Source organism: Aquimarina sp. RZ0, assembly GCF_008370685.1.
Lineage (GTDB): Bacteria > Bacteroidota > Bacteroidia > Flavobacteriales > Flavobacteriaceae > Aquimarina.
This window is the reverse complement of the sequence record NZ_VTZU01000044.1, coordinates 1-57,671: the sequence shown is the minus strand read 5'-3', so window position 1 is coordinate 57,671 and position 57,671 is coordinate 1. Positions and strand designations below refer to the sequence as shown.

At 31.7% G+C, this 57,671-nt stretch carries 52 protein-coding genes (1 of these 52 running past the window's edge); 7 read left to right on the top strand and 45 right to left on the bottom strand.

The window, feature by feature from the left end:
- The 12 genes from atpA to F0000_RS17065 all read right to left on the bottom strand — a co-directional run.
- Window positions 1-779 carry the beginning of a F0F1 ATP synthase subunit alpha gene (gene atpA, locus F0000_RS17120; protein ID WP_149625950.1) on the bottom strand. Its footprint begins 799 nt before the window's first position, so only the first 779 of its 1,578 coding nucleotides appear in the window; the start codon lies at window positions 777-779; its stop codon lies beyond the left edge, outside the window.
- A gap of 74 nt (window positions 780-853) precedes the next feature.
- A complete protein-coding gene (gene atpH / locus F0000_RS17115; RefSeq protein WP_149625949.1) occupies window positions 854-1,381 on the bottom strand; it encodes an ATP synthase F1 subunit delta in 528 nt (175 codons plus the stop codon).
- Window positions 1,382-1,388: 7 nt separating this feature from the next.
- Window positions 1,389-1,892, bottom strand: a complete 504-nt coding sequence (locus F0000_RS17110) for a F0F1 ATP synthase subunit B (RefSeq protein ID WP_149625948.1) — start codon at window positions 1,890-1,892, stop codon at window positions 1,389-1,391.
- Window positions 1,893-1,973: 81 nt separating this feature from the next.
- Window positions 1,974-2,165, bottom strand: coding sequence for an ATP synthase F0 subunit C (atpE, locus tag F0000_RS17105; RefSeq protein ID WP_149625947.1), 192 nt, complete (start codon window positions 2,163-2,165; stop codon window positions 1,974-1,976).
- A 33-nt stretch (window positions 2,166-2,198) separates the two neighbouring features.
- Complete coding sequence (atpB, locus tag F0000_RS17100; protein ID WP_149625946.1) at window positions 2,199-3,275, bottom strand: F0F1 ATP synthase subunit A; 1,077 nt, start codon at window positions 3,273-3,275, stop codon at window positions 2,199-2,201.
- Window positions 3,276-3,397: 122 nt separating this feature from the next.
- Window positions 3,398-3,775 carry a DUF6168 family protein gene (locus tag F0000_RS17095; protein WP_149625945.1) on the bottom strand — a complete coding sequence of 126 codons (378 nt, stop codon included), beginning with the start codon at window positions 3,773-3,775 and terminating at the stop codon, window positions 3,398-3,400.
- 33 nt (window positions 3,776-3,808) lie between these two features.
- On the bottom strand, window positions 3,809-4,051 hold the full coding sequence (locus F0000_RS28620; RefSeq protein WP_149625944.1) for an AtpZ/AtpI family protein: 243 nt from the start codon (window positions 4,049-4,051) through the stop codon (window positions 3,809-3,811).
- Window positions 4,008-4,442 carry a polymer-forming cytoskeletal protein gene (locus F0000_RS17085; protein WP_149625943.1) on the bottom strand — a complete coding sequence of 145 codons (435 nt, stop codon included), beginning with the start codon at window positions 4,440-4,442 and terminating at the stop codon, window positions 4,008-4,010. The genes F0000_RS28620 and F0000_RS17085 overlap by 44 nt, the downstream gene beginning before the upstream one ends.
- A 25-nt stretch (window positions 4,443-4,467) precedes the next feature.
- On the bottom strand, window positions 4,468-7,110 hold the full coding sequence (locus tag F0000_RS17080) for a hypothetical protein (RefSeq protein ID WP_255452783.1): 2,643 nt from the start codon (window positions 7,108-7,110) through the stop codon (window positions 4,468-4,470).
- 310 nt (window positions 7,111-7,420) lie between these two features.
- The gene (locus tag F0000_RS17075; protein WP_149625942.1) at window positions 7,421-8,116 is read right to left on the bottom strand and encodes an ABC transporter ATP-binding protein; all 696 of its coding nucleotides are present in this window, start codon (window positions 8,114-8,116) and stop codon (window positions 7,421-7,423) included.
- Window positions 8,117-8,121: 5 nt separating this feature from the next.
- Entirely contained in the window at window positions 8,122-9,597 is a 1,476-nt protein-coding gene (locus tag F0000_RS17070) for a DUF5687 family protein (RefSeq protein ID WP_149625941.1), read from the bottom strand.
- A gap of 665 nt (window positions 9,598-10,262) precedes the next feature.
- Window positions 10,263-12,341, bottom strand: a complete 2,079-nt coding sequence (locus F0000_RS17065) for a carbohydrate-binding protein (protein WP_149625940.1) — start codon at window positions 12,339-12,341, stop codon at window positions 10,263-10,265.
- Between the two features lie 435 nt (window positions 12,342-12,776).
- Here F0000_RS17065 and F0000_RS17060 point away from each other — a divergent pair, with 435 nt between their 5' ends.
- Entirely contained in the window at window positions 12,777-13,829 is a 1,053-nt protein-coding gene (locus F0000_RS17060) for a ferredoxin--NADP reductase (RefSeq protein WP_149625939.1), read from the top strand.
- 38 nt (window positions 13,830-13,867) lie between these two features.
- On the opposite strand, the gene F0000_RS17055 is transcribed toward F0000_RS17060, so the two are convergent.
- From F0000_RS17055 to F0000_RS17035, 5 genes are read right to left on the bottom strand one after another with little or no spacing between them, the layout of a single operon-like run.
- Complete coding sequence (locus tag F0000_RS17055) at window positions 13,868-14,944, bottom strand: glycosyltransferase family 9 protein (protein WP_368668112.1); 1,077 nt, start codon at window positions 14,942-14,944, stop codon at window positions 13,868-13,870.
- Window positions 14,945-14,957: 13 nt separating this feature from the next.
- The gene (locus tag F0000_RS17050) at window positions 14,958-15,566 is read right to left on the bottom strand and encodes a DUF4254 domain-containing protein (protein ID WP_149625938.1); all 609 of its coding nucleotides are present in this window, start codon (window positions 15,564-15,566) and stop codon (window positions 14,958-14,960) included.
- Between the two features lie 2 nt (window positions 15,567-15,568).
- Complete coding sequence (locus F0000_RS17045; protein ID WP_149625937.1) at window positions 15,569-16,567, bottom strand: DNA adenine methylase; 999 nt, start codon at window positions 16,565-16,567, stop codon at window positions 15,569-15,571.
- 26 nt (window positions 16,568-16,593) lie between these two features.
- Window positions 16,594-17,238 (bottom strand): hypothetical protein, encoded by a 645-nt coding sequence (locus tag F0000_RS17040; protein WP_255452782.1) that lies wholly within the window; start codon window positions 17,236-17,238, stop codon window positions 16,594-16,596.
- Window positions 17,235-18,155 carry a DUF6427 family protein gene (locus F0000_RS17035; protein ID WP_255452781.1) on the bottom strand — a complete coding sequence of 307 codons (921 nt, stop codon included), beginning with the start codon at window positions 18,153-18,155 and terminating at the stop codon, window positions 17,235-17,237. The genes F0000_RS17040 and F0000_RS17035 overlap by 4 nt, the downstream gene beginning before the upstream one ends.
- Before the next feature lie 123 nt (window positions 18,156-18,278).
- Between F0000_RS17035 and F0000_RS17030 the strand changes: the two genes are divergently transcribed.
- Entirely contained in the window at window positions 18,279-18,515 is a 237-nt protein-coding gene (locus F0000_RS17030; RefSeq protein WP_149625935.1) for a uracil phosphoribosyltransferase, read from the top strand.
- 271 nt (window positions 18,516-18,786) lie between these two features.
- On the opposite strand, the gene purD is transcribed toward F0000_RS17030, so the two are convergent.
- The 10 genes from purD to F0000_RS16980 form a co-directional block, all read right to left on the bottom strand.
- Window positions 18,787-20,058: a phosphoribosylamine--glycine ligase gene (purD, locus tag F0000_RS17025; RefSeq protein WP_149625934.1), complete on the bottom strand. Its 1,272-nt coding sequence runs from the start codon at window positions 20,056-20,058 to the stop codon at window positions 18,787-18,789.
- Window positions 20,059-20,128: 70 nt separating this feature from the next.
- Complete coding sequence (locus F0000_RS17020) at window positions 20,129-21,466, bottom strand: O-antigen ligase (RefSeq protein ID WP_149625933.1); 1,338 nt, start codon at window positions 21,464-21,466, stop codon at window positions 20,129-20,131.
- A gap of 159 nt (window positions 21,467-21,625) precedes the next feature.
- A complete protein-coding gene (locus tag F0000_RS17015; protein WP_149625932.1) occupies window positions 21,626-22,981 on the bottom strand; it encodes an exopolysaccharide biosynthesis polyprenyl glycosylphosphotransferase in 1,356 nt (451 codons plus the stop codon).
- Between the two features lie 21 nt (window positions 22,982-23,002).
- Window positions 23,003-24,349, bottom strand: coding sequence for an exopolysaccharide biosynthesis polyprenyl glycosylphosphotransferase (locus F0000_RS17010; protein ID WP_149625931.1), 1,347 nt, complete (start codon window positions 24,347-24,349; stop codon window positions 23,003-23,005).
- A 6-nt stretch (window positions 24,350-24,355) separates the two neighbouring features.
- Entirely contained in the window at window positions 24,356-25,339 is a 984-nt protein-coding gene (locus tag F0000_RS17005; RefSeq protein WP_149625930.1) for a UDP-glucuronic acid decarboxylase family protein, read from the bottom strand.
- Window position 25,340: 1 nt separating this feature from the next.
- A complete protein-coding gene (locus F0000_RS17000) occupies window positions 25,341-26,654 on the bottom strand; it encodes a UDP-glucose/GDP-mannose dehydrogenase family protein (protein ID WP_149625929.1) in 1,314 nt (437 codons plus the stop codon).
- Window positions 26,651-27,781 carry a glycosyltransferase gene (locus tag F0000_RS16995; protein ID WP_149625928.1) on the bottom strand — a complete coding sequence of 377 codons (1,131 nt, stop codon included), beginning with the start codon at window positions 27,779-27,781 and terminating at the stop codon, window positions 26,651-26,653. The genes F0000_RS17000 and F0000_RS16995 overlap by 4 nt, the downstream gene beginning before the upstream one ends.
- Window positions 27,782-28,219: 438 nt before the next feature.
- Window positions 28,220-29,431: an O-antigen ligase gene (locus F0000_RS16990; protein WP_188112160.1), complete on the bottom strand. Its 1,212-nt coding sequence runs from the start codon at window positions 29,429-29,431 to the stop codon at window positions 28,220-28,222.
- Window positions 29,432-29,496: 65 nt separating this feature from the next.
- Complete coding sequence (locus F0000_RS16985; RefSeq protein ID WP_149625926.1) at window positions 29,497-30,285, bottom strand: glycosyltransferase; 789 nt, start codon at window positions 30,283-30,285, stop codon at window positions 29,497-29,499.
- Window positions 30,248-31,408: an O-antigen ligase gene (locus F0000_RS16980; RefSeq protein WP_149625925.1), complete on the bottom strand. Its 1,161-nt coding sequence runs from the start codon at window positions 31,406-31,408 to the stop codon at window positions 30,248-30,250. Before F0000_RS16980 ends, F0000_RS16985 begins: the two co-directional genes overlap by 38 nt.
- Window positions 31,409-31,469: 61 nt before the next feature.
- Between F0000_RS16980 and F0000_RS16975 the strand changes: the two genes are divergently transcribed.
- Window positions 31,470-31,700 (top strand): hypothetical protein, encoded by a 231-nt coding sequence (locus tag F0000_RS16975; protein WP_149625924.1) that lies wholly within the window; start codon window positions 31,470-31,472, stop codon window positions 31,698-31,700.
- 505 nt (window positions 31,701-32,205) lie between these two features.
- Here the strand turns inward: F0000_RS16975 and F0000_RS16970 are convergent.
- From F0000_RS16970 to F0000_RS16910, 13 genes are all read right to left on the bottom strand, one after another.
- Window positions 32,206-33,291: a glycosyltransferase family 4 protein gene (locus F0000_RS16970; protein ID WP_149625923.1), complete on the bottom strand. Its 1,086-nt coding sequence runs from the start codon at window positions 33,289-33,291 to the stop codon at window positions 32,206-32,208.
- Window positions 33,292-33,294: 3 nt separating this feature from the next.
- On the bottom strand, window positions 33,295-34,455 hold the full coding sequence (locus F0000_RS16965) for a polysaccharide pyruvyl transferase family protein (protein ID WP_149625922.1): 1,161 nt from the start codon (window positions 34,453-34,455) through the stop codon (window positions 33,295-33,297).
- Window positions 34,456-34,458: 3 nt separating this feature from the next.
- Window positions 34,459-35,268: a nitroreductase family protein gene (locus F0000_RS16960; protein WP_223148914.1), complete on the bottom strand. Its 810-nt coding sequence runs from the start codon at window positions 35,266-35,268 to the stop codon at window positions 34,459-34,461.
- A 208-nt stretch (window positions 35,269-35,476) separates the two neighbouring features.
- On the bottom strand, window positions 35,477-36,826 hold the full coding sequence (locus F0000_RS16955; RefSeq protein ID WP_149625920.1) for a flippase: 1,350 nt from the start codon (window positions 36,824-36,826) through the stop codon (window positions 35,477-35,479).
- Window positions 36,827-36,846: 20 nt separating this feature from the next.
- Complete coding sequence (gene rfbD, locus F0000_RS16950; protein WP_149625919.1) at window positions 36,847-37,701, bottom strand: dTDP-4-dehydrorhamnose reductase; 855 nt, start codon at window positions 37,699-37,701, stop codon at window positions 36,847-36,849.
- A gap of 65 nt (window positions 37,702-37,766) precedes the next feature.
- The gene (locus F0000_RS16945) at window positions 37,767-38,813 is read right to left on the bottom strand and encodes a hypothetical protein (protein ID WP_149625918.1); all 1,047 of its coding nucleotides are present in this window, start codon (window positions 38,811-38,813) and stop codon (window positions 37,767-37,769) included.
- Between the two features lie 77 nt (window positions 38,814-38,890).
- The gene (rfbC, locus tag F0000_RS16940; RefSeq protein ID WP_149625917.1) at window positions 38,891-39,433 is read right to left on the bottom strand and encodes a dTDP-4-dehydrorhamnose 3,5-epimerase; all 543 of its coding nucleotides are present in this window, start codon (window positions 39,431-39,433) and stop codon (window positions 38,891-38,893) included.
- A 1-nt stretch (window position 39,434) separates the two neighbouring features.
- Complete coding sequence (gene rfbA / locus F0000_RS16935) at window positions 39,435-40,292, bottom strand: glucose-1-phosphate thymidylyltransferase RfbA (RefSeq protein WP_149625916.1); 858 nt, start codon at window positions 40,290-40,292, stop codon at window positions 39,435-39,437.
- A 9-nt stretch (window positions 40,293-40,301) separates the two neighbouring features.
- Window positions 40,302-41,318 (bottom strand): dTDP-glucose 4,6-dehydratase, encoded by a 1,017-nt coding sequence (gene rfbB / locus F0000_RS16930; protein WP_149625915.1) that lies wholly within the window; start codon window positions 41,316-41,318, stop codon window positions 40,302-40,304.
- Window positions 41,319-41,324: 6 nt separating this feature from the next.
- Entirely contained in the window at window positions 41,325-42,314 is a 990-nt protein-coding gene (locus F0000_RS16925) for a hypothetical protein (protein ID WP_149625914.1), read from the bottom strand.
- 3 nt (window positions 42,315-42,317) lie between these two features.
- A complete protein-coding gene (locus tag F0000_RS16920; RefSeq protein WP_149625913.1) occupies window positions 42,318-44,012 on the bottom strand; it encodes a hypothetical protein in 1,695 nt (564 codons plus the stop codon).
- A gap of 26 nt (window positions 44,013-44,038) precedes the next feature.
- A complete protein-coding gene (locus F0000_RS16915; RefSeq protein WP_149625912.1) occupies window positions 44,039-45,538 on the bottom strand; it encodes a GH3 auxin-responsive promoter family protein in 1,500 nt (499 codons plus the stop codon).
- Between the two features lie 12 nt (window positions 45,539-45,550).
- The gene (locus F0000_RS16910; protein ID WP_149625911.1) at window positions 45,551-46,420 is read right to left on the bottom strand and encodes a M23 family metallopeptidase; all 870 of its coding nucleotides are present in this window, start codon (window positions 46,418-46,420) and stop codon (window positions 45,551-45,553) included.
- Between the two features lie 256 nt (window positions 46,421-46,676).
- On the opposite strand from F0000_RS16910, the gene F0000_RS16905 reads away from it, so the two are divergent.
- Window positions 46,677-46,868: a twin-arginine translocase TatA/TatE family subunit gene (locus tag F0000_RS16905; protein WP_149625910.1), complete on the top strand. Its 192-nt coding sequence runs from the start codon at window positions 46,677-46,679 to the stop codon at window positions 46,866-46,868.
- A 118-nt stretch (window positions 46,869-46,986) separates the two neighbouring features.
- Here the strand turns inward: F0000_RS16905 and F0000_RS16900 are convergent, their stop codons facing one another.
- On the bottom strand, window positions 46,987-49,113 hold the full coding sequence (locus F0000_RS16900) for a Tex family protein (protein WP_149625909.1): 2,127 nt from the start codon (window positions 49,111-49,113) through the stop codon (window positions 46,987-46,989).
- A 559-nt stretch (window positions 49,114-49,672) separates the two neighbouring features.
- On the opposite strand from F0000_RS16900, the gene F0000_RS16895 reads away from it, so the two are divergent.
- On the top strand, window positions 49,673-50,458 hold the full coding sequence (locus tag F0000_RS16895; RefSeq protein ID WP_149625908.1) for a hypothetical protein: 786 nt from the start codon (window positions 49,673-49,675) through the stop codon (window positions 50,456-50,458).
- A 499-nt stretch (window positions 50,459-50,957) separates the two neighbouring features.
- Here F0000_RS16895 and F0000_RS16890 read toward each other — a convergent pair whose 3' ends face one another.
- The 3 genes from F0000_RS16890 to pgk form a co-directional block, all read right to left on the bottom strand.
- Window positions 50,958-51,941, bottom strand: coding sequence for a DUF4837 family protein (locus tag F0000_RS16890; protein ID WP_149625907.1), 984 nt, complete (start codon window positions 51,939-51,941; stop codon window positions 50,958-50,960).
- Window positions 51,942-52,072: 131 nt separating this feature from the next.
- Window positions 52,073-53,716 carry a LysM peptidoglycan-binding domain-containing protein gene (locus F0000_RS16885; RefSeq protein ID WP_149625906.1) on the bottom strand — a complete coding sequence of 548 codons (1,644 nt, stop codon included), beginning with the start codon at window positions 53,714-53,716 and terminating at the stop codon, window positions 52,073-52,075.
- A 374-nt stretch (window positions 53,717-54,090) separates the two neighbouring features.
- Window positions 54,091-55,278, bottom strand: a complete 1,188-nt coding sequence (pgk, locus tag F0000_RS16880; protein ID WP_149625952.1) for a phosphoglycerate kinase — start codon at window positions 55,276-55,278, stop codon at window positions 54,091-54,093.
- A 205-nt stretch (window positions 55,279-55,483) separates the two neighbouring features.
- On the opposite strand from pgk, the gene F0000_RS16875 reads away from it, so the two are divergent.
- A complete protein-coding gene (locus tag F0000_RS16875) occupies window positions 55,484-56,638 on the top strand; it encodes a DNA polymerase III subunit (RefSeq protein WP_149625905.1) in 1,155 nt (384 codons plus the stop codon).
- 66 nt (window positions 56,639-56,704) lie between these two features.
- Window positions 56,705-57,106 carry a DoxX family protein gene (locus F0000_RS16870; protein WP_149625904.1) on the top strand — a complete coding sequence of 134 codons (402 nt, stop codon included), beginning with the start codon at window positions 56,705-56,707 and terminating at the stop codon, window positions 57,104-57,106.
- A gap of 145 nt (window positions 57,107-57,251) precedes the next feature.
- Here the strand turns inward: F0000_RS16870 and F0000_RS16865 are convergent, their stop codons facing one another.
- Window positions 57,252-57,428 carry a T9SS type A sorting domain-containing protein gene (locus F0000_RS16865; RefSeq protein WP_149625903.1) on the bottom strand — a complete coding sequence of 59 codons (177 nt, stop codon included), beginning with the start codon at window positions 57,426-57,428 and terminating at the stop codon, window positions 57,252-57,254.
- Window positions 57,429-57,671 lie beyond the last annotated feature (243 nt).

The following is a 57,671-nucleotide window of genomic DNA, read 5'->3' as shown; positions in this document are numbered from 1 at the left end:
CCTGTATCACGAAAATACTCTCCGATGGCTGCACCTGCAAATGGAGCATATACCTGCATAGGAGCAGGATCTGAAGCATTGGCAGCTACAATCGTAGTATACGCCATCGCTCCTTTATCTTCTAATACTTTGGCAATACCTGCTACTGTAGATGCTTTCTGACCGATCGCAACATAAATACAGTATACTGGTTTACCTGCATCATAAAATTCTTTTTGGTTAAGTATCGTATCAATACATACTGTAGTTTTACCTGTTTGACGGTCACCGATCACTAATTCACGTTGTCCTCTACCTACTGGTACCATAGCATCGATAGACTTAATACCTGTCTGTAATGGTTCTGTTACCGGCTGACGGAAAACTACACCAGGCGCTTTACGCTCTAATGGCATTTCGAAAGTTTCACCTTCGATTGCACCTTTACCATCGATTGGCGTACCTAAGGTATCCACTACTCGACCTACGATTCCTTCTCCTACATTAATCGATGCAATTCTTTGTGTACGTTTTACCGTTACACCTTCTTTTACCTCTGTTGAAGAACCTAAAAGTACTACCCCAACATTATCTTCTTCAAGGTTAAGTACAATACCTTCTAGTCCAGACTCGAATTCTACTAATTCTCCGTACTGAGCATTAGATAAACCGTATACACGAGCGATACCATCACCTATTTGTAATACTGTTCCTACCTCTTCTAATGAAGCTGATGCCTCAAATCCTGATAATTGTTGTTTTAATATTGCTGAAACTTCAGCAGGATTCACTTCTGCCATTTTATAATAGTTTGCAAGAACGAGTTAGATACTAATTCTCTTATTATTAAATTATATACTATAAAAGTAATTTATTAATTACTCAATTCCCTTTTTAATCTTGTAAGTTTATTTAATATACTTGCATTATACTGCAAATCTCCTACTCTAAGAATAAATCCTCCAATGATACTCTCATCTATGATATTTTCTATGGTAGCTTCATTTCCCGTTAGTTCTTTTACCTTTGCCAGTACTTTCTCACTTAAGGTTTTACTTAAAGGAACAGCTGTTGTAACTTTTGCAAGTTGAGTATTATTTAACTGATCAAATAAAACAATATATTGCCTGGCAACATCACCTAATAAATTCACTCTTTTATTTTGGATCAATATATCAAAAAGCTTTTGTGTTAAATCACCAGTGTCTTTAAAGATTTCTTTTAAAGAAGCTAGTTTTACCTCGCTTTTAATCAACGGACTATTCAACACCATTCTGAGCTCAGCACTACTGTCTACAGTAGCGATAATACTTTGCATATCCTTTTGGACATCATCAGTGGCTTTTTTATCCTGAGCTAAACTCAAAACTGCCTTGGCATAGCGTATTGCTGCTCTACTCATTACGTGACTAATTTATTAAAGTAACATCTCCCAACATAGACGCTACTAATTCTAGTTGCTTGTCTTTATCAGCTAATTCTCTTCTCACAACTTTTTCTGCAATCTCTACAGAAAGTCCAGCTACTTGACTCTTGAGTTCTGCAATAGCTGCTTTCTTTTCGCTTTCAATAGTCGCTTGTGCTTGTGCTACGATTTTATCAGCTTCTGTCTGTGCTTCTACCTTAGCATCAGAGATCATCGTTTCTTTCAGCTGTCTTGCTTCTTTTAGCATTCCGTCACGCTCTGCACGTGCTTCATTTAAGATTCGCTCATTATCTGCCTGAAGGTTTTGCATTTCTTTTCTAGCCTCTTCTGCAGATTTTAATGCATCCTTAATCCCCGCTTCTCTATCATTTACTGATTTTAAAATAGGTCCCCAGGCAAACTTTTTAAGTAAGAAAATTAATCCAACAAATATTAAAATCTGCCAAAAAAACAATCCAAACGAAAACTGATCTAATAACTTATCCATATGTTATTTTTTAATATTCTATCTAACTTTTAATTTTTAAACAAAGGTTATAACCAACCGTTATAACCTTTGCCTTAAGCATTACGCTGCAAAAAGAGCAGCAAATCCTATACCTTCAATAAGAGCGGCAGCAATAAGCATCGCTGTCTGGATTTTACCAGAAGCTTCTGGCTGACGAGCGATAGCATCCATCGCTGATCCACCAATTTTACCGATACCTAATCCTGCACCGATTACTATTAAACCTGCTCCTACAATGTCTGGAATTGTCATAACTATATAATTAAAAATTAAACGTTCAAAATTTTAATGATGCGCCTCTTCATTTGCCATACCAAAATATAGTGCTGCCAGCATCGTAAATATATATGCTTGTAATGCCGCCACTAATAACTCTAATATCGATAATGCGAATGCTAATCCAAATGATAGTGGACTACCAATCCAACTCTTAAACAAGAACATCATACCTACAATACTCATAATGACTACGTGACCTGCAGTCATATTAGCATATAGTCGTATCATTAATGAAAAAGGTTTTATAAAAACCCCAAGCAATTCTATTGGCGCAAGCACTACTTTCATAAAAGTAGGTACACCTGGCATCCAGAAAATATGTCCCCAATAGTTTTTATTGGCCGTTAAGTTTGTAATCAAAAATGTCAACAATGCTAATCCAAATGTTACAGCAATGTTTCCTGTCACATTAACAGCAAGAGGAGTCATCCCCAACAAATTTAAAAACCAGATAAAGAAAAATATGGTTAAAAGAAAGCTCATATATTTTCTATACTTTTTTTCTCCAATATTCGGAATCGCAATTTCGTCTCTTACAAAAAGTACCAATGGCTCTAAAAAACGACCAATTCCTGACGGAATTCCATTATTCTTTTTATAGGACTTAGCAAGACTTCTAAACATAAAAAACATGAGTATACTTATTAAAAGCATACTAACTACATTTTTTGTAATCGAAAAATCCAGAGGTTTTGCATTGGTAGGGTGATGATGGGCATCATAATCAATTGTCCCTGCTGCATCTGTTTTATATATTTTACTATGGTATAATTTATAATAATTACCACCAACTTCTGCTACTGTTTGCCCATGATGAAATTTTGAAGAAGAAAAAACCTTCAATCCACCATCCCAAAGAATCACTGGCAATGGAAATCCATAATATTTATGCTCCTTCTCATCAGAAAATAATGTAAAATCGTGTGAATCCAGAAGGTGATGAGCTATAAACTCCTTAATTTCAGTTTTTAACCCGCCTTTTCCTTCTTTTTCTACGTTCTCAGTATCTTTTGCAACTAGATTCAAAGAAGTGAGAACCAAGGCCAAAGTCATAAAAATTCTAACTACACTAATTTTTTGCATTCTAGGTCAGATTTCGGTTCCTAAATTTCGGTGCAAATGTACATAATAAAGTTAGATTCTTAAACAATTTTTAACAAATAAGTTTAATCCAAAAAATGAAAAAACAATATATTGAAAATCAACTATTTAAGATTATTGAGTATTTTGGAAACATAATAGACTTCTAGCGATAAACTAATCATATACGGAATAAAAAAATCCAGAAAAACACTTTTGTCTATTTCGAGATCTGTAAGTTTTAGTATTGCCAAAAAAACTCCGATCTTCAAAAAACTACCTGCCAAAAAAACAAAGCCTAGTTGATCTTTTAGTCTTTTTTTTAGTGTGACAATTGTGCTAACAAGAAGTATTGTATACACGCTATTAAAAGTATAAGAAAGAGTAAGAATACTTATATTACCGGGAAGAGAGAATAATTCTAGTATCCAGGTATGTATAAAATAACTACTAACTAATACAATGATAAAAAGTGCTAAAAAGCGAAATAAGTTTTGGGGCATTATTAGGAATTAAATTTTAATCAGAAAGATATATTATTTTTCAGAATTGTTAATTCTATCTAATTGTTTAATAACCAAGTATAATGAAGATGCAACTCCAAAAAGGACAAAACCCATTGTACACCAATTTTTCTCTAATTGGTAATAGGCGTCCAATTTTTTTCCGATAAATGCACACACGAAAATGATCGCACCCATCTCAAAAGCAATACCGGTAAGAGCTAGGTATTTTCTAAGCTGATTTCCCTTGTCCTTGCTGTCCTTGTTTTTGTCCATCTTGCTTCGTTCCCAAAGATTTAACTCCACCTTTCATTACGCAAGATGCATTGAACGTTGCTCCAGGCTCTACAGCTAATTTGCCAACAGATACTTCTCCCTCAATATGTGCAGTAGGTTTTAATGACAACGTTCCGGAAATCAATAAGTTTCCTGAGAATTTTCCTTCAAAATCTGCATCAGAGCACTCTAAAGTTCCTTTGATAAAACCTGATTTTCCTACGACTACTTTTCCTGTCGTCTTAAATGTACCTTCGATAGTACCTTCTACTCTAAACCCTCCTTCGGAAATCACATCTCCTACAATCTTCGTTCCTTCGGAAATTTTGTTCTGGTTTCTGGAAAAATCAGTCAATGCCTGTTCTTTTCCTTTTTTATTGTCTGAAAACATAGTTAGTACGGGGGATTAAAAATTATTATTCTGACTCTGGCTCAGGTTCTGACTCCAGTTGTACATACGTATCCATATTTTTATGAATCTGCATAATTCTATAATTAGGCGACGATACTATTAAGTATTCATTATCTACCTTATCATAATACTTCTTTTTTCTATTCCACTTTGTTAAATCTACACCTCTTGTATCTTCTACTTTTCCTATAAGTAATAACTCTGCCAGTCCTTCTGCTCCTAATTTATTCCTTCTGGTGTGAACAACCACAAATTGCTGATCTTTTGTATAGACATCCAATGAAACTTTCATCTTGTCATATCTAAGATCTATTAAGATCGCTTCGAGACGTTCTTTTAATTCCTGCGCCTGATTATCACCAAATATAGAAAAAGGATATATTAATTTATGATTTTTCTGATCTTCCAGACCCATTAAAAAATTACTATCTTGTATCTGCGGTATAGTTGTTTGATAAATTAACTGCGCTTTTTTTCCTTCAGGGCTTTGTGGATAATTAAGTGATACATAGTTTAATGCTTCCTGATATTTTTCGAATCCATAATAGCGACCAATGGACTGTGCTTTAAGCAGTTCAAATTTTGGAACAAAATCTTCTCCAGTAAACTTGGTTATCAATTCATCACTCTCTTTTATCACAGCGGCATATTTCTGATTTTTAAAGTCTTTGTATAATCTATTATACATAGATTCAGGGCTGTTTTCGTCGTCTTTTAGGGCTTCATTCGGGTTTAGCAAGATTTTAGCATAACGAGAATCTCCATGTGTATTGATAATATCGCTTTTGATCTCATTTGCATTACGCTCTTCTCCAAGCAGATCATATATTTTATATAAGTTATACTTGGATGGCACAATCAGACGTTCTTCCGGATCATTCTTTAATAAACCTTCAAATTTATCAATTGACAGTCTGTATTCCTGAAATTTTTCTTTATAGATAACTCCCAGCTGATAGTATGCAAAATTACGATCTGTTTTCAAACTATCTAAAACACCTTGATCTGAGGGCAATTGTACAATATATGTCTGCGGATCAAAAGTGGGATCTTTATCAATAGAATATTCTTCCTTTACTTCCTCACTTTCTTCTGAGATGACACTAGGATTGCTAACACTTGATATCTTCCAATTATCTTTTAATTCTCTATTCCCGTACGTTCTTTTGAAGGATGTCTTACCAAAGGCTACTGTGGTCGGATTATAAAAATAGAATGTTCCTCCTTCTGCACTTGGACCTCCTCTACTACCGGATAATCCTGTGCCTGGTTGATTAAACCTCTGTTCTGTAGGTAATCCTTCTTTTATTCTTGCAATTTCTGCTGCTTCCTGCGCTTCTACAGCGATTGCTTTAAGCTTTTCGGTATACTCTGAGTAATATGCCAACCTTTCTTCTGGGGACATGGCAACTGCAATAAGTATACTATCATTCGTTTTTGCTATACCTTCATATAAAATTACATCATCCAGATTGTCACGTTTTTTCTTGAGTACTCTATGCCTTTTAGAATCTACTATCATTCGCTCCAGTGTACTATCATAGTAGGCTCCAGCCACTGCATATTCTTTATAATCAAATTTTATATCTCCTAAGGTTTTATAATTAAGAGATTCTAAATATTTATCCTCAGAATTGGTACGTAAAGATTTATTGTAGTAATCTACGGCAAGATCAATGGAATCCAGTGTTTTAAAATAAACTGCTTTTTGATTATAGATTTTATCCAAAAAAGGTCTGTTCTCGCGGTTTTCTTCGAGATCCGTCAATAATTCCAGAAATTCTTCCTTGTCACCGGTTTGGTAATTAAAATTTCTGGCTTTTGCCATATAGGCATTTAGCATATATCTTCTTGGGGTTTTTCTATTCAGGTCAATAACCTCATCAAAAGCATAATTAGCACTATCCTTATGTCCTAACTCATTAAATAATTGTCCTTTTATATATAAATACCTTCCTTTTTCTTCATTATTTTTAGAATGTACAGCTGCCTTATTGATAAAGACAATTGCATTTTCTTTTTGCTTCAGATTAATATAGGCTTGTGCAATCATCGCTACAGCATCAGAATAATCCTGAGGCGTCATATATTCTTCTTCGATCATCTTTGTAAGATCTTCGATCGCTTTTTCATTGTTGTCCAGACGAAGATTGGTTTTGGCTCTCCAAACCTTAGCGTGATTTATGGTATTACTGGTTGGATATTTGTATAGAATATAATTAAATGCTTCCAGTGCTGGTATAAAACGTTGCTCGTTATATCTGGCTTTCCCCAGTAGCAAAAAAGATTCATCGATTTTAGGATTTCGCTCTCTATCTTCAATTAGCATGCTATGCTTCTGGATTGATTTTGCTGCTTTTTCTTCTGCTTTATCAAAGTTTTGATTCAGTACTTCGTTTGGCAATCGTACATCTTCACTGACAATCAATCTTTCTACGGGCAATAACTCCCAGAAATTATCTTTATATGTCTGTACTATATCTTCTTTTCCTTTTTCAAAAGCTACTTTACCATTATAAAGTGTATTATTCTTGGTAGTTACATCGTGCCAGGTTCTATTAACCCATTTATCTTTTTTACGCGAACAACTAAACACAATAAGCGTTAAAAGAAGTAAGGCGATAATTTGCGAAATTTTTTTGTTCAAAATTAGTATAATTTATACGCTGATAACTTAAAAACTTGTGTTTTAGTGTATCATAATGGCACAAAAGCGATGTGTGAAATGTAAAAATACGTTTCTTTCTGCAAAAAACAGGTTGTTAACAAATTTTTCTTCTTCGGGAATAGATTTTTAATGTGTTTTGTAGAGTTATTAACAATTAATAATAAAATGATTTTCTTTTGTATGAATATCATTTTAATTTAAAAAAATCATACCATTTATATATTCTTAAAAAAAGAATTCTATAACAGGAAGCTGGAATACTACGTTATTCTAATTAGTATCTTACGTTTTATTTATTAAAATGTGCTTCTAATTCCTTAAGCGTCTCTTCTGAAGTTTCCAAATCCTTCACTACTTCTCCTTTATCCAAAACTACTATTCTACTGCAAACTTCTGTAACGTGCATGAGGTCATGACTAGAAACTAATACGGTTATAGCAGGATCTGCCGCCAGATCTTTTATAATCTTCTTTAAACGAATCTGAGTAGTTGGATCCAGATTCGCAAAGGGTTCGTCAAGAATTATCACTTCGGGATTTCCTATTAATGTCGCTACAATACCTACTTTTTTCTGATTTCCTTTAGAAAGGTCACGTAAATATTTCTTCTGACCTAAAATCTCACCGTGAAAAAAATCTTCAAACTCAGAAAGTAAGGCATCCACATCTGCTTTGTTCTGACCACGAAGTTCTCCTATAAAATAGAAATACTCTTCTGCCGTAAGATATCCAATCAAAAATGTCTCATCAATAAAAGCAGCAGTAATTGATTTCCATTCTTCACTTTGATCAACTCTGATACCGTTATTCTCGATGTGCCCTGTAGTTGGTTTGATCAGATCTAATAATGCGCTAAATAATGTAGTTTTTCCGGCTCCATTATTACCTACCAACCCAAAACTATCTCCTTTTGGTATTTCTAAGTGTTCTATAGTAAGCACCGTATTACCTGCATATGTTTTTGTAATGTCTTGTACTGCTATCATTTTTCCTATTTTTTTTGTTTGTAAGCCCAGATTGTCTTGTATTTCTCTGTTCTATAAATTTTTTCGATTTTGTCAAAGACCATGTTCCTAAATGCAAAACCTGCTATTCCTGCCAATGCCACCAATAAAAAACCGGCATATGGGCTATATGCATAATGTCCTATGGCGTATAAAACCATAGGCAATACCATTTTTGGTAATGACAACATCAAGGTTTTTACATTGAATGCCTGTTTATCTCCAAACGCTTTTTTGTTGCTTGTAAGATCAATAGGTGTTTTTACATATGCCCCCGCCCATAATACGATATGAGAATTGACTCCCATATTAAAAATGGCACCTGTGATAACAGCCAGATACGATTCCCACCCAAAATACAAATATCCAGAGGCCAAAATAGTAGAGAGCAATGTAGCAATGACCATCAACCACCATTTTGAAGATAAATATTCTCTATAGCGTATATTCTGGGTCATCATTAATGGATAGTAAGAACTATCCCAACTTGGTACAAATTGACCGAAACTTAACAGGAATCCTCCTGAAACAAAGATTCCGGCAAAAATCTTCCAGACAGGACCATCATATGCTTCTATGGATCCTGTAAAAAATAACAATCCATAAAATAGAAACAAAATGCTCAGGATTATAGTAGATCTGGCTCTTTTATTTCGTTTTATTAATTTGATATCGTTTTTAAGAAATATTGCTGTTTTCCCAAATCTATCTAACCATTGCAGGTTTTCAGTTTTTATGTTTTTAGATTTTGTCGCCAATCCGGCATCCAGATATAAATCTTTGATAAAGGATCTAAATGAAATTACATATGCAACAATTGCTGTAGCTATTGGTATTAAAAACAACCATTTGATTTCATACAATCCTTGAAAAAAAGGAGCCGTATATTGGGTAATATCAAAATAACCGAAATAATGTAATCCACCTAAGATTGCTACTGTTCCTGCAACAAAATATATCAGGTTATCTTTATTATTCAATAGTATATTAAGAAAATTATTACTGTAGACCAATCCGATTAAACCGATATTCCACAGTAAAACATTAAAAACCGGCGCATCTCCTTCTGCTATTAAAAGGATTGAAAATGGAACAAAAAAGAATGCGTGAATACTATTAAAGAATGAAAACACTGTCTTACCCAATGCAAAAGAAACAATCTTACTTTTTTTGAAAGGCAAAATCAACAGTGGTTTAATATTAATCACTGGCATTTTTTGAAGTGCATATTTAAAAATCAAATCAAAAACAAACCAATAGATTAGAAATCTATTTATCACCTCTAATGGATTTAATGACAACTCTTTATCAATATAGGTATAGACACCAAAACTGCCAACAACCATCATAACGATTAGATAGATTGCCCAGAATCCCATAAAAATTTTCATCCAAAGCCCAGAAGATAAGGAAGCAGACCTCCAAAAAGATTTCCACTGTAGTGTAATAAAATGTTTAAACATAGTTGTTCGTGTTTTTAATGAAGTTATCACCTCATAGAATTTGCTTTTTTGTTTTATTTCAAAATAGAAAAACTATAGGTCATGCTTTAATTTTCTCTTACCTCGGATAAAAAATTATTGTCTTGTATTTAGGCATTATTAACAACTTCATATATATTTAGTAATCAAAAATGTTTTTTTGTTACAGAAATGCCAATAAAATCTTAAAACAAAATGTTTTTGTACCAATTCTTAGGTGGGATCACCATAAACTGAATCGAATTATTTTTTAATTCAGACGAGAAACAAAAATCATATCTAGCAGCACTATCGATGTTTTTTATTTCGAATTGTGAAACAAAAGGAAACGATGTTAGTAACAAATTTCATTTGAGAATTAAATTATATAAAAAAACGAAACTAATTTCGGGTATCGAAATTAGTTCCGCTCTATAGTACCGAGGCATTGTATGCTTAAAAAATGTATTTATAAAATATACAACAGACCTATTCTAATCTTACATAAGAGTATGTTTAAAAACCTTACTTCCGGAAAACAAATATTTTAAGAACCGTGAGCTTACTTCAAATAATTAAAATATCTCGATATTCTCATCATTTGAAGCATCCTCAGAACCTCAAACTATTGATTTTCAATTTGTATTCTTTTTAAACATACTCTAAGATTATTTTTTGATAAGTACACTTGATTGGATGTAATCATCATCTTTCATTTTTATGAGATAAGCTCCTTTTGACAAACCTGTTAAAGAAATGACAGCACCAGTTTTTAGTACTCCAGTATGAATCATTACTCCTTGCAAGTCAAAAATGGTATATGATAGTGTTTTTTTGATATCAGTAATCGAAATAGAGGATGTAGCGGGATTAGGGAACACCTTGAATTTATCTCCTTCATCAAAATTTTGGCTAAGAATCGAAGCGTCTCGACTGTCTATTTTTCTAAATTGAAATTTATCCATATTCCATTGCCATCGATTACTGCCATTTGCGGTTACCCTAATGGTATATATTCCAGCGTCTACAGTAATAGTATTCTGACTAATCAATGGATAATACTGATCCCATTCTCTGTTATTACGTACAACATCATTTGCGACTACTTGTCCGTCAATTTGCATTTGTACATTCGCACGATTCATTGGTGTACTTATAAAATAAGTTAGTTCATAATCACCACTTTCCGGAAAAGTAACATCAAACTCCATCCAATCCTGAGAATTTACAAAATTTACTCCGATATCTGTTGCATTCACACCAAAATACCCACCAGGCGTATAATTATTATTGGTACCTGTATCAGAGAAATTCTCAACTTCAATTACCAAATCATCTGTATCTGTTGGCGGATTAGGGTCTGGATCCGGGTTTGGATTTGCAGGAGGGTTTACTAAATCAAAACGTCTCAAGAACATCCAACCACCTCCTACCTGATCCCATCTCAGAACATGGCATAATCCCCATGAAACTCCAAATCTTGGAGACGTTCCGTCAGTATCCGAGCGAAAAATTCCTAAAGCATCAGGAACATTAGAAGCTTTTCCCATCATTTCAAAATTAACACCATCTTCAGCATACTGAATACTCCCTCGCTCCGGACCATCCAGATGTTGGATAATAGCAATTCCTTCTTTATAATTCCAAACACTTACTTCATGTCCTGTTGTCGTTATCGGATTATATTCTGATTTTACATAGGGTCCCGTTGGTTGATCCGCAATAGCAACTCCCCATCTTATTTCTCGTTGCCCACAATATCTATCTTCTCCCATACGCTCGCCTTTGTAGTATAAATAAAATTTATTTTTATAAAATCGAATGCAAGGATCATGCACTTTATGACTATCAAAATCTCCTTTTTCTATAACATCAAAACGGCTTGTAGAATTAGGACTCCATATCCCATTATCGGTCGGTCTCAGAATAGGTTTTTCTAATTTGGTCCACGGACCATCCGGACTATCAGCTACCGACATGGCTACCGTATTCTTTACACGTTCTATATAAGGATGTTTTACGGCTTGATACACCAGATAAAATTTATTTTCATGCTCAAAAATTTCTGGTGTAAATACTGATCTGTCATCATAAGAACCAGAAGCGCCTCTTAAAACCGCTGGTCCTCTTTCTGTCCATTGATATCCATCAGGAGATGTTGCATAATACAGATCCGCATGATCCCAGGGGAAAACATTATCATTTACATTGTTTGTATTAAAATATGTTGAGCGTTCAGAAATTTTATATGTATACCACACATAATACAATCCGTTATACTGGATCACAGCGCTAGGGTCTCTTCTGGTATATCTGGAATTAGCGGCAAAATCGCCTGTTAAGTTAGTTTCTGTAAATTCTACATTCCAAGTAGGATCATTAGGAATCCTGGGATTGCTATACGTATTACAGGATGTAAGGTAATCATTCCACCTGGTGGTTGCTGAACTGGTTTTTTTCTTTCTCAGTTTTACAGAAAGATTTACTGTTGGCAGTACATCCTGAATATCTTTAAAGATGTATCCTTCTTTTTGAAACTGTACTGTTTTTTGTTGATTTGCTCCTACAAAAAAAGAAAAAGACCCATCATTAGAGGTGATTTGTTCTTGGTTATTTTCTACAAGACGTATCCTAACATTGTTAAGTGGTGTTCCTGTTTCATCATCGGTCACTAGTCCACTGAATGCCTGAGACATTACTGCAAGCGGAATTAGCAATAAAACGGTTAAAAAATAAAATGGTTTCATGAATTTGTTTGTGTTAGTTGAATAAATTAGTATAGATACAAAGTAGTATTGCGGCAGTACTAGTTTTGAACTACCTACTCTGATCTATTAGTTAGCTTAATGTTATTAAAATATTGAAAGAAAACCTATTATTTTATATTAAACTATGTTAAGACCATATAAATTGATAGGTACCTGTTGATATTATATTAGTCTACTTTTACCAAAACTTAACTTATATTTAAAACTCTATAGTGTCTTATAGGCATTCTTGTGATGAGCATACTTCTATATTTTTTTTATAAGCACGCAATTTTAGCACAAAACTATTCCAGGATATTTTGCATTTACTATTTTTGCAAAAAATAAATTCAATCTCGAAATATTTTAGAGATTAAACCGACCTAATCAGAAAGCTGCTATTAAGTTATCTAGTTTAGCGTTTATTATATTACTATGTCAGATTTTCATACCCTTAGCATAAAAAACATTGTTAGAGAAACCTCAAAGGCTGTTTCTATAGAATTTGAAATTCCCTCAGTATTAAAAAACACGTATTCCTTTGTCGCTGGACAGTATGTTACTATTAAAACTGAAATTGAAGGAAAAGAGATAAGACGAGCTTACTCAATTTGTAGTGCTCCCAAAAGTGGATCACTTGTAGTTACTGTAAAAGAAATTGAAGGTGGAATTTTTTCTGCGTATGCTAATAACACCTTAAAAACAGGTGATTCTCTTGAAGTTCATACGCCTGAAGGAAACTTTTTATTATCATCAGACCCTAAACACAAAAATACGTATGGTGCTTTTGCCGCAGGAAGCGGAATTACTCCTGTGATGAGTATGATTAAGTCGGTACTGGAAGAAGAACCTCATAGTAGTTTTGTAGTAACCTATGGAAACAAAAATCCCAATGAGACTATATTTCTAAAAGAACTCTTATCATTACAATCTACATATCCGGATCGTTTGTTTATTGAACTTTTTTATAGTAGAAGTGATGAAGATGGCGCACATTTTGGAAGAATAGAAAAATCTACTGTTAATTATATTATCAAAAATAAGTTTAAAAACACTTCTTTTGACAGCTTTTATCTTTGCGGCCCTGAGGAGATGATCAATATTGTCAAAGATACATTGTCTGATACTGGCGTAGCGAAAGAAAAAATTAATTTTGAGTTATTTACCAGTAGCACGGATGAAGGAAAAATTGATATAAATCTAGCTGGTGCAACCAATATCAAAATTATAGTTGACGAAGAGGAAACGAGTTTTATCATGGATCAGAAAAAAACGATTCTTGATGCTGCCTTAGAAAAAGACATTGATGCCCCGTATTCTTGTCAGGGAGGTGTTTGCAGTTCTTGTATCTGTAGAATTACCGAGGGCTCTGCTCTTATGGAAAAAAACAGTATTCTTACAGATGGAGAAATAGAAGAAGGTCTAGTATTAGCTTGCCAGGCACATCCTACTTCATCCAATATAATCGTAGATTTTGATGATGTGTAATACCTTTTCTGATAAAAATAACTAGACGACTTACACCTTTATAGTGTGTTTACTACTTTGAGTATCGTTTCTGGTCTTATAGTATGCATAACTTTTTCATACCCTTCGGGAATTTTATTGCCATAAATGGATGTAGGGATTTGATCATACTTTGCCAAGTTAGGTAAAATAGCATATTCTATAGGTTGCCCAAAAGGCATAAAACCTGCAAAGGGATGTGTTACTCCCCATAACGTAATAGTGGGTACTCCATACATAGCCGCAAGATGAGCATTACCGCTATCCATTGATAGCATCCCATCCAAATTGCCAATGAGTTGTAATTCTTCTTGAAAATTTAATTTCCCTACGACATTGATCGCATTTTTATATTTGCTATCTATATTATTAAGAATATCTGCTTCTTTTTTTCCGCCTCCAAAAAGAAAAATTTTGAATGTATCATCTTGATCCAATGCTTCAATTACAGCAATCATTAGTGACAAAGGATAGGTTTTACTCTCATATTGCGCAAAAGGAGCGATTCCTAACCACTTTTTAGTAGAATTCTGCACCAGATTCAAAATTTTTGGCGTTAAAGAAGTTTTAGGTGGAAATGAGTGATTTTTTAAATCAATAGGAAACTCGAGTCCTGAAAAAACATCTGCATATCGCTGGTGTGTAGTTTTTAATTGCTTAAAAACTTTATTTTTCGATCTGGTTAATGCCTTTTTCTCTGCCCTGCCTTTATCTACTTGTACTACTTTAATCCCTCTGAACTCGAAAAACCTTTTTAAGATATTAGATCGCAAAACATTATGTAAATCTGCAACTGCCGTAATTCCTACCCCTCTAAGTTCTCTGGATAATCTGGATAACCCTAATACACCTTTGTGTTTACCTTCAACGTCTGCGTGAAATACTTCTAAATTTTCTATTCCATTAAATATAGGCGTAAAAAATTTTCTGGTTACTACTGTAATTTTCACATTAGGATAAGTAGTTCTAAACGTTCTTAGTACCGGGATTGTCATTGCTACATCTCCCATCGCAGATAATCTAATCACCAGAATGTGCGCATCAAAACCATCCGAAAAGGTTTTGTCTTTTTTTGCTATGGAATTCTTTTTATTCAAAAAAAGTCAGCTATTACTTTTCTCCTCTTAATACAGGATTCAACTCGTCATCATTATACATTTTCATCTGCTTATAAACTTTCATGTATTTATCTCCACTTTCTATATCTTCCAGTAAAGTATCGATCGCAGTAGAAAGATCTGTACGTTGCTCTAATAATACATCATATTTTTTCTGACAGATTGATTTATGTGAGTCTGACGCTCCTTCTCTAATGGTTTCTTCGTGCATATGGTATACTTTTAATGCAAGAATCGATAACCTATCTATTCCCCACGCCGGACTTTCTGTATTGATGGTAGCCTCAGGTGTGGGTATGATATCTTTATATTTCTCTAAAAAATAACTATCAATATACTCAACCATATCTGTACGATCCTGATTAGAGGCATCAATCTTCCTTTTTAGGGTTAAAGCTGCAACTGGATCAATCTCAGGGTCACGGATTATATCTTCGTAGTGCCATTGCACCGTATCAATCCAACATTTACGATACAATAAATGTTCTATCACTTGTGATTTACTATCATATGGATTAAAAAAATCCTGATCTACTCGATCAATTACATGATACATTTCTATAACTTCTTTGAAGATCGTATTTGCTTTCTCTGTAAACATTATCATTTTTTTTCTAAGATGTGTAAATATTCAATGGTGGCAGTAGCTTTATGATTTCGATTTTCAGTCTTATCTGCCTTAAACCTCTGGTATGCTGTGGTTACCAGATCATATCTTCCATAACGTTGCATAATCTCTCTTATTTCTTGTTCGGGCATCAATCCTTCATTATTATAACTCAAAAAGAGATAGGTAAACTTAGCATTTTTAATCAATTCTTCAAAAACGGTAATCACTTCACCTTTTTTACAATAATCCGATTTATTATAATGTCTTAATCCCGTTTTGCCTTTAGGAACAAAAGTATCATATTTTGCTATAGTATTTAGCATATGATAATTTGCACCATATTGCCTCGCATTGTATGGTGGGTCAAGGTATAATATATCTCCTTCTATTTCTTTGATTAATGTATTACTATCTTTATTATATACTTGATGAGAATTTTTGGTATGCTTAAATTCTGCGGGGATTATTGTCAATGGTTTTTCTGCTGTTTTCTTTAGTTTTTTTAGATATGCTCCGTAGACTGAGGCTGTATTTGCTACTTTATCTGCCGCTTCTAATAACGATGCTAATAAAAAAAAATAGGTGTTATCATCAATCTGAGCAGCAGTTTTCCAGGCTTCTATTTGTATTCTTGCTGCATCAATTCTGAGCCCATTCTGATCACTAAAATATTGTCGTTCTGATCCACCACCTTTACAATAATTCTGATAAATAAACCCTTTTTCACCTATCAGTTGATTAAGCTCAAAAAGGTATGAAAATGCATCAATATACGTGTGATTTCCTATATAATTCCGGTTTAGCACATAGCTATAATATTCTAAATCATTTGCTATTACTTTATGTACTAAGGTTTTAAAACTTCTACCTACAATTCCTGTACCGGCAAAAAGATCACAAAAAACCTTTTGTTCCAGATCATTGCCAACTACATTTTTGACAGATCCAATTATGAAATCCGAAAGTTTATATTTTGATCCTATATAATTCATTTATCTATTCTAAAAAAGATATTCATTTACCGTATTGCCCAAATCAATCCTGCTTTTGTAACGTTATAAGGCTGTAATTGTAATCGGAATAGTTTTGAGTCGTCAAATGTAGCAACATAAGTTGAAATAATATCTTTAAGCCAAGTGATTTCTGCTTTTAATTTCCAATGATTTCCGTCTTTGGCATATACTATCAAAAACATTCTATTCTCCAAATGTCTTCTTTGTTGTTGGCTTTGATTTATATACAACCATGCTATAAGTTCTTTGGGATGCTGTAGTGCATATGCCAATGGTTTCTTAAATCCTTTTGGAAAAATACTGGTTTTATGATCAAATGTATCTCCGAAAAAGGAAAAATCCATCAGTTTATCCTTTTTATTTTTAGCCGCAACAATACCATCGAGATCTGTAAATATTAGTTCTACAGCCAATGCACTCCAATAGTTATACCACCTATTAATTGTATAGTAAAAAAACTCTTTTTTGTGTACTTTAAATTTTGAAACTGCTGTTGCAATTTTTGGGATCAGATCTTTCCATGTTACTGTGGTATATATAAAATTGCTATAGCCATCCCATACATCATTTTGTTTACGAAACCATATATACTCATAAGATAATCGGTGCTGAAGCTCTGACTCTATAGTATCTAGGTGTGCTTTAATCAAAATAATAAAGCAATAAAAGGAATTAATAAAAATACCCAAATATTAATTTCTTTGACCAATTCATTATAATCAAGTTCTAAATAAGTAGTTCCTATAATCGCCAAAGGTCCGGCTATAAAAATCATCTCTGAAGTATTTTTTTCTGGCGCAATAATAACAATAATTAATCCCACCAATAATTGCATGAGTATAAGGTTTACTACAGGTTTTGTTTTTGCCGGTTTCCTCTTAAATTTGGTTATATACATTGAAAAAAAGAATACCACGCAAATTATTAATACTCCAGAAGAGAAAATTGAATCTTTAGTCAGATAATTTTCAAAAGAAAAAGAAACTGCATTCATATAGTTGTTTATTTCAAAAAACGAATCATAGAATACTAAAGTAAAACAATTAGTAAGTATATATACAATCATCAAACCTATTATTGGAATCACCCAGTTTCTATAATTTTTGGGTTCAAAATATAATATTCCCAGAAATAGTATACTTATAAAAGCGATGCTCCAGAAATATGCCAATGATGCGATACCAATACATAATGAAGCATCAAGAATTGTGGCTTTTATATGTTTCCCACTTCCTAATGTTAGTACACTTCTGATTCCTAAAATCAAAAATAAATTTGCCACCAGTATACCTATATCGGTAAGAGAGTTTGGTAAAATAGCGGTTAGAAATGCAAATAATAAAATTGTATTCGTACTTTTTAGGGTAAGATCATTCTTCTGAGTGATCAAATTTAATACTGGCATATATAAAACATAGATTACAAACCCTGCTATTAATAGTAAAACAGAAGCATATTCTATTACAAACCCTTTTTTGAGATTCGCGGCTATATAAAATACAAGCATGTATAATGCTATGATTATAAAATTAATTGGTTTTGATTTACTAAAAAAACTTGATAACACTACTATTTTTTATATTTTTGCATCAAACAATATATCATTGTTTTTATTTAAAAGATAATTAATTTATAAAAAGTTTTTGGTTTATCTGATCGTACTTTTTATAACTAAAATAAAGATCCTATTATGAAAGATTTTTTTGAAGCCATAGCATCTCTTTTTGTAGACGTACTTTTTGCTCCAATGGACGCCCTTAGAGCATTAGAGTTAGAAAGCTGGACTGCTGCTAATATAGTAAACTGGTTATTTATGACTATTGGTTTTGTAGCTTTTTTATACTGGATGAAAGAGCTTAAGAAATTTAATGATAACAATGAAGAAAATAGGGATCCTAAGGCACATTCTTTTTTAAAACCTGAATAGAAAAGAACTGGACTTAAGCTTTTATACCATTTCTACCTTAAAATTACTTACTAAAATTTGTTCTCTTCCCCTTATGCTTCAAAATAAAAATTAAACGTAGCTTAGGCTATGCTGAACTTTTCTTTTTTGCCTAAAGAAAAAACAACTGTATTTTATTTGGGTAATTTTAAAGCAAAAATGGTATTATTTAAAAGAATAAATCTCAACCATATAAAAAAGACTCAAGAATTCAGAATTCTTGAGTCTTTTTTATATGGTTTGTAAAATTTGATTATAAATCAAATCCTAAATCCTTTCTGTAATACATATTATCAAAATGTAACTTCTCTATATTTTTGTATGATTTTTCTAAAGCTTCTTTAAAATTATTACCAAACGAAGTTATCGCAATAACTCTACCACCATTGGTTACAATATTTTCTCCATCAAGCTTTGTTCCCGCGTGAAAAACCAAAGAATCTGACACTAATTCAATTCCAGTAATTTCTTTTTCTTTTTTGTATGCTTCCGGATATCCTCCAGAAACTGCCATAACTGTTGCTGCACTTCTTGTATCGATCTCCACATCAATCTTATCCAAAGTCTGATTCGAAACGTGGGTAAATAATGACACCAAATCTGTTTTTACTCTTGGTAATACTACTTCTGTTTCGGGATCGCCCATTCTTACATTATATTCGATTACTTTAGGTTCATTCCCTACTTTAATTAAACCTATAAAAATAAACCCTTTATAGTCAATTTTTTCTTCTGCAAGACCTTCTACCGTCGGTTTTATGATTTGTTCTTCTATTGTATTCATAAAAGATTCATCGGCAAATGGTACTGGTGAAATTGCACCCATCCCTCCAGTGTTTAATCCTGTATCTCCTTCTCCGATGCGTTTGTAATCTTTGGCTGTTGGTAAGGTTACATAGTTTTTACCATCTGTCAATACAAATACGCTTAATTCGATACCATCAAGAAACTCTTCTATTACTACTTTCTCACTGGCGGTACCAAATTTTTTATGAGTCAGCATATTTTGGAGCTCTCTTTTGGCTTCCTCAATATCTTCTAGAATCAGTACTCCTTTGCCTGCTGCCAGGCCATCTGCTTTTAGTACATAAGGTGCGCTTAATGTCTCCAGAAATTGCTTTCCTTCTGCAACATTATCGGCAGTAAAACTTTGATACTTTGCTGTTGGAATACGATGCCTGAACAAAAATTCTTTGGCATATTCTTTACTTCCTTCTAATCTGGCTCCTTCTTTGGAAGGCCCTATCACTGCAATATTTTTTAAATCAGCATCTTTAGCAAAGAAATCACTTATTCCCTGTACTAATGGATCTTCTGGGCCAACCACCACCATATCGATGCTTTCTTTTAATACAAAATCTTTGATCGCAGTAAAATCAGTTACTGATATAGCTACATTAGTAGCCATTTCTGAAGTTCCTGCATTTCCTGGCGCTACAAACAATTTTTTGCATAAACTACTCTGAGCAATTTTATAGGTAAACGTATGTTCTCTTCCTCCTGATCCAAGTATTAAAATATTCATTCCAAGGTTCTTTTATAACTAAATTCTAAGCTGTCAAAAATAATCCTTTGCCTGTTTTCCTGCTAATTATTTACGGATTTAATTCGATTGAAGTACTATTCTTTATAGCAGGAGCATTACGTATAATTCTACTGCTCAAAATGCTTCTCTTTTTTAGTAATAGTGGTATTACAATTGATAAGAATACAATTCCGTTGAATCGAACCAACATAGATTCGAACATAAGAGATATAAATAATATTAAAAAGACAGAAAATTCATTTCGACTTCTTTTCATACGAATTGCCAATAGTATAAAAATAGTAATCAAAACTCCAAAACCTACACTCCCTGTCTGGAGCAGTGTTTGAAGAAACTGATTATGTGAATTGTATTTATTTTCATAATTATAGTCATATCCCAATTCTTTATATTTTTCAATCAAAATATCATTGGCATCACCAATTCCGTAACCTAGTAAGGGTGCACTTTTTATCAATTCAATACTGGCATCCCAACTTAACAGTCTAAATTTTTCTAAGGTTGAATTGTCATACTCCATTGTTTGTTCATAGACAGTTGCTTCTGTATAAAAATCAAATACACGAGGATTTTTTAAAAATACTGTGAGTCCTAAGCAAAATAAAATCAACATCGTATATCTTTTACTTCTATCAGAAATATTAAAAATCAACAACACTGACATCAAGATTAAAATCAAATATGCTGCTCCTGATGCTAACAAAAAAAGGTATAAAAATAAAATGATTACAATAAAAAATCGCAATCCTGAGGTTAATTTGTTTTTAAGGTAATAACTCAATACCAATAAGATATATAAAGAAAGATAACTAGGGTTTACCAATTGAGAAAACTCTGCCTCTACAAGGTAATTCCAACCATCTGCTATAACGCCTAAAAATGAATAAAACCCCCTTAATGACAACCGATACATCAGATCTCCTTCAATAATTTCTGCCAGATTACTGATCGCTAAAGAGAAATTAATAAAAAAAGAAATGATCAATCCAAAAAGTAAAAAATCAAAAAGCTTTTTTACGGTAGAAGCATCTTCTTTCACAAATAAAAAAATTATCGGGAATAATAATAATGATAGAGATCGTTGCGTTAAATCTATCCCATCAGAAATATTTTCTGAATACACTAAACTACCAGATATTATAAAAAAATACAATGGAAAAAGTAATAATATCTTATTATCAGAAATAAACTTTTTTTCTGACTTAAAGATATTTATGACTCCTAAGGCAATAGATATTATGAAAAATGGCGTAGGAAGATTAATTCCTAACGGCAATAAAAGAAAAGCAATATAAAGACTGTTCCAAAAGATGGTCAAAACACGATTGTCTTGCTCACCTTTATAGAACATTTCTGTTAATTCTGATATCCTTTTTCTTAGTTTCACTCTCTTTAATTTTCGTAATAAACATAGACTTTAAATGGAAGCCTATACATAATCATTTATAGTAATTAACGTGAATTCAATATAAAAAACACATCAATTCGAATAATCTGACGAAGGAAGATTGTATCGAGAATAGCCATTTTTGACTGAAAAACTGAATTAATACGCCTTTTCCTGACCTTTTATGACATTAAGTATTGTATTGAGAATAATTTTTGAGTCTAATAACAGCGACCAATTTTCTATATAAAAAATATCATATTTAATCCTATTCACAATATCTTCATTATGCTCTACTTCTCCTCTATATCCCTTTACTTGTGCCATTCCTGTAATACCTGGTTTTACAGAATGACGAAAAACAAAATTATACTTATCGATTCTTTTTGCATACTCCTTGGTATATGATAACATATGTGGTCTAGGGCCCACTACCGACATATCACCGAATAGCACATTAAAAAACTGGGGTAATTCATCAATACTCGTTCGTCTTATAAAGCGTCCAATTTTAGTAACTCTATGATCTTCTTTCTTTACCTGCGTAAGATCATTCGAGCAATCATCATGCCTCATGGATCTAAATTTATAGCATACAAACTCTTTATAATTAATCCCATTACGTCTATGGCTATAAATTAACGGCCCATTGGACTCTGTTTTTATCAAAACATACAATAAAGGAATTAACCAAGATAGAATAAAAATAATCACTAATAAAGAAAAAACAATATCAAAAGCTCTTTTGATAGTTCTATTTGCAGAACTATTCAATGATACTTCTGGAATAGACAAAACAGGTAAATATTCGTAATAATCTGTTTTTAACCTTTTTGAAAAAATATGTTCTGTATTCGGAATAAATTTAACTATTGTGTAATTCTGATCAGCATATTTGATATATTCATTTAGGGTCTCATTAGAAATTTCATCCATAGAACAGTATATCTCATCTACTTCTTCTTTTGCTAAGAACTCAAAACTATCCTGAATAGTATTTGGTGATTTGTTCGAAAATATTTCGAGAACCTTATACCCCATATCTTTTCTTTTGTTAAAAAAAGTTTTGAGTTGCTGGGCACTTTTATTATTCCCCACAATTATGACTCTCCTATTATTACCCCCCAGATAAGATCTATATCTTTTTAAGGCATAATAAGAAATAAATTTTATGATTCCTATTATGCTAATTGTAATGAAAATAAACTTTGAATTATCCTTAAAAGAAATATTGCTGATCCTAAGCAGTCCAAAATATGCATACATTAGAATTAATATCAATGTAGCTTGTTTACATAAAAGAGAAACTATTGTAATAACCTTGGAATATCTATAAACTTCATAAAAACTAAGTAAATAAGCAACTATTAGCCACGTTATTGATATGAAAATATAAAATCTATTATCCGTAAGGTGAGTGAGAAAATAGGAAGAAGATGTTATCAAAATAACAAGATCAATTACAATCAGTATTGGTCTTATCAAATATGAATATCCTCCTCTTTTATGATGCATTTTATGTTATATACTACATTATCAATATGCCTTCTCTTCTCCTCGAATAGCATTAACTATAGTCAAAATTACTATTTTAATATCTAATAATAAAGACCAATTCTCTACATAAAAAATATCATATTTTACCCTGTTAATAATATCTTTATTAGTTTCTATTTCACCTCTAAATCCACTAACCTGTGCTAAGCCTGATATTCCAGGTTTTACAAAATGCCGTACCATAAACTTATCAACTTTTTGAGAAAAATCTTCATTATGTTTTACCATATGAGGTCTTGGTCCGACAACAGACATATCACCTAACAAAACATTTATAAATTGAGGCAATTCATCAATACTAGTTTTTCTAATAAATTTACCTATTTTGGTTACTCTATTATCTCCTTTTGTAGTTTGTTGACCACTCGTACTTGGTTTCATTGATCTATACTTAAAGCAATAAAATTCTTGATAATCAATTCCATTTCTTCTTTGTTTAAAAAAAACCGGACCTCGAGACTCAAACTGCATCAGAAAAAATAAAAGTGGGGTTAACCAGGACAGAATACATATTAACACCAGTAATGCTAATATTATATCAGAACTTCTTTTTATAAATTTATTGATTGGATCATCCAATGGTATCTCTCTGAACGACAAAACTGGTACATATCCATAATAATTAAAAACTAATTTTTTAGTAAAAATATCTTTATTATCAGGAATAAACTTAAGAACCTTTAAATTATTATCTGCAAAATTAACTACTTTTCTTAACTGCTTATTAGATAATTCTGCTATTGAACAATAGATTTCATCAATCTCATTATCTATTATATAATTAAAGAAGTATTCAAATGAAAAGTCTTCTTTGCTGACACAAAACTTTTTTTGAAACTTATAACCAAATTCAAGTCTATTATTGAAAATTTCTATCAATTGATTGGTCTTACTATTATCTCCAATAACAACAACATTTCTAAAGTTTCCCCCAAATACTTTTCTGTACTTGTTTAATAAATATAGAAGTAGAAATTTGAAAAAAGAAATTAAAAACATTATTGTAACAAAGTACTTTGCTATCTCTGCCCTGATAACTGCAGGTTGCTCAAAAATTCCTATAAAAGCATAAACAATAAGCCAAAAAATTAAAAATTGCCTTATCAAAGATGAAAGAGTATGAGTTACCTTAGAAAACCTTTCTATGCCATAGAATTTATTCTTTACAGATAAAACTATCCAGGTAACGGATATATAAACTAAAAATAAGAAATCATTAGTCAAATTAGTTTGAAATAAGCCTACTAAAAAATTTAATAGCACTAAATCAACTAAACAAAAAATCGGTTTTATATATATTGAATACCTTCCTTTTTTACTCTTCATTAATAATTATATCAATTTCTTCGAAAAATCCCTATGCTCACTTTTATACAATTCTTCTTTTGACAAACTTTTAAAATAATCCAGTGTATTTTTCATTCCCTTTGATCTATCCACATTAGGTTGCCAATCCAAAATTTCTTTTGCTTTAGTAATATCCGGTTGTCTTTGAAGTGGATCATTTACTGGTAATGGTTTATAGATTACTTTTTGATCTGTTCCTGTAAGCTTTATAATCTCTTCCGCAAAATCTCTAATAGTAATCTCATTTGGATTTCCAATATTTACTGGATACACATACTCACTAAAGAGCAATCTATAGATTCCTTCAATTAAATCATCTACATAACAAAAAGAACGAGTTTGTAGCCCTTCTCCAAAAACAGTAAGATCTTCTCCTCTTAACGCCTGACCAATAAAAGCCGGAACTACACGTCCGTCATTTAATCGCATTCTGGGTCCATAGGTATTAAAAATTCGAACTATCCTCGTTTCTACTCCGTGGTAGGTATGATATGCCATCGTTATAGATTCCTGAAAACGTTTTGCTTCATCATATACTCCTCTAGGTCCGATGGTGTTTACATTTCCATAGTAGTCTTCTGTTTGTGGATGTACCAGAGGATCTCCATATACCTCACTTGTAGACGCTATTAATATTCTTGCTTTTTTTTCTTTTGCCAAACCTAATAAATTATGAGTTCCTAAAGAACCCACTTTTAATGTTTGGATCGGAATTTTAAGATAATCTATAGGACTAGCTGGTGAGGCAAAATGTAAAATATAATCCAGTTCTCCAGGTATATGAACGAATTTAGATACATCATAATTATAAAACTCAAACTGTTCTAATTTAAAAAGATGTTCAATATTTTTAAGATCTCCTGTAATCAGGTTATCCATTGCAATAACATAATACCCTTCTTTTATAAACCGATCACATAAATGTGATCCTAAAAAACCTGCTGCTCCTGTTATTAAAACTTTTTTCATCTTATAATTTTATGTCTTTTCTTCCGATTGAGAAATAAGAAATTTCTTCTTTTTCAATATCTTGAAGGTCGTATAAATTTCTTCCATCAAAAATAACCGCATTTATAAGGCTATTTTTTATTTTTTTGAAATCAGGTGTTCTAAAAATACTCCACTCCGTACAGATTATTAATCCATCCACACCATCTAAAGCTTCATACATAGATTTAGAGAAAGTGATTTTATCTCCATATTTTCGACCTACATTATCCATAGCTTCCGGATCAAAAGCTATTACCTTTGCTCCTTTATCTAATAAACTATCAATCATATACAATGCTGGAGCTTCTCTAATATCATCAGTTTCAGGTTTAAATGCCAATCCCCATATAGCAAAAGTTTTTCCTTCCAAATTTTTATTAAAATATGCCTGAATTTTCGGCATTAAAGCTATTTTTTGCTTGGTATTCACCTTTACAACAGATTCTAAAATTTCAAAATTATAGTTATCATCCTTTCCTGATTTGTGTAATGCTTTTACATCTTTCGGAAAACAAGAACCTCCATAGCCAATCCCAGGAAATAAAAATCTTTTACCAATCCTTGAATCTGTTCCCATTCCTATTCTTACCTTATCGACATCAGCACCTACCTTCTCACAATAATTAGCAATTTCATTCATAAATGTAATCTTAGTTGCTAAAAATGAATTTGCAGCATATTTAGTTAATTCTGCAGATTTTTCATCCATAATTAGAATTGGATTTCCTGATCTCACATAAGGTTTGTATAGTTTTTCCATCAACTCAATTGCTCTTCGTGAATCAGATCCAACAACAATTCGTTCTGGTTTCAGAAAATCATCTACAGCAAAGCCCTCTCTAAGAAATTCTGGATTAGAAACTACATCAAAATCGCACGTTGCATTCTTTGCTATCTCCTCTCTAACCTTCTCTGAAGTGCCTACTGGAACCGTACTCTTATCTACTATTACCTTATACTCTTTTATTAATTTTCCAATTTCTTTGGATACTCCCAAAATATATTTTAGATCAGCAGAACCATCTTCATCTTCTGGAGTTGGTAGCGCCAAAAAAACAATCTCTCCATAGGATAAACCTTCTTCTAAAGATGTTGTAAATTTCAAACGATTTGCTCCAATATTACGTTCAAAAATTACATCCAGATGTGGCTCGTAAATAGGAACTTGCCCCTTTTTCATTAGCTTAACTTTATCTTCGTCTATATCTACACATAACACATCATTTCCTGTTTCTGCTAAACAGGTTCCAGTTACTAAACCTACGTAACCTGTTCCTATTACTGATATTTTCATATACTATATTTTTGATATTTTTTTTCTAATTTTTCTATGTTAACATTAATATTAAAATTATCATTGAAAAAATCCAATGAGTTTTTTTCCATTTCTAATCTCAAAACATCATTATTATAGATCTCTACGATTTTATCAGACATGCTACTTATGTCATTTTCTCCAATAACAAATCCGTTATATCCATCAATAACCAGATCGCGATTCCCATCACAATTGGTAACAACGCACGCTTTGGATAGCGCGATACTTTCTATTATCGAATAGGGTAAACCCTCGTATCTAGCTGTCGAAATATAAAGTCTAGAATTCGAAATTATTTTGAAAATTTCTTCACGATCAATCCATTTTACTAAAGTTACATTCTCTTTCAATAAATTATCTTTGATAAGTTTTTTTACATTCTCGAGATTTGGGCTATACTCTCCAACTCCCATTAGAACCAAATGTATATCCGGTATCTTTTTTCTTACCTCATTTAACACTTCAATCATCATTTCGATATTCTTCTGATATGATGGCCTTCCTACTGTACAGATATAACTTCTAGGCCAAGTAATGGGATAATTGGTATTGTTCTCTTTTAACTTGATGGGAAGAATCGAGTTATTAAACAATTCCGTTCTTAGTTTTTTGTAACCTACTTCATTAATACCTCGCTGAAGTTCAGAATTAGAAGACGCTAAAAGTACAGAATTAAAGGATCTAAATATTCGTTCAAGACCTAAAAACAAAAACCTTTTTAATTTACTATCTGTACTTAAATATGAGTATGCCTGAGGCGTATGTAAAACTTGAACCTTGTAAAACAAAGAAGCTATTCTTGCTATAATCCCTCCTTTTGCACTATGCGCATGTATCAAATCTGGTTTCTCTACCTTTAAAATTTTAATTGTTTTATAAATAGAGTCAATATCTCTCAGCAAATTGATTTCTCTTTGTATAGGTACTTGATAATCTTTAACTTTTTCATTTCTCTTATTGGTAAAATCTTTTGATGTATCATTATCGCCATGAATAACAAAACTATCAACAACATCGGGATTGATATTTTCTAAGATTAATCTTAACGACACGTCAACACCACCAACAGAATTGAGTATATGAGCGATTTTAATTTTCTTCATTTATATTAACATCTTAAATTTAAACAGATTTCTAAATTAGTAATGATGTAAATTGAGAATTCTTTACAAGAAACTATTAATTTTTCTTGTATAAAAAATTACCTCAGAAGCAACTGCTCAAAAGGTGTTTAACTTTATATGTGTAATACCATTTCTGATTTAAAATTACCTATTTAAATTTGCCATTTTTATGTGAGTATTTTAAATCAGAACTAGTGTAAATCTACATTTTATTATTACTAATAATAAAATTATTCATATTTCTTCATTCTTAATTTCCTATACTAAGCTATTGTATTTTTAAAATTTGATACAAATATATCAAAAGAAAGATGGTCCAATAGAATTATTATTCGATTTGTTTCGTATAAATTTTATTCTCGAAAACGTACTTAAATTTCAGTTTTAAATACCACATTCGGGCAATACCAAAAAACACTATAGTTTTTGTTGCTCCAAGAGCTTATTTTTTCTTCTACCGCTGCTACTTCTATATATATTTATCAAATCATATTCTTTTTGTGAAGTTATAAGGATGAGGAAAAGTCCAAAAAGATACACTCCCATCTGCCTGTGAAAATAGTTTTCGACCAGACCTAATAATAAAAAAGAAATTATCAATGAAACTAAAGTGACATTTTTTCTAGCTACAATTAATGCATAAATAAATATTAAAGTATAAAATATTAAAGCTATTAATCCGAAAGATAACAGAAAATCAAAAAATTCATTATGTGTATTAAATTTTTGCTTAAAAAACCATTCTCGCTTTTTAGCATTACTTATACTATTCTCATAACATTCTAATAGTTCAGATTCTGTTTTGGTGAAAGAGTTTAATCCTACTAATGTATGAAAAGATTCTTGTTTATAAATATCCGAAGCGCATTGCCAAATTACTACCCTTGGTTCCCAAACCTTCATGTTTTCTACAAAAGTTTTATTTTGATCTTTATAAAAAAACCTGTTTGTTAAATTCTTATTGAAAAAAAATGCAAATACTAAGACTATAGTACTTGCAAAAACAATACTCAAAAGTATTTTTTTGTTCTGAATATATAGCGATTGATAAAGTGATATAATAACTATTGAAATCAGAGCCATCCTAGCTGCAATTAATAAAATAAAAATAATTATCAAAAAAACATTAATCAATAGAAAAACATTACCAGATAGTTTTTTGTACTTATTTTTTAATAAATCCAGAGAAAAAATAAAGCTGATTACACAAAAGAAAGCTAGATATACTCTTTCGGTCAAAAGTACTTCATTGACTTGTTTACCAACAGAAAACAGAAATTTACCTTGGTCAATACTATATATTATAATAGAAAATATTGAAATCATGATTGAACATAATACTCCAGAAATTATAAAGATTTTTACTTTATCTATCTCTTTACTTTTTAAAGCGGAGGATAGAATCACAAGACCAATTACTAAAAAAAACTTACTTAAGTAACTAAAATTATTTGAAATTTGATCAGAAAAAACTAAACTAAAAACAATATACACAGTTAAAAAACTGTATAAAATCATTACTGGGTTTTTAAACTTATTCATTAAATTCTCTTTCTTTATTCTGAATAAGAAAAAAAGACCTAGAAAGGCAAGAATAATATTAGGTAAAGCTCTTACAACTCCTTCCATCGGAAGTAAAAAAAATAAGGTATAAAAAAGATAGTTATAAATGGTATCGATCTTAAATGTTTTTATCATTTCCTGAAAAGTTTTTTAATAATATTACTCGAATTTCTTGAAATAAATAGCAACAAAACATTTCTAAACAATCCATATATAGGATAAAAACCAAAAGAAAAATTACATAAAATTACTCTTATTCTGCTATATACCTGTCTTTTTCTTTTTTTGGAAGATATAGAATTCTCATCTATGATATAGTCCAATAGAGGTTCAGGAAAATTCTCAGATTTAAATTCATTAATAATGTTAAAAAAATACGCATAATCCTCAGCTGCTTTATAATTAATAGGATAATAGCCTATATCCTCTATTATGGATGTTTGAAATACCACAGAAGGATGAACAAACATTGTATTTAAATACATTTTCTTTTTTATTTCATCATAGCTTGTAGGGTGTTTCAAAACATAGAGTAATTTACCCTTATCCATTATATTAACCCAAGATCCTAAAAGTTTTACCTCTGGGTTAGAATCAAGATATTCGATTTGTTTTGTAAATTTATTCTTCAGGCAATAATCTCCACAATCCAGTCTGCCTATATATTTATAGTCTAATTCTTGAATTTTTTTTAAACCAGTGTTTAGAGCTATTTCTATTCCGGAGTTTTTTTTCAGGTATTCAAATAATATTACCCCATTAGAATAGCTGTCTTTTAGCAGTTTTTCATCAATATCACTAACACTTCCATCATCCACTACCAAAATATCAACATCTATCTTATCATCAATAGATTGAATAGATTTTAATAGTTCTTCCTGATTATTGTAATGAGGTATCAGTACTATAATATTTTTCATTCAATAATTCTTTATATAACACAATAAGAATAGCCAAACATATCCAAAAGCCATAGATCCTGAACGAATCTATTTGTAACCAATTGAATAAAAAACCTACAAAACTTATAAATAATCCAATGGCTATATATCTTTGACTGGATTTTCTTTTGCAAAGTTTATAAGTTGATAGTAAAATTTGTAAAATAAACAAAGAAAAAATTAAAAAACCTATTAATCCTGTCTCTGCCAAAATTCTCAAATACAAATTATACCCTGGTGGAAAAGATTTTAGGTTTTCATTTAGATATTTTGTAGGAAATTCATAATTATTTTTAAGTGCCCATTTTGGGTATTTACTTTTTGATTCAAATGCTTGTTGTCCCCAACCTACACCAAGTATAGGACTTTCCTTAAAAACTTGTAATATTGCATATTGTATTCCTAATCTAGACTTATTAGAAACAGCATACTCAGAAGTATTATAGTCAAGGTTTTTAGAAAAATTAAGAGAGTCTATTCTAGATTCAATTGACGTATAAACTGATTTACTATTGAATACTAAGAAAATAGAAAAATATATAAAGCCAATTAATGAAACTTTATTAAAAACTCTCCTGAATCTAGGCAATAATTTATATGCTAAAAAAACGCCTGTCAATATCTGAATAAATACAACTACCAGTGCCGTACGAGATTTAGAAAGAATCGCTAAGATTATTACCAATAAAAATGGTACAAATCGAAATAGCTTTTTAGATGTTAAAACATATGTAAACATAAAACCAGATATTGTAATTAAGTAAGTTCCTAGTGCTGGTGGTTCATATGTTAAGGAGGATATTCTATGAAGGTGGTAATCGAGTCGTATCTCTACAAAAGGTAAGTAATCAAAAATATTAAGTATTGTTCTTAAAAAGCTCCAATCTAAACTAATTATCATAAACTCTAAAAAACCATATATTGAAACAAAAATTAGACTAATCAATAAAGTTTTTCGAATTTTAATAAAAAACACTCGTGCTCCATATTCATAACACGAATTACAGAATAGATATAGAAAAATTATTCCTGAAAGACTTATAGAAATTAATTGCTTTATAAACCTTACAACTCCAGAAGTCTTTTTGAAGTAATAATCCAAAATATCAGGAATGTTTATAATGGTTATAAGGATTAAATAAAGTAAAAAAAATGAGAAAAAAATGTACAATGGTGATTTGACAGGAAAAAGTAATTTTCCTCTTAACAAATCTCTTACTAACAAAAATAAAAAAGCAATCAAAAAAAACAATGGAGAGGAATCGTTTCCGTATTCCCCCAAAATCTTAAAGTATTCTGGTACAGCAGAGTTAAAAGGAAGAAAAAAAATCCCTAAAAAAAAGAAAAAATTATATATATCGTTTAAAGATCGCAATTTGAAAAAAATTAATTAATATGTTTTTTGAATACCTGATTGTATCAGTATTAAAAGTCTTGTAAAGGGATTTATATCAAAATACTCTCTGCATAATTCATAAACGAATATATTCAAATAAAGTTTAAAAAGACCTGTGTTTCTTTTTTTATAACGAATCTATAAAAACCTATATAAGATTTGATCTGCATATTTACTAATGGTTCTATAAAAACTGATTAATTCTAAATTTTTGAATGACGTATCCTATTTATTGTTACTATGGTGTTTACAGGAAAATGTCAAATATCCGTGTTGTAAAAAAGAATTTCTTTAAATTTTACTGTTCCTTTGTTTACTAATAAATCCTAAAAATCAAGATTCCAAATCAATAAATATTGATTATTCCATTTTTTTGTCTAATTTTCCGTGTATGATATACTTAATAATAGATTCTTTTTTAAAATTAATTATTAAAAAAACCTAAAATCACTTGTCTAGTTTTTATAGTAAGAGCTTATTTTAAAACTAAAAATAATTTAACTCTATTTATTATATATAGTATTGAAAAATTCCAAACGTTCTTCTTCTTTAGTTGAAGATTCTATTATTTTCAAGTCTTTATTTTCAACAATTAAATCTCTGTTTTTTTCTATATAGGTTTTTATTTTTTCGAAATCAATAAAATTCCCTTTCTCATTAGTTGCTTTAAACACAAAATCTTCTTCATTTAAATCTACATCTACGTGTCCTAATATTACAGGCAAACCATACGCCAAGTATTCTCTAACTTTAAGTGTACTATCAACTTTTTTACCGACTAAATGATTACTAAACGATCCAAGTCCAAAATGATTCTTAGCATAAATTTTTTCTAACTCATTTTTGTCTACCCATCCATAGAATTTTACATTTTTAGGAGTATTTGGAAAATCATCTTTATCATACCCTACAATATCAAAATTGTATTCTGTAAAAAAATTTGCAAGCTCAATTATTCTATCGATACCATGCCATTTCATATTACTACTACCGACAAAGACCAAATTAACTCTACCTAAAGATGTTGAATTCTTAATTTTAGAAATTTTTGATAAATTAATTCCATTAGAAACAACAATAGATTGTATATCGTACTTATCATAATGAGAAAGTATATCAGGGGAAACCGCTACAAGCCCCTTAGAACTTCTTATAATCTTTTCTCTTCCAAAAAGATATACTAGTTTTTTAAGTCTAGAATAATAATTAATCTCGATCGTGTCAACAGTATTTATTTCTAAAACCGTATTGTATTTCTGCAAAACTTTTGAAAGTTTTGGGTACCAAATATTTTGCCGTATATACAGAATATCTGGGTTAATTTTTTCTAATTCAGTTGAAAGATTTTTTACTGACAATATTTTATTAAGATAATTCTTAATAAATCCTCCTTTCAATTTATTGGCAATTTTGGATGACAGAATCTTACCTTGGATATAGCTAATATGATCTTCTTTTGGAGTAGCCCAAATAACTAATAAAATTACTTCATTACCTTTTGTTCTCCAAAAATTAATTTGATCGTTAACTTTTTTTATTATTCCTGAATGGAGATAAGGGTCAACTTCTAAAACATAAACAATTTTCATAAGTTAGGAATTTATAACTTCAATAACTTCTGACCACATCTGTTTATTTTTCCTTTGCTGCACTAGATTTGACGCTCGTATTTTATCTTCCATAATTTTTCTAGGCTCTTCTTTAAGGAGATTTTCTAGACACATACTATACATTTGATCATTAGGCTTGTCAAAAGAAAAATCTTCTACACTATATTCTTCGAATAACATTTTATACTTATGAGACCAACCTAAAGCCATGCTAGGAACATTTTGAGATAGAGCAGAAACCAACGCGTGAAACCTAGACCCAATGACCAAATTTGCCTTACCTAAAATAAATTTTAGCTTCATTGTATCTTCTTCATAATGCACCTTAACTCTGCTTTCGTCTATATATTCCCTACTTTTTAATTGATTCGCCAAATTCGTATCTCCAATTCCTTTATCATGTATTAATATAATAATATTGTGATCGGTTTCTTTAAGAAGTTTGTTTATTGCTTTCTTCACATATTCTAAATACTCCCCTTCAGGCCAATATTCTCTTCCTTGATCCAGCATACGCTCATTCGGTACTATACAACTATAGTTTGAGAAAATTTCGTTTCGTTTCTCTAGATCTTTAATTGTAATGGTTATATCGGGATACAACTTTATTTTCTCATTCTTTTGCAAAGATAATAGCATTTCATATGAATTATTGTCTCTTGCTATTATCAAATCAGAATTCTTCAATACATCTTTCATCTGCTCTCTTATCTCTTTTCCTGAAAATGGTCCAAATGCTTGTGGCAAAAAGATATACTTTGCGTTTCTTTTTTTGAAATAATTTATTAATTTATTTACATTTTTGACTGCCTCTTTTCCCCATTGATCACTATATGCGAATCCTGATATATCAATCACCGCATCTATATTGTCTACAGGAAATTCACCTCTGTATTGCTTTCTTAAGTATTTTAAGATTGAGCCAAATCTAAAAAAGATCTCAAATCCTCTATAATCTGTGACGTGTTTGAAAGGGTAATCAATTGTATTATATCCCAGATTTTTTATCTGTTCTTTGGTACCAGCGCAAGGACTCAAAAACAATTTGTGTTCTGGATACTTAGCGAGTTCTTCTACCACAGCCTTCATCATAAGGTGTGCTCCTTTATTGTAAAAATGTCCTCCTACGACTAATATATTCATAAATTAATCTTTTACTTTATTATAACTTCTTATTTCAAATAGATCTTTTTTCTCAGAAAAGGGCACTAATGCTTGTTTATCCGGATATCCTAATGCAATCAACATAACGGGTCTCTCATTTTTTTCTAATCCCAATAATGCTTCCATTTGATTTTCAAATTTTTTTACATCTGGCCAATTTATTGGACAAGAACTTAAGCCTAGGGTTTCTAGAGCATACATAAAAGACATTGAAGCAAGCGCTCCATCAATATATATAACGTGTCTATCCCTTTCATCGAAATATGCTTCTAATTTTCCAATTACTACTATAATAGCAGGAAAATTATGACTAAATCCTAAGGTTCCCCAGCTTACATTTGCTACCTCTTGAACCAATGCTTTATCATCAAAAACCCTAAATTCGAAAGGTTGTCGATTGCAGGCCGAGGGAGATAGCGCAGCTGCTGAAATAGCTTTATCTATTAATTCTCTTGGAACTGGTTTATTTTCGTACCATCTAACAGATCTCCTTAACTTGCATAATTTATAGAAATCATCATAATTAACATTTAAAATACTGAAATCTCTTTGATAAGGTATCGAAGCATTCTCATATCCCGTATTTACAATATGCTTTTCAAAAAGTGTTTTCAATTTTCTAAGTTTTTCATTGGATGAATCGACTACTTCAAAATAATTAGTTAATACATCTGAATACCATTTTATATTTTTTCTACTTACCGATTCTAGTGAGCCTGTAATAACTTTAATGTATGCTTCTACAGTTTCTTCGATATAATCCAAAGCAAATACAGCTCTCCTTTCCTTCATGATCAGACCCTTTTCCAAACGATGTATGTTTCTTCTTAACAAATAAAATGCTTCTTTTTCAACTTCATTTTGTTTATGGTATTTCAATCTACCTTTAATGATTGCTAAATGTTCTCTTCTAAAAGAACTAGAAATCAAAAAATAATAAAAACTACTAGTAAAAGAGCTAATCGATACAATCCTTAACGTATTTATTTGAAGAATCGTCCTAATTTTTTTTAAAAAAATTTTCATAGTTGTATAATAAACGAATGGGAGCTATAAAAGATTTGACAAAGATAAGAAACATTGGTCTGGTTTGTCTAAACAACCCTAAAACAAAAAAAGAAGTAACAGAATAAGATATTATAGTTGCAATCGCTGCTCCTACTCCTCCATATAATGGAATTAATATATAGTTAAGCAGGACATTAGTCAATGCACCAGATAATTGAGAAATAAGGGAAAACCGATACTTATCTTCTGAGATTAACCACTTACTTAAAACAGTTCTCAAAAATACAAAAATTGCAGCCCATATATGAATTTGAAGAATAATCACCGAAGAATTATATTCTTTACCGAATAACGTAATTATGATATAATTAGCCATAAATGTAACCACAATTGCTAATAAAAAAGATATTAGAAAAAAACCATCAGATAGCTGTTGGAGCATAAAGAAATATTTATTGTTTCCTTTCTGCTTTGCGCCCAAAATTGCAGGAAATAAAGCATTCGATATAATTAATGGAATAAAATACCAAGCTTCTGAAAGCCTTACGGCTGCAGAATAAAACCCTAATTCTTCTTCTGAAATCATAGAGGCAATCATGATTTGATCAATTTTTACATAGATAACAGCAGAAAAACTAGAAAATACAAGTAACCACGATTTTTTTGTCAAGCTCTTGAGAATATCAAAATCAAACCTCCAATGAAGTAGAGACCCTTCACTTCTCAAATACGTAATTGACAAAGCAATTGCTATAAAAGCAGCTTCTACGCCATATATTATCGCAAAACTAACAATTGAATATTCCTTCAAAATAAATATCACTTTAACGATAGAAATAGCTACAAAGAAAAGAGATTTAAAAATTGAAGCTTTTTTAGCATTCGCCTGTGATTCATACCAACTATCAATAACTAAAAAAGGTTGAAAAAAAAGAGATAAGGCAATAAAAAGAACTACTTTTTTTTCTACATCATCAGAATATATATCAAAAAAACCAGAAACCCAAATACCGAAAACAACAATTAATGATATCCCTAACTTGAGAAAAAATGCAGTGCCAAGTATCTTATTTTTGATTTTGAAATTAATAAATAATTCCTTGACTAATATGCCTTGAAGACCAAAATTAACCAATGGTAAAAAAATAGTGGTAATAGCGATTCCAAAATTTAATACACCAAAATCAGATGGCCCTAAGTACCTAGCTAACCATACTCCTACGAATAAATTTATTGTTAGTCTGATTACTTTTTCAAGAACCATCCAAAAAGTATGAAAAGTATACTTCTTTAGTCTACCGTTGAAGAAATTCTTCTTTTTCTCAATTTTAGATCCCCTCAATGTGAATTGATTATTAGTGACTATAAGTTTTTGTCATTGATACTCTTAAATAAACTTTTTTTCCAATCTATTAATTCAATATCAAACTTTTCTCTGACTAGAGATTTACTCAAGACACTAAACTTAGGTCTTTTTGCAAAAGTAGGGTAATTATCGGTTTTTTTAATCATTATAACCTTGAGTTTACCAGAAAGTTTTAAAATTTCATTTGCAAAATCATACCAACTTGCACGTCCCTCGTTACTAAAATGATAGATGCCATAATCTTTACTTTCACTTTCTATAATGTGAACTATAAATGCTGCTAGATCGTTTGCATTTGTAGGTGTGCCAATCTCAGAAATTGTAATTGTCAGTTCTTTTTCAGTTTCTGATTTTTCTAGAATAGTTTTATAGAAATTGTTACCAAATTGAGAGTACAACCAAGAAGTTCTTATTATAAAATAATTTTCCAGTATTTTCTGGATATATTGTTCGCCAGTTAACTTAGATTTACCGTATTCATTTATTGGATTAGGGTTGTTTTTTTCTGAATACGGAGTATTCTTTACTCCATCAAAAACATAATCCGTTGAAATATGGATTAGAGTTGTTTTATATTCTTTACAAATTTCGGCTAGATATTTTACACCTTCTGAATTAACCAAAAAAGCTCTTTGTGGACTTTTTTCTGCTTGATCTACATTAGTGTATGCAGCACAATTAATTATAAAATCAAAATGGTTTCTACTAAAGTATTCCTTTATTAATTCATTATTTGTTATATCTAGTTCATTCGCATCAGCAAATAAAAATGTTGAAAAAGAGGGCTTATTTTGTACAATCTTGATACATTTAGCTAATTGACCATTTCCACCAGTGACTAGTATTTTCATTTAATAATCAATTAATTTATGGGTTTGGAGCTACATTATTTTTTTTACTTAGAACCTCAAATTATCTAAGCATTGTATTTTTTTAAATAGCTATTTAAAGATAAAACTACTAAAACTAAAAAAGTTAAACCAATAAAAAGAATAGGTAAAACTACTTTTTTCTGCTTAAAAAAGTCTTTTATTAAAGCTCCACGAAAAGGAAAATCTGAGATTACGTTAATAATATGTCTTGTATCCGCTTTGCGTTCATTAATTTCAAAAATTTCGTTACTTAATGATTTTGTTTGCTTTAGTAATACAATTTCTGATTGATCTAGTTGCTGATTTTCTGAAGATAAGTTGATACTAGTTCTTGATGATTTTTCTTCTTTTTGAACTTCTAATAATTTTATTTTTTTATAAAATAATTTAAGGGAATCAATCTCTATTAATTGATTTCGCACGATAGAATCGTTTAATTTTAGATTCATATCGTTTGTTACTTTCTGTAGTTGGAAATAATCATTACTGGTGATGGAACGAACGATAGCATTTTGGCAAGTTTTGGCAACTTCAGGATCCAAAGCTTCAATATTAATTTTATGAAATCTTGCTTGAATATTATTAAAATTATTCAAATATTCCTTATAACTCAAATTTGCTCTTGAAGTACTATCTAATGTACCAACAAAATCACTGAATTGTTTCAGTTTTTGATTTTCATCTGTAAACGCTTCAATCATTATACTTTTAATAGTTTCTGCTTTTTTATTAGAAACTTTTAAAGCAGCAGCAAGATTATTATAATCTTCTTCTCTTGCCAGTTCATTATAAAATTCGATATTATTATATAATTGTTGTGTACTATTAAAATTAGGTTCTACAATCATGGATGATCTAAAAATGGGCTCAGACGTGGCATCAAAATACCAGCCTATAAATAATCCAATTATAGCTGCAATTACAAATTTTAAAAAATGTTTTCTAAGAAATTGGAGAAACAAAATAACAGAATGAAAAATTCCTTTAAAAATAGCACCAATAAATAAAAATAATCTATTAATCCCATCTCCAACTAATTTAAATAATTGCCCAAGATCTATCTCTTCAGAAGTGTTTTCTTTAGTCCCCATGTCTTAATTTCCTAAAAAAGTAACCTAATTTTATATCTGGCAAAGTTAATTTCTTTTCCAGAATATATAGAATTAATTTAAAATAAATCTTTTAGTAATGCTAATTCCTTATCCTTATTGGATAATATTATTTCGGATTTATCAAGTTTCCAATCAATATTCAATTTAGGATCATTATACCTAATACCTGATTCAGAAGATTTATTATAATAGTTATCACATTTATAGTTAAAAATTACTTCTTTGCTTAACACTATAAATCCGTGAGCAAATCCTCTTGGCACAAATAATTGATAATTATTTGTATCGTTTAAAATAACAGAAAAATGCTTTCCATAGGTTTCTGAATCTTTTCTTAAATCAACTGCGACATCCAGTACTTCACCTCTAACAACCCTAACTAGTTTTGCCTGAGCAAACTTTCCTTTCTGAAAATGAAGCCCTCTTAAAACTCCATAAGTAGAAAACGATTGATTATCCTGCACAAAAGAAATGTTTAAATCCGTGAGCTTTTCAAATGTATTCTGGTTAAAACTTTCAAAAAAAACACCCCTATCGTCCGTAAAAATTGTTGGTTTTATTGTAAAACAATCTTTTATAAAAGTTTCCTCAATCTCCATGCTAATCTAATTGTAATAAATATTTCCCGTAACCACTTTTAATCAAGGGTTTTGCTAATTCTTCTAGTTGGGTTTTATTTATAAACCCTTTTTTATAGGCAGTTTCTTCTATAGCTCCTATCTTAAGCCCTTGTCTTTCTTCGATAACTTGAACAAACTGAGATGCTTGCATTAAAGAATTAAAAGTACCTGTATCCAACCAGGCTGTTCCTTTATCCAGTATACCTACTCTTAAGTTTCCCTGTTTTAAATATTCATTGTTCACATCAGTTATCTCTAATTCTCCTCTTTTACTTGGATTGATATTTTTTGCAATTTGAACAACTTGATTATCATAAAAATAAATACCAGGAACGGCATAATTAGATGTTGGGGTTTGGGGTTTTTCTTCAATCGAAATTACATTTCCATTGGTATCAAAGTCAACAACTCCATAACGCTCAGGATCGTGAACGTGATAGGCGTAAATAATGCCTCCTTCAAGGTTATTGTTACTTTCCAAAAGCTCTTCTAATCCAGAACCATAAAAAATATTATCCCCAAGAATCAAAGCCACCTTATCATTCTTAATAAACTGTTCTCCAATTATAAATGCTTCTGCCAAACCATTCGGTTGATCTTGGATTGCATATTCGAATCGACAGCCATATTTTTTACCATCTCCTAATAGCTTTTTGAATAATGGTAAATCTTGCGGAGTAGAAATTATCAACACTTCGCGTATCCCTGCTTCCATCAATGTAGAAAGTGGATAATAAATCATAGGTTTATCGTAAACTGGCATTAATTGCTTACTAACAGCCAAGGTTAATGGGTGCAACCTTGTTCCTGATCCTCCTGCCAATATAATACCTTTCATAAGTGTAGGTTAATTAGTATATTTCTGTAAATACCACGCAACAGTTTTTTCTATTCCCGTTTCAAAATTTTCTACAGCCATCCAACCTAGTTCATTTTCAATTTTAGAAGCATCGATGGCATATCTAAAATCATGACCTGGACGATCTGTAACAAATGTAATTAAATCTTTATAGGATTTTTGCTCATCTAGTGGTTGTATTTTATCTAAAATTTCACATATTACATTTGCTATATATATATTTTCTCTCTCGTTTTTTCCCCCAATATTATACGTCTCTCCCAGCCTACCCTTGGCAAGAACAAGATCTATTCCTTTGCAATGATCCAAGACATATAACCAATCTCTAATATTTTTACCATCACCATAAATCGGGATGCTTTCTTTGTTTATTGCTTTTCGGATGATCGTAGGTATCAACTTTTCATCGTGTTGCCTAGAACCATAATTATTGGAACAATTTGTGGTTATTACCGGTAGACCGTAGGTATGAAAATAGCTTCTTACTAAAAAATCTGATGACGCTTTAGAAGCACTATAAGGACTGTTAGGTGCATACGATGTTTGTTCTGTAAAAAGCCCCTCTTCTCCTAATGTTCCGTATACCTCATCTGTAGAAATATGAAGAAATCTGGAATTTTCTTTTCCTTTTTTAAAAACATTGGGAGCACTCATCCAATTCCTGTATGCCGTTTGTAGTAAGTTAAATGTTCCTACAATATTGGTCTGTATAAAAGTATCAGGGTTATGAATAGAATTATCCACATGGGATTCTGCTGCAAAATGTATCACAGAATCAATGTTATAATCCGCAAAAATTTTTTCTACTATTTTTACATCACAAATATTACCTTCAACAAAATGATAATCGCTACTATTATTTACTTCTATATTATCAAGATTAGCTGCATATGTAAGACAATCTAGGTTAATCAGTTTTACATCTCTAGCATTTGATTTATAATTTATATAATTAGAACCTATAAATCCAGCTCCTCCGGTTACCAATATTGTTTTTTTTGACATATCAGATTACTCTCTTATAAAATCATCCATTCTTTTAATACTATTCTTCAAGAAAAAGAACATCGAAATAAAAATGCAAATTAGTATGGGTAAAAGGATGATCATCCTTTTATAAATAACAGCTTTCTGAGAAATAATGTTTCCATATTCAACGATTTCAAAAAGATTTTTATCCAAAATCAAAAACTTTTCTTGTCTATTGATTATATGCATTAACTCATTTTTCTTTTCCAAAAGCGATGAAATAGTAGGAATTTCTGATGCTTCTGCATAGACAACAATCTCTTTTTCCTGATGTATTGGGTTTTTACTTAGTTTATCCAAATACTCATCAACAAAAACTAGTGTTTCCTTATTTTTTTGCAGATCCAATTTCACTTGATTTATCTCAAAGGTTAAGATCTTATCATAATATGCATTAGAACTTATATAATCCAGAAACGCTTTTACTATATTATTATTATCGGGAATTGCATTCTTAAAATATATAGTCAATTTATGATATTTATAGAACTTTCTATACTTCTTACTTTCTAATAATTCTGGATCTAACTCATCAATGATATGATGCGCATCTTTTTCTCCATATACATTTTTAAAATAATCTAAAACATCCGAATATTGAAGAATTGGCTCTAAAGTAATTTGTTTTAGATTTAAAACTTGGGTAGAATCTAATTTTAGTTTCTTTAAAAAAGACTCACTCCCTAATCTGGATTCCATATTCTCAAGAAAACCATAAATATATTCACCAGTATCTTTTTTAGGCTCTAAAATTATTTCTTGAACAAACTCTTTATCTAAATTCAACTTTTTATCCAAAAAATAACCTAGAATTCCTCCAATAATACATATTGTCGTAAATAAAATCCATTTTTTCTTATAGAATAGTACGATAGAAGCGATTGATTTTAAAACACTTCTAAAAAAGTTTTTAATCACATTAAAAATTTGTCCTAAATCTATTTCTTCATTATTAGAGTTTCCCTGACTCATTGTTTATCCTTCTTTAAAAATTTGCTCTAATATTTTTTCTGTAATCAGATAGGTAGGTTTAACACCTGTTGTTCCAAGTCCTCCTGATGCTAATGTGCTTCCTGTTTCTAACGGATTATCTGATGCATAATATGCATATCGTACTTTTACCCCTGAACTTATACTACCACGTAATTTTGATGCAGATTGAATTGCTTTCTGATAATGTGCTCCTTCCATTTCTAATCCAATTATATTCCAGGTAGAATCATGAAAAAACTTTAAAATATCACGGTTCTGTAATGAGGTTCCTAGCACCGTGATCATAGCGCCATCGTATATATCAATTCCTTCTCCTTCCAGATCTTCTTTTTTTAATCCATTATTAAATGGGTAATTATCTGCCGTTCCCTCAAACACATGTGCAGAGGGGATCATAATATCTCCTTTTCCTCCTTCAAGAATACCTGCTTTGCCCATAATAGATACCGATGCTACATCTAAGTATTTCCTAACACCTTCTTTTTCATAAGGTTTTAGTAACTCATCCATGGTTTCATATGCCTGTTCACCAAATGCATAATCCATTACTATAAGTACGGGGGTATCTTCTTTTTTGATTTTAGATGTCAAATTAGCATAACTTCCTTCAGTATATTTTGTGGTATCAAATATCTGAATGTTGATATTGGTTCCACTTTGATCTTCTAAATAGGTCATCCCTTTTAGTAAAGCAAATTTTTCTACTTTGGCTCTTAATTTATTATTCTTAGTCTCACTCAGCAATTCATACACATCAAAAGGAGTCTTACTTTTTAGCTCAGTTTTCAGTGCGGTAGGAGCATATAATGTATTCATCACACTATGCATATTAGCACTTATAATGTGTATGGGTCGTTCTAACAGTTTTAGCTCTTCTAATTTATTTTTAATAGTATCTGCCCATATTTCTCCGTGAATATGATGCCCTAAACGCTCCCTAAGAACTGGACTAAAAGTAACTATTCTCTTATTTTCATTTACAGATTCATCTATCGCCAGTTTTCCCAACCAAAATATAATATGTAAAAACCGCTCTTTATTTTCCGGGCATGAAAAACTGTTGTATATCGAAGTGACTTCTTCAAAAGTCCTTCCTAATATATTAGCTGTATGCGTCAAAACTACTTCTCGTTGTGATTTTGTAAGTTCTTTCTTTGATGAAACTGCATTTTCTAATTTATTCCAATCTCTGGTAACATTTCCTTCTTCATTAATTACCACTCGGTTCATAATCTTGTGCGATTCGATAAAAAGAAATGTAAGATGGGTAAGAATATCATAGATTTCAGACCTGCCCCGTGTAATCTCGATATTCATCTGCTCTTCATCAATACGATAACAGTTTCTCCTTCTTTTTGGTGGAATTATGGCTTTAAAATGAGAGTTTTTATAGCCTTCTTCACTTGTAAGGTTTATATAACGACATTCTTCGATCCCAATAGGTAAACGATCAACTACATATAAAAGACCATCCAACTCTACTTTTTCTTCGGCTATCGAGCCATAAATCTCAGGACGTAAAGTTAGCAACCCTTCTCTTAGCGTATCTCCCGAAACTCCCATGGGTTTATAAAAACCTCTATTGAATAGATGACGCATGGTAATATACATTCGTTCTATTGCACTTGAGCTTTCCTGAGCTCTTGTTCTCCTTCCTTGTATTTTCTTGTTTACCATATATTATTTCCTAACAAAGATATAATTTATTTATCTACCAAATATGATAGAGAGTCTGCAATTTTTCTATCATTAGAAAGTCTGGGTAATTTATTTTGTCCGCCTAATTTGCCAATAGATTTCATATAGTTATTAAACCCTTCTTTTGGCACAATGGTAATTTTTAAGGTCGTTAAAATATTTCCTGTAATCAGGTCATCATAATAGGAGTTCTGCCTTCTTAGGGAATTATCAATTTCTAATGCTAATTGTTTTACATCAGATGGCTCTTCCTGAAATTCTATAAACCACTCATGATAAGGAAGTTGATTAACATCAGGATTGATTTGTGGTGCAACCGTAAATTCTTTTATCATTGCTCCAGTGGCTTCTGCCCCTTCTTTAAGAGCCTGCTCTACTTCTTTGCCTATAACATGTTCTCCAAATGCAGAAATAAAATGTTTAATCCTTCCAGAAACAATTACTCTATAAGGACTGGTATTTGTAAACTGTATTGTATCTCCAATATTATATGCCCATAGTCCTGCATTAGAGGAAATAAGCATTACATAATTTATTCCAATTTCAACTTCTCCAATAGTTATTCTTTTAGGGTGTTCATTAAAAAAAGTGTTTGCCTCGACAAACTCATAAAACATTCCGGAATCTAATTGCAACAACATACCTTTTTCTTTCTGAGTATCCTGAAAAGCAAAAAAACCTTCAGAGGCTGGATATAATTCTATTCCTGCAACTTTTCTCCCGATTAACTTTTCGAATGCAGCTTTATATGGTTCAAAATTTACACCTCCATAGATGAACAGTTCAAAATTTTTAAAAAGGTCTCCAACGGTTTTTCCTGTTTTCTTTTGCAGTTTCTCAAAATACATTTGTACCCAGGGAGGAATTCCACTGATGATGGTCATATTTTCATGAACAGTTTCTTCTACAATGGCATCTACTTTGTCTTCCCAGTCTTCAATACAATTAGTTTCCCAACTAGGTAGTCTATTTTTCTGAAGATATTTTGGCACATAATGCGCTACAATTCCTGAAAGTCTGCCTAGATTAACCCCATTTTTTTCTACAAGTTCGGGACTTCCCTGAAGAAATATCATTTTTCCATCTACAAAAGCTGTTTTTCCACTTTCAGCGATATAGCACAAAATGGCATTTCTAGCGGCTCTTATATGGGTGGGCATAGAGGCTGCGGTTAATGGAATATATTTTACGCCGCTAGTAGTTCCTGAGGTCTTAGCAAAATAGATTGGCTTACCGGGCCATAAAACGTCGTTTTCTCCACCTACAATCCGATCCACATATTGTCTTAATTCTTCATAATCTCGAATAGGTACTTTTTTGACAAAATCTGAATGTGTTTTTATATCCTGAAACTTATGATCTTTTCCAAAAGAAGTATTACTTGCCGTTTTTAGCAATTCTTTAAAAACGCGTTCCTGAGTTTCTATTGGATTATTAGCCCATTTATTTATTTTTTTGCGAACATATGCTGCAAAAACCTTTGCTCCAAGTGATTTAATAGACATTATTGTATACAATTATTCAAAATCAATAAACTTTGACGGATCTGTAGGATAGCCATTTCTCCATAATTCGAAATGAAGATGAGGCCCTGTAGAAAGTTCTCCTGTCGAACCTGCAGTAGCAATTACTTCTCCTTCTTTAACCTGTTCTCCCTGTTGTTTTGTCAAAGATGCATTATGCTTATAAACAGTGAGTAAATTATTACCGTGATCTAAAATCATTACATGCCCGGTTTCTGCCGTCCATTCTGCAAAAATAACTGTTCCGGCCGCTGCAGCTTTTACCGGAGTGTCTTTGGGAACCGCCACATCAATTGCATAATGTTTTTCCTCTACGTTATACACTTCAGTTACGCTTCCTTTTACAGGCGGAAATAATGAGAAATCAGTACTTGATTTTTCACTCTCAAATAAACTATATTTATCTTCTCTGGAAACTTCATCTCTAAGCTGTATATCTTGTTCTGATGGGTCTAAATTCACTTCTTCCAGATTTAATTTTTCTGATTGTACTGCAGAGTCTATATCAAATTCTACAGTCTTTACATCTCCGGTTAATACTTTTTTAATTGAATTATAATATTTCTGATTAATGCTTAAAACAGACTCTAAAGAATCGGCAGTGGTAACAAGCCTGGTCGCTTTTTGATCCAACGATGTAGAAGAATATCCTGGTATGTATTCTCTTAATGGCGTAAAGGCAATCAAAAAAGTGGTACAAGAAATTAAAATAATAGTTGTAATCATTGATAAAACAAACACATTAAGCCTGGTTAGCTTAAAAGATATTCTTTCCTCAAAAGTATCCTCGTTTAGAATTACCAAACGATATTTGTTTAGTAATTTTCTTGTAATCCTTTTTTGTTCTTTTTTCTTTTTAGCCATAAATTACTTCTACTACCATAGCGGATTAAGTAGGATTATTACACGCAAATATACATATTCTACCAAAGGATAAAAATGTCAAGTTCTACATTAAAACGTTATTTCTTTTTAAATAGTTCTAAGAACTCCGTTTTGTATTCTTTTTAAGTGTGTACTTATACATTTGGCATAATATTATCCTAAAAAATGTAATTCACACTATAATACTGCCTTTTTTACGTAAATCTTATTAACTTTGTAATCTAATATTAATATCATGACGTCATTAATAATTTATTTAGGAATGCTAGGTCCCTGGCAAATAGCACTGATTGTAGCGGCTGTTTTATTATTATTCGGAGGTAAAAAAATTCCGGAATTAATGAGGGGACTTGGAAGCGGAATTAAAGAATTTAAAGATGCTACGAAGGAAGATGAAGATCCTAACAAGATAGAAGAGAAAAAATAATTTCATCTTATAAAGATAAAAGCCTGACTTATGTACAAGTCAGGCTTTTTTATTTATTCTTTCTCTTTAATCTTTACACCATTTCCAACTTGAATCGATAGCATAAATAGTATCACATTTAATCTACAAGTGAAAGTTGTATTCTTTTTCTAGGTAGATCCACACTCATTACTGTCACCATTAGATGTTGATTCAATTGTACAATTGTATTGACATCACTGATATATTCATTCGCTAACTTAGAAATGTGTATCAATCCACTTTCCTTAATACCGATATCTACAAAACATCCAAAATTGGTAATATTATTAACGATTCCCGGCAATTTCATTCCTGGTTTTAAATCATTAATAGTTTTTACATTAGGATCAAATTCAAAAATGGTTGCTTTCTGTCTAGGATCTACTCCTGGTTTTTCTAATTCTTTGATAATGTCATTCAGCGTAGGTAGCCCTACAGTTTCGGATACATAATTTTGTAATTTTATTTTTGAAATTACTCCTTTGTTACCTATTAACTCTTGTAAAGAACTACCAACATCTTTTGCCATTTTAGAAACTAATTTGTATTGCTCTGGATGTACCGCAGAATTATCCAATGGATTTTTTGGTTTTGTAATTCTCAAAAATGCCGCTGCCTGTTCATAGGCTTTCCCTCCAAGTCTGGGAACTTTTTTTAGTTCTTCTCTAGATGATAATGCTCCATTTTCTGATCTATACGTCACAATATTTTCTGCTAGTTTTTCTCCTATTCCAGACACATAGCTAAGTAATGGAGCGCTTGCAGTATTTACATTAATACCAACACTATTCACGCAACTCATCACCACAGTATCCAATTCATTTTTTAGTTTGGTTTGATCTACATCATGTTGATACTGACCTACGCCTATGGCTTTGGGGTCTATTTTTACTAATTCTGCTAATGGGTCTGCTAACCTTCTCCCAATAGATATGGCTCCTCGAACGGTCACATCATAATTCGGAAATTCTGCTCTGGCAATTTTGGAAGCCGAGTATACAGATGCTCCACTTTCATTGACCATAAACACCTGAATAGGGCTGTCAAATGGAATTTTTTTTACAAAAGCCTCTGTTTCTCTGGCTGCGGTACCATTCCCAATTGCAATTGCTTCTATTTTGTAAGCATTTACTAAAGATCTAATTTTTTTTATGGCATTTGTAGTTTCTCTTTGAGGAGGATGCGGATATATATTTTCATTATGTAATAAATCTCCCTGTGCTGCCAAACATACAACTTTACAACCTGATTTAAATCCAGGGTCTAGCGCCAGAATTCTCTTTTGTCCCAGTGGAGATGCCAGCAGTAGCTGTTTTAGGTTTTGAGCAAATACTTTGATTGCATTTTCATCAGCTTTTTCTTTGGTTTGGTTTAATACTTCTGTTGCAATTGCTGGTGACAGTAATCTTTTATAAGCATCTGCAATTGCCAAGAACATTTGATCCGTACAGGCTTCAATATTAGATTTGATCATAATGTCATCAATGATATCTAATGCATCGTTTTCGGGAACGGTTATTTTTACTCTGACTATCTTTTCATTTTCTGCTCTAAGAATTGCCAATAATCGATGTGAAGGACATTTATGTAATGGCTCTTCCCACTCAAAATATTGTTGATATTTCTGCGCGTCTTCTACATCCTTTTTTGATTTTATAACTGTAGAAGATATAGCTGCTCTACGTTGATATAACCGACGTATTCTATTTCTAACTTTTTCGTTTTCGCTGATCCATTCTGCAATAATATCTCTTGCTCCCTGCAATGCCATTTCTTCATTGGCAATCTTATCAGTAAGGTATTGAGAAGCTATTATTAGCACCTCTTCTTCTCGCTGTTGTATCAAAATTTTTGCCAAGGGTTCCAGCCCCAATTCTTTTGCAACACTCGCTCTTGTTTTTCTTTTTTTCTTATAGGGTAAGTATAAATCTTCGACCTCAGAAAGTGTTTGAGCAGATTCGATTCTTTTTTGTAACTCAGGAGTGAGTGCTTCTTGTTCTTTGATCGAAGTAAGTACACTTTCTTTTCGTTTTTGTAATGTTTCAAAAGTGGTTTTATACTTTACAATTTCTCCAATTTGTACCTCATCAAGATTACCTGTCATTTCTTTACGATACCGGGAAATAAAAGGTATTGTTGCACCATCATCCAATAATTCAATGGTTTTTATAATTTGTTTTTCTGAAATCAGTGTGTGTTGGTTGATGAAAGAAACTATATTCATGGATGCTTTTTTTGAATCGATAAATATATTATAAAAATCTAATTATGTTCTAAGACTTATACTTTATACGCTTTCTGATTTAAAATTATTCATTCAGATTTGCTTTTTTACATTGCTACTTCAAAAATAAAGATGCCTAATGGTTACTGTACTTCTATGACAGGAAAACTTTTTTTAGTAGTGATAAGGTAATAGTGTGCCACTGCATAAGATGATTCTGAATTCACACTTTATCGATTGATATTGACCACGTATAGAGATCCAATAATGATACCTTCACAGTACTTATAAGCAACGCCTTACTTATATCTTTCTGATTTAAAAATGAGCTTTGCAACTCACCTCCTCTAGGAATTTCTCGAAAAAATCTTTGAAACAATGAGATACAAAAATAATTACTGTTTGTGCAAAAAATCAGATAGTCATATTTTATTTTGTGCTATTTATTGTGTAATAAAGTATTTGCTTACAAAAAATAAAAATCGTAAATTGTTAGTAATCTAACATTTAGAAAATTGATTTTTCTTGATATTTCGCGTCTAACTCAAAACTTAAATTCATGAAAATTTTAAAATTTTCTATGCTAATTCTTATAGCAACTAGCATAGTACACTGTACAAATGATGTAGAGAATGATGCTCTACAGGAAAACTCAATTAACCAGGATGAAGTGTCTCCTGAGGTTTTAACAAAGCTTGAAAGTATGGGGTTTGATGTTCGTCAGATTCCAGTAAAAGCTAAAAAAGGAGGATATATTGTAGGAGGAGATATATTTATTACTGATGAAGCAGTTCAGCAATACACAGGAGATAAACAAGCTTTTTTTTCAATTGTTGATTGTGATAGGGCAAGGAGTATTCGAATTCAGAATGATCTGGGCAATAATGCTGCTGGAAGAGGCTTTCGAAGAGGTCTTAATTTATGGAATACCGTGAATGGGACAACTCTGGAATTGATTCCGGTAACTAATAATCCTGATATCGTTGTGCGATTGTCCGAACCGGGTGAAATTGGCGGTTGGGGTCTAGGAGAGTTTCCTACCAATGGAGTAGAAGGCGGACTGATCATTCTCAATCTTAACGAGCCTAGTCTTGATGGAGACCCAGTAACATCCAGGGAATGGTCGAATATATTAGCTCATGAAATTGGACATAATATTGGATTCCTACATGCCGAACAAGGAATTTTTGGGACACAAATTCCTGGTACACCAATCAATGATACAAGGTCAATTATGACTTCAGGATCAAATCCAAGTGTGGTATTTAATGCTAGACGAGTTTCTAATGGAGATAGAAGAGCTTTAAGGCTTATGTATAACGATAATAATGGGTTTTGCCAATAATATTTATTGGTAATACATTAATTAAAGTTTAAAGGGCAGTCTAAAAAGTAATAGAAATCACAAATTGTCAGTTTATTTTGATATGTAGTGGTTCCTTTTTAGACTGCATTTTTGTTTATGCAACCAAATTAGCTAAAACTTTTTTATTTCATATTTTACTCGATAATCGAGATTTAAATGCTCCGAGACTTGTCTAGAAATCAACATGTTTTTTTCAATAAATGTCTCGTAGGCTTGCCCCGAGGTAGTTTACTGGCTCATAAAACTGGGTAGGTTTTTCAGTATATAGGTTTTTACTGTGATTTGCAAAGAGGGTTTTGACTCCTTTTTATTATATGTACTTGATTTATACTATCAATCTAACCATTTCTTATAGCGTATTGTAAAACCAGAAAGGGCATTAGAAATCAAAATAGAATATGTATAAAATCATATCCTATAAAAGTAGAAAGTATAGGAATTTAATAAAACCGGCTTATTTTTGATTTATTAAAAACTACTACTCAAACTTAATAGTTTTAATAATAGCTTCTAATTCGAACATATGGTTTCTTTTTCTAACGGATGGCGCAAGTACAAAACCTTCGACTACTAATTGCCTGTTGTTTATACGGTCATCAATCACATAATTCACAAATGGCCCTGCCATATATCGATCTTTAATCTCCCAGGTACCTTTGGTCTCAAAAGCAAATTTATTATCCAAGATTGTTTCATACTGGTAGGGAGCATAGTCCTTTTCTGTAATAAATTTACCAGAAGTAGTAGGTATTTTTAAACTTCCTACAGAGTCTCTTATCTTTACAATATTGGCAACCGCATTAGAGTCTTTAACAATTGTACCAGATGGTAATTCATATATCATCAGGTTCATGTCACCATTAGTAATGTCTTTACGCAACCAGAAGAACTTATCTTCTTCTTTGGCAACCCGATACGCAGATGGAATTTTTAGAGTAATTCCCATCTTTTCTTTGAGTTGCGGGATATATTCTACTGATTTTTTAATTCTATATTGCTTTTCTCTGGTCTCTACTTGCTTATATTTTGAAATAATGGTTGCTGCATTTTCCTGAATTAAACGAGCAATATCTGTGGCATCAAGACCTCTTATTACAAATCCCAACTGGGGGGTTGCAAATTTATTTTTTGTTGTAGTGAAACTGGATTTTTTACCTTGTTCTACAATAAGAAAAGTTCTTCTTCTTTGTGCCAACCCGGTGAAAGCTTCGATCGGTAATTGCCGCATCGAGAATAGCGGTTCTTCCTGTGGTAGTCCTGGAACCTCTGCACCAAAATATTTACGCACTGTATCTCCTATGGCTCCTTTCCATAATTCATTATCCATCACTACAGATAATTCATTTATTTTACCTAAGGATTGTGCTAAGGAGCCTTTAATCTTTTCTGCGGTTTCCTTTTTTTTCTCTGCACAGCTGATTATAGTCAATGCACAAATAATGGCTAGTATTAGTTTTTTCATAGTACAAATATACTTGTGATAGAATGATATTAAAAAAAATAACAACATAAACCATTCCAATTATATCTTGTAACGTATAATGATTACCTTATTTTACAAATGTTAGCCAAAAAAGTAAACGAATGAAACTATCAGGATTTAGATACTTTTAGTTTCATCCCTGGTTTGATACCTGATCCTTTAATATCATTCCAGTTTCTAAGGTTTTGTATTGTTACCCCTTTAAATTTCTGAGAAATACTCCATAGTGTATCTCCGGCTTTTACTGTATACACTTTAGAATTTCTAGCACTTGTACTTGCAACAGCTTTGGTTTTTGTTTTTACCGATTTCTTTTTCTGTGATCTGCTTACTACAGGTCGACGGGGGTAGATCGTTAATCGTTGGCCAATTCTTAGATTGTTACTACGTAACCCATTCCATCGTTTTATCTGGCTTACCCGTACACCATATCTTCTGGCGATTTTACCTAGGAAATCACCACTACGCACCCTATATCGAATCTTATCTTTAGCCTCAAATAATTTGGGCAATGGTTTTTCTCGCTTATTAAATTCTTCCTGTGCCAGTGCATATATCTGATCTTCATTAGATACAAATTTACCTACCTGATCTAATGGTAAACGAAGCACGTAATTTTCGTCTTTTATATGAGGAATGATATCCAGTTTATAAGAAGGGTTTAAAAACTGCAACTCTTCCATATTAATATTCATGTATTCTGAAACCTGATCCAGCGTGATCATTTGTTTTACTTTTATAGTATCGGTTTCAAAATAAGCGAACTCTGGTTTTTTGGGTTTAAACCCGTGTTTATCAGCATACTCAAAAATATACATGGTTGCCAAAAATGCCGGAAGATATCCTGCCGTTTCTCTGGGAAGGTTTTGCCTGATATTCCAGTAATTTGTATATCCCCCGCTACGTCTGATTGCTTTATTCACATTTCCTGGTCCTGAATTATAGGATGCCAGCGCTAGATCCCAGTCTCCAAAAACACGATATAAACTCGCTAGATATTTACATGCTGCCTGAGTCGCCATAATAGGATCCATCCGCTCATCTACATAAGAGCTAACTTCTAATCCAAACATTTTTCCGGTACCAAACATAAATTGCCATAGCCCTGTGGCTCCTACTCTGGATTTGGCTCTTGGTTTTAAAGCAGATTCTACAATAGCCAGATATTTTATCTCTAATGGAATATTCTGATTATCTAATTCTTGCTCAAATAAAGGAAAATAAAACTCGCTCAGCGCCATCAGCCTTTCTAATTGTTCATGACGATTTTTTAAATATCTCTTTATAACGCTTTCTAATGAAGTGTTGTATTCTACATTAAAAGGTGTGCGGGCATTCAATTCTGCCAATCTTGCTTTTAGGGTATCTGTAGGAAGATCTACATACTCTACCGGCTCATACGTTAGTTCTGTGATAGATTTATGTATCGTATCAAACAAACCGGCACTATATAATTCCTTTTTCCAGAGCGCATCTAATTTTGAAACCTCTGGGTGATCTTGAGCTACATATACTATGCTATCTTTGGTATTTGTTTTATGTAAGGTTGTGGTCTTGAGTTCACCATACTGGCTAACAACTTTTGCTGTATCGACTACTTGTATTGTATCTTTTTTTAGGGTCAAATCTTTCTGTAAAGTAATTACTTTAGATTTATTTACTTTAGTCTTAGAATCTTTAGACTTTTTATTTTGACTGTGTATGATAGATACGCAAAAAAGAAAACCAAGAAGTAACCAACAATTTTTATTCATCATCTAATATCATTTACATTTAATTCAACTAAGAGCTTGTTTAAAAACCTTACTTCCTGAAAACAAATATTTTAAGAACCGTGAGCTTATTTCAAATAATTAAAATATCTCGATATTCTCATCATTTGAAGTGTCCTCAGAACCTCAAACTATTGATTTTCAATTTGTATTCTTTTTAAACATACTCTAACGGATATTTTAGCATAGTTAGTGTAATTTTCAACAAGTTATCAACAACACTTGCGCTAAAATCGCACTTTTTTTCTAAAATACAAAAAATCAACAAGTTAAAATACAAAAAAACCAGTCAAAACGACTGATTTTTTATTGTTTTTTCATTTAATAAGATTTTTCTTACTTAACCTGCTTGTTTTTTAGTTTCTTATAGCTGCGATTCCAGGAAGTGTTTTTCCTTCCAGGCTTTCTAACATGGCTCCACCACCGGTAGACACATAACTTACTTTATCACCAAAACCAAACTGCTTCACTGCTGCTACAGAATCTCCTCCTCCTACCAGAGAGAATGCACCTTTCTCAGTTGCTTCTGCTATAGAGTGACCTAATGTTATGGTTCCGTTTGCAAAATTTTCCATTTCGAAAACTCCCAAAGGCCCGTTCCAGAGTATGGTTTTAGAATTAAGAATTACATTATGAAAAATCTTCAATGTTTCTGGTCCTGCATCTAATCCCTGCCATCCATCAGGAATGGCATCTACACTGATTACTTTTCTGGTAGCATCATTAGCAAAATCATCTGCTCCCACAACATCTACAGGTAAATGTATTTTTACGCCTTTTTCTTCAGCTTTTTTTAGAATCTCTAATGCCAATTCCTGTTTATCATCCTCGCAAATAGAATCCCCTATCTGTCCTCCCTGAGCTTTTATAAATGTATAGGTCATTCCTCCTCCTATAATAAGATGATCTACTTTATCAAGGATATTTTCTATAATCGTAATTTTAGAAGATACCTTTGATCCTCCTAAAACTGCAGTAATTGGTTTTTCTCCATGAGTTAATACCTTATCGATACTCTCAATCTCTTTTGCCAATAAGCTACCAAAGCATTTGTTATCAGGAAAAAACTGAGCAACAATTGTTGTAGACGCATGGGCTCTATGTGCTGTCCCAAAAGCATCATTGACATAGACATCTCCCAATGTTGATAACTGTTTTGCAAAATCAGTATCTCCACTGGTTTCTTCATTATGAAATCTTAAATTCTCTAATAATAAAACTTCTCCTTCATTTAATGCCGCAACTGCTTCTTCTGCTACTGCTCCTACGCAATTAGCAGCAAATTTTACCTGAACACCTATTATTTCGGATACTTTGTCTACAATATGCTGTAAAGAAAATTCTTTCTGCACTCCTTTGGGGCGACCTAAATGAGACATCAAAACTGCACTTCCTCCATCTTCAAGTATTTTGATAATGGTAGGTTTTGCAGCTTGTATTCTGGTAGCATCCGTTACTTCAAAATTTTCATTTAAAGGAACATTAAAATCTACTCGAATTAATGCTTTCTTATTTTCAAAATTAAAATCGTTGATTGTCTTCATTATATTAGATTGATATTGATCAAACGAAAATAATTGTATTTCCTCAGAAACATTCATTAGAATCAGAAAAATTGCCATAATTATTCGGTAAAGATTCACTTTTATCAATTTTTAACTAAAAGATGCTTTTCAATGAAAAAATCATATTGTATTCTTATCCTAATATAGCTGCTATATATTGTATTTTATTAAATTATATTTGCCTATGCTTTTTTCAGAAATTCTAGGATTAACACATATCAAAAGTTACCTTACTACAAGTGTAGATCGTGGTCGAATACCACACGCGCAACTTTTTGTAGGTGCCAATGGTAGTGGTACGCTGCCCATGGCTATTGCCTATGCTCAATATATTTTGTGTCAAAATGAAGCCGGAGAAAACACCGGAGGAAACCATTCGTGTAATATAAAGTTTGATCATCTGGCACATCCAGATCTTCATTTTGCCTATCCTGTAGCTACCAATGACAAAATAAAGAAACACCCTACCGCTAACCATTTTGCAGAAGAGTGGAGAACTTTTATCAACAAAAATCCATATGGTAGCATTTTTGACTGGCATATTTTATTAGGTATCGAAAAAAAACAAGGTCAGATTGGTGTGGATGAAGCACTGGATGTGGTAAAAAAATTATCACTAAAAAGTTATGAAGGTGGCTATAAAGTAATGCTTATCTGGATGGCTGATAAAATGAATATTGCCGCTTCAAATAAATTACTAAAACTTATAGAAGAACCTCCCGAGAAAACGGTCTTTATCCTAATTACTGAGGATGAAGAACAACTCATACAAACCATACGATCCCGATGTCAGGTACTTCATTTTCCTGCACTGGGTGAACAGGTGATTAAGGATGCCATACAAAAAGAAGGAGATCTTTCGGATAGCGAAGCTTTAAAGATTGCCCATCAAGCCAATGGTGATTATAGCAAAGCATTACATTTATTGCATCATGATGGTGGAGATGATCAGTTTGAAGATTGGTTCATTCAATGGGTGAGAACTGCTTTTAGAGCAAAAGGAAATAAGTCTGCTGTGAATGATTTGATAAGCTGGAGCGAATCTATTGCTGGATCTGGTAGAGAAACACAAAAGAAATTTCTTAGCTATTGTCTGGATTTCTTCAGACAAGCTATGTTACTCAATTATGGAGCAAAAGATCTTGTCTTTTTGGAGCCAAAAACTAATGGTTTTAAATTAGAAAATTTTGCACCTTTTATTCACGGAGCAAATATAATGGATATCAGCAATGAATTACAAGATGCTATTTATCATATCGAGCGAAACGCTAATGCAAAGATTGTTTTAACCGATTTATCCATAAAACTTACACGACTACTACATAAAAAGGCAAGCTGACGTTATTAATTATTTTTTATTACGACCTTTAGAGCTACATATTTATTCTAAAACCAATACCTTTTCATGAAAAATTTTATGACGCATATCGTTTCAATTACTATTTTACTCTTTTTATTGATCACCTTTCTTCAATCTGGAATTGATAAACTCGTAGATTGGAAAGGTAATCTGAGCTGGTTAAAAGGCCATTTTTCGGCTACTTTTATGCGTAAAATTGTCCCTTTTCTTCTGGCGGTTGTCTTAATTTTTGAGCTAATGACTGCTTTATTGAGCATCTTAGGAATTTATGAATTAATTGTAGATAACCATATACGTTATGCCTCTGAAGCTATGTTTTCTGCTTGTTTCACTCTAATAATGCTCCTTTTTGGGCAGCGTGTTGCAAAGGACTATCAGGGTGCATTAACAATTACCTGTTATTTTATAGTCGCTATTTTTGGCTTGTATACTATTATGAATGTATAATATACTAGATCCGGATACTGTTTATAACGTCATTTTTATAGAAAATTGAATGAGTAAATAATTTGACCTATTAAAAACCATGAAATGTAAAAAGAAGGTGTCTGAAAAGTCAAACACCCTCTTTTTTAGGGCTAGACAGAATATTTTATTTTTTTATTAATTTTATTGTATCTGTTCTTCCTTTCTTGTCTTCTACACTTACAAAATAAGCTCCTGTGTCTAATGAACTTATGTCAAAGGTATTCTGATTCGCTTCCAGAACTTTTTTTCCTGAGAGATCAAATACTTTTATAGTATTCACATTCGTGTTTTTTATGGTCACCTGAGTTTATGTCTATATTTTTTAAAGAAGAGGAAGAAATAATTTAGATGATTTTAGAATGTTATCGAATGCGTGTACTAATTCTTAAGAAGCTTTCACCGAATTATTGTCAGTAGTTAATATGTACATCCACATTTACTTTGTCTGCACCCAAAGTCGATACCCAAGGTAATCATATGAGAACCTGCTGCTGTGGTAGGAGCAAGTACCTCATTTACATTTACCTGATATCCATAAGCTACA

Excerpts from the sequence above, each read along its gene's own strand:
- F0000_RS16965 (WP_149625922.1), bottom strand. The coding sequence starts at position 34,455 with ATGAATATATTAGTCGTAGGAGGACATTTTTACAATAAAGGAGCACAC.
- F0000_RS16925 (WP_149625914.1), bottom strand. The coding sequence starts at position 42,314 with ATGAGTCAGGGAAACTCTAATAATGAAGAAATAGATTTAGGACAAATT.
- F0000_RS28620 (WP_149625944.1), bottom strand. The coding sequence starts at position 4,051 with ATGGACAAAAACAAGGACAGCAAGGACAAGGGAAATCAGCTTAGAAAA.
- F0000_RS17075 (WP_149625942.1), bottom strand. The coding sequence starts at position 8,116 with ATGATAGCAGTACAAGACATTACAAAAACATATGCAGGTAATACGGTG.
- F0000_RS17000 (WP_149625929.1), bottom strand. The coding sequence starts at position 26,654 with ATGAAAATATCAGTAATAGGAACAGGTTACGTAGGTTTAGTAACTGGA.
- rfbD (WP_149625919.1), bottom strand. The coding sequence starts at position 37,701 with ATGAAAATACTAGTCACTGGTGGAAATGGTCAATTAGCTAAATGTATC.
- F0000_RS16905 (WP_149625910.1), top strand. The coding sequence starts at position 46,677 with ATGACGTCATTAATAATTTATTTAGGAATGCTAGGTCCCTGGCAAATA.
- F0000_RS16920 (WP_149625913.1), bottom strand. The coding sequence starts at position 44,012 with ATGGTAAACAAGAAAATACAAGGAAGGAGAACAAGAGCTCAGGAAAGC.
- F0000_RS17045 (WP_149625937.1), bottom strand. The coding sequence starts at position 16,567 with ATGAATTATATAGGATCAAAATATAAACTTTCGGATTTCATAATTGGA.
- rfbA (WP_149625916.1), bottom strand. The coding sequence starts at position 40,292 with ATGAAAGGTATTATATTGGCAGGAGGATCAGGAACAAGGTTGCACCCA.
- F0000_RS17015 (WP_149625932.1), bottom strand. The coding sequence starts at position 22,981 with ATGCATCATAAAAGAGGAGGATATTCATATTTGATAAGACCAATACTG.
- atpB (WP_149625946.1), bottom strand. The coding sequence starts at position 3,275 with ATGCAAAAAATTAGTGTAGTTAGAATTTTTATGACTTTGGCCTTGGTT.
- F0000_RS17050 (WP_149625938.1), bottom strand. The coding sequence starts at position 15,566 with ATGTTTACAGAGAAAGCAAATACGATCTTCAAAGAAGTTATAGAAATG.
- F0000_RS17005 (WP_149625930.1), bottom strand. The coding sequence starts at position 25,339 with ATGAAAAAAGTTTTAATAACAGGAGCAGCAGGTTTTTTAGGATCACAT.
- F0000_RS17110 (WP_149625948.1), bottom strand. The coding sequence starts at position 1,892 with ATGGATAAGTTATTAGATCAGTTTTCGTTTGGATTGTTTTTTTGGCAG.
- F0000_RS16945 (WP_149625918.1), bottom strand. The coding sequence starts at position 38,813 with ATGGGGACTAAAGAAAACACTTCTGAAGAGATAGATCTTGGGCAATTA.
- F0000_RS16895 (WP_149625908.1), top strand. The coding sequence starts at position 49,673 with ATGAAAATTTTAAAATTTTCTATGCTAATTCTTATAGCAACTAGCATA.
- F0000_RS16985 (WP_149625926.1), bottom strand. The coding sequence starts at position 30,285 with ATGAAAAATATTATAGTACTGATACCTCATTACAATAATCAGGAAGAA.
- F0000_RS16900 (WP_149625909.1), bottom strand. The coding sequence starts at position 49,113 with ATGAATATAGTTTCTTTCATCAACCAACACACACTGATTTCAGAAAAA.
- F0000_RS17010 (WP_149625931.1), bottom strand. The coding sequence starts at position 24,349 with ATGAAGAGTAAAAAAGGAAGGTATTCAATATATATAAAACCGATTTTT.
- F0000_RS17030 (WP_149625935.1), top strand. The coding sequence starts at position 18,279 with ATGAAAGATTTTTTTGAAGCCATAGCATCTCTTTTTGTAGACGTACTT.
- atpH (WP_149625949.1), bottom strand. The coding sequence starts at position 1,381 with ATGAGTAGAGCAGCAATACGCTATGCCAAGGCAGTTTTGAGTTTAGCT.
- F0000_RS16970 (WP_149625923.1), bottom strand. The coding sequence starts at position 33,291 with ATGAAAATTGTTTATGTTTTAGAAGTTGACCCTTATCTCCATTCAGGA.
- F0000_RS16975 (WP_149625924.1), top strand. The coding sequence starts at position 31,470 with ATGTACAATGGTGATTTGACAGGAAAAAGTAATTTTCCTCTTAACAAA.
- F0000_RS17070 (WP_149625941.1), bottom strand. The coding sequence starts at position 9,597 with ATGTTTAAACATTTTATTACACTACAGTGGAAATCTTTTTGGAGGTCT.
- F0000_RS16995 (WP_149625928.1), bottom strand. The coding sequence starts at position 27,781 with ATGAAGAAAATTAAAATCGCTCATATACTCAATTCTGTTGGTGGTGTT.
- F0000_RS17095 (WP_149625945.1), bottom strand. The coding sequence starts at position 3,775 with ATGCCCCAAAACTTATTTCGCTTTTTAGCACTTTTTATCATTGTATTA.
- F0000_RS16915 (WP_149625912.1), bottom strand. The coding sequence starts at position 45,538 with ATGTCTATTAAATCACTTGGAGCAAAGGTTTTTGCAGCATATGTTCGC.
- rfbB (WP_149625915.1), bottom strand. The coding sequence starts at position 41,318 with ATGTCAAAAAAAACAATATTGGTAACCGGAGGAGCTGGATTTATAGGT.
- F0000_RS16910 (WP_149625911.1), bottom strand. The coding sequence starts at position 46,420 with ATGGCTAAAAAGAAAAAAGAACAAAAAAGGATTACAAGAAAATTACTA.
- rfbC (WP_149625917.1), bottom strand. The coding sequence starts at position 39,433 with ATGGAGATTGAGGAAACTTTTATAAAAGATTGTTTTACAATAAAACCA.
- F0000_RS16890 (WP_149625907.1), bottom strand. The coding sequence starts at position 51,941 with ATGAAAAAACTAATACTAGCCATTATTTGTGCATTGACTATAATCAGC.
- pgk (WP_149625952.1), bottom strand. The coding sequence starts at position 55,278 with ATGAAGACAATCAACGATTTTAATTTTGAAAATAAGAAAGCATTAATT.
- F0000_RS17060 (WP_149625939.1), top strand. The coding sequence starts at position 12,777 with ATGTCAGATTTTCATACCCTTAGCATAAAAAACATTGTTAGAGAAACC.
- F0000_RS16870 (WP_149625904.1), top strand. The coding sequence starts at position 56,705 with ATGAAAAATTTTATGACGCATATCGTTTCAATTACTATTTTACTCTTT.
- F0000_RS17065 (WP_149625940.1), bottom strand. The coding sequence starts at position 12,341 with ATGAAACCATTTTATTTTTTAACCGTTTTATTGCTAATTCCGCTTGCA.
- F0000_RS16885 (WP_149625906.1), bottom strand. The coding sequence starts at position 53,716 with ATGAATAAAAATTGTTGGTTACTTCTTGGTTTTCTTTTTTGCGTATCT.
- atpE (WP_149625947.1), bottom strand. The coding sequence starts at position 2,165 with ATGACAATTCCAGACATTGTAGGAGCAGGTTTAATAGTAATCGGTGCA.
- F0000_RS16960 (WP_223148914.1), bottom strand. The coding sequence starts at position 35,268 with ATGAAGGAAAGGAGAGCTGTATTTGCTTTGGATTATATCGAAGAAACT.
- F0000_RS16875 (WP_149625905.1), top strand. The coding sequence starts at position 55,484 with ATGCTTTTTTCAGAAATTCTAGGATTAACACATATCAAAAGTTACCTT.
- F0000_RS16990 (WP_188112160.1), bottom strand. The coding sequence starts at position 29,431 with ATGGAAGGAGTTGTAAGAGCTTTACCTAATATTATTCTTGCCTTTCTA.
- purD (WP_149625934.1), bottom strand. The coding sequence starts at position 20,058 with ATGAATATTTTAATACTTGGATCAGGAGGAAGAGAACATACGTTTACC.
- F0000_RS17085 (WP_149625943.1), bottom strand. The coding sequence starts at position 4,442 with ATGTTTTCAGACAATAAAAAAGGAAAAGAACAGGCATTGACTGATTTT.